This is a genomic window from Allobosea vaviloviae, assembly GCF_001298265.1.
Classification (GTDB): domain Bacteria; phylum Pseudomonadota; class Alphaproteobacteria; order Rhizobiales; family Beijerinckiaceae; genus Allobosea; species Allobosea vaviloviae_B.
On record NZ_LGSZ01000053.1, the window covers coordinates 55,986 to 111,188 of the forward strand.

54 protein-coding genes, 2 tRNA genes and 1 pseudogene (2 of these 57 running past the window's edge) are annotated in these 55,203 nt (G+C 66.4%); 28 read left to right on the plus strand and 29 right to left on the minus strand.

The features are described 5' to 3' along the window. Nucleotides 1–570 carry the 5' portion of an N-formylglutamate amidohydrolase gene (locus AE618_RS20545; protein ID WP_082365430.1) on the minus strand. 351 nt of this gene lie to the left of the window's left edge, so 570 of the gene's 921 nt are visible here — the first part of the coding sequence; the start codon lies at nucleotides 568–570; its stop codon lies off the left edge, out of view. Nucleotides 571–830: 260 nt separating this feature from the next. Between AE618_RS20545 and cpdR the strand changes: the two genes are divergently transcribed. From cpdR to AE618_RS29075, 4 genes are all read left to right on the plus strand, one after another. Beyond that, nucleotides 831–1,190 carry a cell cycle two-component system response regulator CpdR gene (gene cpdR, locus AE618_RS20550; RefSeq protein ID WP_038363805.1) on the plus strand — a complete coding sequence of 120 codons (360 nt, stop codon included), beginning with the start codon at nucleotides 831–833 and terminating at the stop codon, nucleotides 1,188–1,190. A gap of 175 nt (nucleotides 1,191–1,365) precedes the next feature. Further along, nucleotides 1,366–1,440 (plus strand) — tRNA-Val (locus AE618_RS20555). 536 nt (nucleotides 1,441–1,976) lie between these two features. Beyond that, entirely contained in the window at nucleotides 1,977–2,495 is a 519-nt protein-coding gene (msrA, locus tag AE618_RS20560) for a peptide-methionine (S)-S-oxide reductase MsrA (protein ID WP_054210950.1), read from the plus strand. A gap of 400 nt (nucleotides 2,496–2,895) precedes the next feature. Beyond that, nucleotides 2,896–3,552, plus strand: coding sequence for a cold-shock protein (locus AE618_RS29075; RefSeq protein ID WP_054210951.1), 657 nt, complete (start codon nucleotides 2,896–2,898; stop codon nucleotides 3,550–3,552). 70 nt (nucleotides 3,553–3,622) lie between these two features. Here the strand turns inward: AE618_RS29075 and AE618_RS20570 are convergent, their stop codons facing one another. From AE618_RS20570 to AE618_RS20595, 6 genes are all read right to left on the minus strand, one after another. Beyond that, nucleotides 3,623–4,165 (minus strand): MOSC domain-containing protein, encoded by a 543-nt coding sequence (locus tag AE618_RS20570; RefSeq protein ID WP_156330392.1) that lies wholly within the window; start codon nucleotides 4,163–4,165, stop codon nucleotides 3,623–3,625. A 135-nt stretch (nucleotides 4,166–4,300) separates the two neighbouring features. Further along, nucleotides 4,301–4,786 carry a bacterioferritin gene (bfr, locus tag AE618_RS20575; protein WP_054210952.1) on the minus strand — a complete coding sequence of 162 codons (486 nt, stop codon included), beginning with the start codon at nucleotides 4,784–4,786 and terminating at the stop codon, nucleotides 4,301–4,303. A 99-nt stretch (nucleotides 4,787–4,885) separates the two neighbouring features. After that, nucleotides 4,886–5,173 (minus strand): (2Fe-2S)-binding protein, encoded by a 288-nt coding sequence (locus AE618_RS20580; protein ID WP_197280843.1) that lies wholly within the window; start codon nucleotides 5,171–5,173, stop codon nucleotides 4,886–4,888. Nucleotides 5,174–5,196: 23 nt separating this feature from the next. Then, nucleotides 5,197–5,700 carry an iron response transcriptional regulator IrrA gene (irrA, locus tag AE618_RS20585; RefSeq protein WP_197280846.1) on the minus strand — a complete coding sequence of 168 codons (504 nt, stop codon included), beginning with the start codon at nucleotides 5,698–5,700 and terminating at the stop codon, nucleotides 5,197–5,199. Between the two features lie 229 nt (nucleotides 5,701–5,929). After that, on the minus strand, nucleotides 5,930–7,516 hold the full coding sequence (locus AE618_RS20590; RefSeq protein ID WP_054210954.1) for a DHA2 family efflux MFS transporter permease subunit: 1,587 nt from the start codon (nucleotides 7,514–7,516) through the stop codon (nucleotides 5,930–5,932). 158 nt (nucleotides 7,517–7,674) lie between these two features. Continuing rightward, a complete protein-coding gene (locus AE618_RS20595; protein ID WP_082365432.1) occupies nucleotides 7,675–8,862 on the minus strand; it encodes an HlyD family secretion protein in 1,188 nt (395 codons plus the stop codon). 157 nt (nucleotides 8,863–9,019) lie between these two features. Between AE618_RS20595 and AE618_RS20600 the strand changes: the two genes are divergently transcribed. Continuing rightward, complete coding sequence (locus tag AE618_RS20600; RefSeq protein ID WP_082365433.1) at nucleotides 9,020–9,685, plus strand: TetR/AcrR family transcriptional regulator; 666 nt, start codon at nucleotides 9,020–9,022, stop codon at nucleotides 9,683–9,685. Nucleotides 9,686–9,691: 6 nt separating this feature from the next. On the opposite strand, the gene AE618_RS20605 is transcribed toward AE618_RS20600, so the two are convergent. From AE618_RS20605 to AE618_RS20615, 3 genes are all read right to left on the minus strand, one after another. After that, nucleotides 9,692–10,567: an alpha/beta hydrolase gene (locus AE618_RS20605; RefSeq protein WP_054210955.1), complete on the minus strand. Its 876-nt coding sequence runs from the start codon at nucleotides 10,565–10,567 to the stop codon at nucleotides 9,692–9,694. 52 nt (nucleotides 10,568–10,619) lie between these two features. Continuing rightward, nucleotides 10,620–11,525, minus strand: a complete 906-nt coding sequence (locus tag AE618_RS20610; RefSeq protein ID WP_054211025.1) for a DMT family transporter — start codon at nucleotides 11,523–11,525, stop codon at nucleotides 10,620–10,622. Between the two features lie 257 nt (nucleotides 11,526–11,782). Further along, nucleotides 11,783–12,817 (minus strand): aspartate-semialdehyde dehydrogenase, encoded by a 1,035-nt coding sequence (locus tag AE618_RS20615; RefSeq protein WP_054210956.1) that lies wholly within the window; start codon nucleotides 12,815–12,817, stop codon nucleotides 11,783–11,785. 452 nt (nucleotides 12,818–13,269) lie between these two features. On the opposite strand from AE618_RS20615, the gene AE618_RS20620 reads away from it, so the two are divergent. From AE618_RS20620 to AE618_RS20630, 3 genes are all read left to right on the plus strand, one after another. Continuing rightward, the gene (locus AE618_RS20620) at nucleotides 13,270–14,373 is read left to right on the plus strand and encodes a hypothetical protein (RefSeq protein ID WP_054210957.1); all 1,104 of its coding nucleotides are present in this window, start codon (nucleotides 13,270–13,272) and stop codon (nucleotides 14,371–14,373) included. Nucleotides 14,374–14,391: 18 nt separating this feature from the next. Next, the gene (locus AE618_RS20625; RefSeq protein ID WP_054210958.1) at nucleotides 14,392–15,186 is read left to right on the plus strand and encodes a hypothetical protein; all 795 of its coding nucleotides are present in this window, start codon (nucleotides 14,392–14,394) and stop codon (nucleotides 15,184–15,186) included. Nucleotides 15,187–15,287: 101 nt separating this feature from the next. After that, the gene (locus AE618_RS20630) at nucleotides 15,288–15,593 is read left to right on the plus strand and encodes a hypothetical protein (RefSeq protein WP_054210959.1); all 306 of its coding nucleotides are present in this window, start codon (nucleotides 15,288–15,290) and stop codon (nucleotides 15,591–15,593) included. Nucleotides 15,594–15,729: 136 nt separating this feature from the next. Here the strand turns inward: AE618_RS20630 and AE618_RS20635 are convergent, their stop codons facing one another. Continuing rightward, on the minus strand, nucleotides 15,730–18,141 hold the full coding sequence (locus AE618_RS20635; RefSeq protein WP_054210960.1) for a transketolase-like TK C-terminal-containing protein: 2,412 nt from the start codon (nucleotides 18,139–18,141) through the stop codon (nucleotides 15,730–15,732). Nucleotides 18,142–18,438: 297 nt separating this feature from the next. Between AE618_RS20635 and AE618_RS20640 the strand changes: the two genes are divergently transcribed. The 3 genes from AE618_RS20640 (at nucleotide 18,439) to serA (ending at nucleotide 21,267) form a co-directional block, all read left to right on the plus strand. Continuing rightward, a complete protein-coding gene (locus AE618_RS20640) occupies nucleotides 18,439–19,419 on the plus strand; it encodes an SPFH domain-containing protein (protein WP_054210961.1) in 981 nt (326 codons plus the stop codon). A gap of 10 nt (nucleotides 19,420–19,429) precedes the next feature. After that, the gene (locus AE618_RS20645) at nucleotides 19,430–19,873 is read left to right on the plus strand and encodes an NfeD family protein (RefSeq protein WP_054210962.1); all 444 of its coding nucleotides are present in this window, start codon (nucleotides 19,430–19,432) and stop codon (nucleotides 19,871–19,873) included. 137 nt (nucleotides 19,874–20,010) lie between these two features. Continuing rightward, on the plus strand, nucleotides 20,011–21,267 hold the full coding sequence (gene serA, locus AE618_RS20650) for a phosphoglycerate dehydrogenase (protein ID WP_054210963.1): 1,257 nt from the start codon (nucleotides 20,011–20,013) through the stop codon (nucleotides 21,265–21,267). 28 nt (nucleotides 21,268–21,295) lie between these two features. Here the strand turns inward: serA and AE618_RS20655 are convergent, their stop codons facing one another. The 3 genes from AE618_RS20655 to AE618_RS20665 all read right to left on the minus strand — a co-directional run bounded on the left by AE618_RS20655 (nucleotide 21,296) and on the right by AE618_RS20665 (nucleotide 23,708). Next, nucleotides 21,296–21,496 carry a hypothetical protein gene (locus tag AE618_RS20655; RefSeq protein ID WP_156330393.1) on the minus strand — a complete coding sequence of 67 codons (201 nt, stop codon included), beginning with the start codon at nucleotides 21,494–21,496 and terminating at the stop codon, nucleotides 21,296–21,298. A gap of 101 nt (nucleotides 21,497–21,597) precedes the next feature. Continuing rightward, nucleotides 21,598–22,941 (minus strand): sensor histidine kinase, encoded by a 1,344-nt coding sequence (locus AE618_RS20660; protein ID WP_054210965.1) that lies wholly within the window; start codon nucleotides 22,939–22,941, stop codon nucleotides 21,598–21,600. After that, nucleotides 22,938–23,708: a response regulator gene (locus AE618_RS20665; protein ID WP_054210966.1), complete on the minus strand. Its 771-nt coding sequence runs from the start codon at nucleotides 23,706–23,708 to the stop codon at nucleotides 22,938–22,940. The genes AE618_RS20660 and AE618_RS20665 overlap by 4 nt, the downstream gene beginning before the upstream one ends. 437 nt (nucleotides 23,709–24,145) lie before the next feature. Between AE618_RS20665 and AE618_RS20670 the strand changes: the two genes are divergently transcribed. The 3 genes from AE618_RS20670 (at nucleotide 24,146) to AE618_RS20680 (ending at nucleotide 26,919) form a co-directional block, all read left to right on the plus strand. Then, the gene (locus AE618_RS20670) at nucleotides 24,146–24,925 is read left to right on the plus strand and encodes an SGNH/GDSL hydrolase family protein (RefSeq protein ID WP_054210967.1); all 780 of its coding nucleotides are present in this window, start codon (nucleotides 24,146–24,148) and stop codon (nucleotides 24,923–24,925) included. A gap of 96 nt (nucleotides 24,926–25,021) precedes the next feature. Next, nucleotides 25,022–26,026, plus strand: a complete 1,005-nt coding sequence (locus AE618_RS20675; RefSeq protein WP_054210968.1) for an LLM class flavin-dependent oxidoreductase — start codon at nucleotides 25,022–25,024, stop codon at nucleotides 26,024–26,026. A 71-nt stretch (nucleotides 26,027–26,097) separates the two neighbouring features. Then, nucleotides 26,098–26,919, plus strand: a complete 822-nt coding sequence (locus AE618_RS20680) for a transglutaminase-like domain-containing protein (RefSeq protein WP_054210969.1) — start codon at nucleotides 26,098–26,100, stop codon at nucleotides 26,917–26,919. On the opposite strand, the gene AE618_RS20685 is transcribed toward AE618_RS20680, so the two are convergent. The 4 genes from AE618_RS20685 to AE618_RS20700 all read right to left on the minus strand — a co-directional run bounded on the left by AE618_RS20685 (nucleotide 26,920) and on the right by AE618_RS20700 (nucleotide 30,680). After that, nucleotides 26,920–27,762: a metal ABC transporter permease gene (locus AE618_RS20685; protein WP_054210970.1), complete on the minus strand. Its 843-nt coding sequence runs from the start codon at nucleotides 27,760–27,762 to the stop codon at nucleotides 26,920–26,922. Nucleotides 27,763–27,967: 205 nt separating this feature from the next. Beyond that, nucleotides 27,968–28,825, minus strand: a complete 858-nt coding sequence (locus AE618_RS20690) for a metal ABC transporter permease (protein WP_054210971.1) — start codon at nucleotides 28,823–28,825, stop codon at nucleotides 27,968–27,970. After that, a complete protein-coding gene (locus tag AE618_RS20695; RefSeq protein ID WP_082365434.1) occupies nucleotides 28,822–29,772 on the minus strand; it encodes a manganese/iron ABC transporter ATP-binding protein in 951 nt (316 codons plus the stop codon). Before AE618_RS20695 ends, AE618_RS20690 begins: the two co-directional genes overlap by 4 nt. After that, on the minus strand, nucleotides 29,769–30,680 hold the full coding sequence (locus AE618_RS20700) for a metal ABC transporter substrate-binding protein (protein WP_082365435.1): 912 nt from the start codon (nucleotides 30,678–30,680) through the stop codon (nucleotides 29,769–29,771). Before AE618_RS20700 ends, AE618_RS20695 begins: the two co-directional genes overlap by 4 nt. Before the next feature lie 129 nt (nucleotides 30,681–30,809). Here AE618_RS20700 and AE618_RS20705 point away from each other — a divergent pair, with 129 nt between their 5' ends. Then, nucleotides 30,810–31,259 carry a Fur family transcriptional regulator gene (locus AE618_RS20705; protein ID WP_054210973.1) on the plus strand — a complete coding sequence of 150 codons (450 nt, stop codon included), beginning with the start codon at nucleotides 30,810–30,812 and terminating at the stop codon, nucleotides 31,257–31,259. A gap of 106 nt (nucleotides 31,260–31,365) precedes the next feature. Here the strand turns inward: AE618_RS20705 and AE618_RS20710 are convergent. The 5 genes and pseudogenes from AE618_RS20710 to AE618_RS20730 all read right to left on the minus strand — a co-directional run bounded on the left by AE618_RS20710 (nucleotide 31,366) and on the right by AE618_RS20730 (nucleotide 35,034). Then, a pseudogene (locus AE618_RS20710) lies at nucleotides 31,366–32,327 on the minus strand (glutathione S-transferase family protein). Nucleotides 32,328–32,345: 18 nt separating this feature from the next. Next, on the minus strand, nucleotides 32,346–32,621 hold the full coding sequence (locus AE618_RS20715) for a GNAT family N-acetyltransferase (protein ID WP_197280844.1): 276 nt from the start codon (nucleotides 32,619–32,621) through the stop codon (nucleotides 32,346–32,348). A 95-nt stretch (nucleotides 32,622–32,716) separates the two neighbouring features. Next, nucleotides 32,717–34,306: a glucan biosynthesis protein gene (locus AE618_RS20720; protein ID WP_054210975.1), complete on the minus strand. Its 1,590-nt coding sequence runs from the start codon at nucleotides 34,304–34,306 to the stop codon at nucleotides 32,717–32,719. 129 nt (nucleotides 34,307–34,435) lie between these two features. Beyond that, a complete protein-coding gene (vapC, locus tag AE618_RS20725; RefSeq protein ID WP_054210976.1) occupies nucleotides 34,436–34,825 on the minus strand; it encodes a type II toxin-antitoxin system VapC family toxin in 390 nt (129 codons plus the stop codon). Beyond that, on the minus strand, nucleotides 34,822–35,034 hold the full coding sequence (locus AE618_RS20730) for a type II toxin-antitoxin system VapB family antitoxin (RefSeq protein ID WP_054211027.1): 213 nt from the start codon (nucleotides 35,032–35,034) through the stop codon (nucleotides 34,822–34,824). The genes vapC and AE618_RS20730 overlap by 4 nt, the downstream gene beginning before the upstream one ends. Nucleotides 35,035–35,601: 567 nt before the next feature. Between AE618_RS20730 and AE618_RS20735 the strand changes: the two genes are divergently transcribed. The 7 genes from AE618_RS20735 to AE618_RS20765 all read left to right on the plus strand — a co-directional run bounded on the left by AE618_RS20735 (nucleotide 35,602) and on the right by AE618_RS20765 (nucleotide 43,223). After that, nucleotides 35,602–36,747: a type III PLP-dependent enzyme gene (locus AE618_RS20735; RefSeq protein ID WP_054210977.1), complete on the plus strand. Its 1,146-nt coding sequence runs from the start codon at nucleotides 35,602–35,604 to the stop codon at nucleotides 36,745–36,747. A gap of 118 nt (nucleotides 36,748–36,865) precedes the next feature. Next, complete coding sequence (locus AE618_RS20740; protein ID WP_054210978.1) at nucleotides 36,866–37,402, plus strand: GNAT family N-acetyltransferase; 537 nt, start codon at nucleotides 36,866–36,868, stop codon at nucleotides 37,400–37,402. A gap of 110 nt (nucleotides 37,403–37,512) precedes the next feature. Beyond that, complete coding sequence (locus AE618_RS20745; RefSeq protein ID WP_082365436.1) at nucleotides 37,513–38,448, plus strand: carbohydrate ABC transporter permease; 936 nt, start codon at nucleotides 37,513–37,515, stop codon at nucleotides 38,446–38,448. Further along, a complete protein-coding gene (locus AE618_RS20750) occupies nucleotides 38,445–39,308 on the plus strand; it encodes a carbohydrate ABC transporter permease (RefSeq protein WP_054210979.1) in 864 nt (287 codons plus the stop codon). Before AE618_RS20745 ends, AE618_RS20750 begins: the two co-directional genes overlap by 4 nt. 11 nt (nucleotides 39,309–39,319) lie before the next feature. Beyond that, on the plus strand, nucleotides 39,320–40,651 hold the full coding sequence (locus tag AE618_RS20755; RefSeq protein WP_054210980.1) for an ABC transporter substrate-binding protein: 1,332 nt from the start codon (nucleotides 39,320–39,322) through the stop codon (nucleotides 40,649–40,651). A 143-nt stretch (nucleotides 40,652–40,794) separates the two neighbouring features. Further along, nucleotides 40,795–41,652: a phosphodiesterase gene (locus AE618_RS20760; protein WP_349236439.1), complete on the plus strand. Its 858-nt coding sequence runs from the start codon at nucleotides 40,795–40,797 to the stop codon at nucleotides 41,650–41,652. Between the two features lie 134 nt (nucleotides 41,653–41,786). Continuing rightward, nucleotides 41,787–43,223, plus strand: coding sequence for a homospermidine synthase (locus tag AE618_RS20765; RefSeq protein ID WP_054210982.1), 1,437 nt, complete (start codon nucleotides 41,787–41,789; stop codon nucleotides 43,221–43,223). Nucleotides 43,224–43,369: 146 nt separating this feature from the next. Here AE618_RS20765 and AE618_RS20770 read toward each other — a convergent pair whose 3' ends face one another. The 4 genes from AE618_RS20770 to AE618_RS20785 form a co-directional block, all read right to left on the minus strand. Then, complete coding sequence (locus AE618_RS20770; protein ID WP_156330394.1) at nucleotides 43,370–44,767, minus strand: MFS transporter; 1,398 nt, start codon at nucleotides 44,765–44,767, stop codon at nucleotides 43,370–43,372. A gap of 181 nt (nucleotides 44,768–44,948) precedes the next feature. After that, nucleotides 44,949–45,620: an LON peptidase substrate-binding domain-containing protein gene (locus tag AE618_RS20775; RefSeq protein WP_054210984.1), complete on the minus strand. Its 672-nt coding sequence runs from the start codon at nucleotides 45,618–45,620 to the stop codon at nucleotides 44,949–44,951. Between the two features lie 19 nt (nucleotides 45,621–45,639). Further along, nucleotides 45,640–46,539: a thioredoxin gene (gene trxA / locus AE618_RS20780; RefSeq protein WP_054210985.1), complete on the minus strand. Its 900-nt coding sequence runs from the start codon at nucleotides 46,537–46,539 to the stop codon at nucleotides 45,640–45,642. 93 nt (nucleotides 46,540–46,632) lie between these two features. Further along, nucleotides 46,633–47,166: a prolyl-tRNA synthetase associated domain-containing protein gene (locus AE618_RS20785; RefSeq protein WP_054211029.1), complete on the minus strand. Its 534-nt coding sequence runs from the start codon at nucleotides 47,164–47,166 to the stop codon at nucleotides 46,633–46,635. 244 nt (nucleotides 47,167–47,410) lie between these two features. On the opposite strand from AE618_RS20785, the gene AE618_RS20790 reads away from it, so the two are divergent. From AE618_RS20790 to AE618_RS20805, 4 genes are all read left to right on the plus strand, one after another. Beyond that, a tRNA-Gly gene (locus AE618_RS20790) sits at nucleotides 47,411–47,485 on the plus strand. Nucleotides 47,486–47,938: 453 nt separating this feature from the next. After that, nucleotides 47,939–48,889, plus strand: coding sequence for an amidohydrolase family protein (locus tag AE618_RS20795; protein ID WP_054210986.1), 951 nt, complete (start codon nucleotides 47,939–47,941; stop codon nucleotides 48,887–48,889). A gap of 166 nt (nucleotides 48,890–49,055) precedes the next feature. Beyond that, nucleotides 49,056–50,450 (plus strand): NAD(P)H-dependent oxidoreductase, encoded by a 1,395-nt coding sequence (locus AE618_RS20800; RefSeq protein WP_054210987.1) that lies wholly within the window; start codon nucleotides 49,056–49,058, stop codon nucleotides 50,448–50,450. 218 nt (nucleotides 50,451–50,668) lie between these two features. Further along, nucleotides 50,669–51,415, plus strand: coding sequence for a GntR family transcriptional regulator (locus AE618_RS20805; RefSeq protein ID WP_054210988.1), 747 nt, complete (start codon nucleotides 50,669–50,671; stop codon nucleotides 51,413–51,415). Nucleotides 51,416–51,442: 27 nt separating this feature from the next. On the opposite strand, the gene AE618_RS20810 is transcribed toward AE618_RS20805, so the two are convergent. Together AE618_RS20810 and AE618_RS20815 are read right to left on the minus strand one after the other, a co-directional pair. Then, nucleotides 51,443–52,210, minus strand: a complete 768-nt coding sequence (locus AE618_RS20810) for an SDR family oxidoreductase (protein ID WP_054210989.1) — start codon at nucleotides 52,208–52,210, stop codon at nucleotides 51,443–51,445. Nucleotides 52,211–52,398: 188 nt separating this feature from the next. Further along, nucleotides 52,399–53,598: a mandelate racemase/muconate lactonizing enzyme family protein gene (locus AE618_RS20815; protein ID WP_054210990.1), complete on the minus strand. Its 1,200-nt coding sequence runs from the start codon at nucleotides 53,596–53,598 to the stop codon at nucleotides 52,399–52,401. 220 nt (nucleotides 53,599–53,818) lie between these two features. Here AE618_RS20815 and AE618_RS20820 point away from each other — a divergent pair, with 220 nt between their 5' ends. Together AE618_RS20820 and AE618_RS20825 are read left to right on the plus strand one after the other, a co-directional pair. Next, on the plus strand, nucleotides 53,819–54,577 hold the full coding sequence (locus AE618_RS20820; RefSeq protein WP_054210991.1) for a GntR family transcriptional regulator: 759 nt from the start codon (nucleotides 53,819–53,821) through the stop codon (nucleotides 54,575–54,577). A 32-nt stretch (nucleotides 54,578–54,609) separates the two neighbouring features. Further along, nucleotides 54,610–55,203 carry the 5' portion of a 2-hydroxyacid dehydrogenase gene (locus AE618_RS20825; RefSeq protein WP_054210992.1) on the plus strand. Its footprint extends 393 nt past the window's final position, so the window shows 594 of its 987 coding nt (coding positions 1–594); the start codon lies at nucleotides 54,610–54,612; its stop codon lies off the right edge, out of view.

Sequence of the window (55,203 nt, forward strand, 5' to 3'; positions counted from 1 at the left end):
CCCGCTCGATGGCATCGAATGCGCATCGACGACGATGCAGGTGCCGAAAGATCGATGCGTGCGCTGCACCAGATCGCGCAGGCCGGCATGATAGGGCCGGTAGAGACGATCGATCCGGGCCAGCGCCTCCTCCACCGGAATGCGCCCGACATAGATCTCCTGCCCGTCGCCGACGATGCGGGGAATCGTGCCCAGCCCGCCGGCCACCCGCATCGAGCGGGTATTGGCGAAGGCCGGCAGCCGGCCGTCGAACATCCGCGGATCGAGCTCATAGGGCTCGCGATTGACGTCGAGATAGGCGCGCGGAAACTCGGCGACCAGCAGCGGCGCGCCCAGGGTCACGCTGCGCGCGAAAAGCCGGTCGACGAAGGCGTCCTCGGAGCGGCGCAGCGAGCGCAGCGGCAGCCGCGCCCGCTCGACGAAGCCGCGCGGATAGCATCGCCCGGCGTGAGGGACGTCGACCACCACGGGCACGATATGGAGCGCCGGCTGATACAGCGTGAACGGCCGCTCGATCTCGGCGACGACATCCTCTGGGTCGGGCGGGAAAAACGGGGTTGCTGTGCTCATGCCACTGGACACAAGCACACAAAGCGGCGCTGTTGAAGCGCGCCGCAAGCGCAGCCGCCATCGGCAACGGATTCACCCGTTGTTTACCATAGTGATGCCTTATAGAAACGCAGGGTTCCAAGCACGGGGATGGGCCGATAACCCTGCCGGCGCTGGCCCCGGAAACGGCGCGGGCGCCAGACGACGAACGAGGCGGGGCAGCCAGGCCGGCAGTCTCGACCCTTTGAAGACAGGCCTTACGGGACGGACAGATCAGGCCCATGACCAAGATACTTCTCGCCGAAGACGACAACGACATGCGCCGCTTCCTGGTCAAGGCCCTGCAGAATGCGGGCTATGACGTGGCCTCCTTCGACAACGGGCTTTCAGCCTATAACCGCCTGCGCGAAGAGCCCTTCGAGCTTCTGCTGACCGATATCGTCATGCCGGAGATGGATGGCATCGAGCTGGCGCGCCGCGCCACCGAACTCGATCCCGACATCAAGGTGATGTTCATCACCGGCTTCGCCGCAGTCGCGCTCAACCCCGATTCGCAGACGCCCAAGGATGCGAAGGTGCTGTCCAAGCCCTTCCACCTGCGCGAGCTGGTGAACGAGGTCGAAAAGCTGCTCGCGGCCTGAAGCGCGGCGCCGAAAGCTCCTCGCAGACAGCGTGTTTTGTCGTGATGCGGCTTTCTCGCGAAAGCGCCTTGCAAGCCGGGAGACGAGAGGCTATAGCCGCACACCTCGCAACATGGTCAGCCGGCAACGGCAGGGCCTGTTCCGAACGCCGCGACGATATCCCGACGCGGCAGACGGGCGCGTAGCTCAGCGGGAGAGCACTACGTTGACATCGTAGGGGTCACAGGTTCGATCCCTGTCGCGCCCACCATACAAGCCCTTGAAAGACAGGGACGAACGGCCACCCCACCGGGTGGCCGTTTTGCTTTGGGACGAGACTGGGAAAACAACGCATGCCGGGAGCCGGATGCGCGGGGCTTCGAGGCAAGAGTCGATGTCATGCCCGTGTGAAGCCGGCCGACATCTCCGATGGCGCCCTGGACCGGCCCGGCCAGTCTCAGGAGAGCGGAGCGGTCGAGACTGGCCGGAATCGTCGCCGGCCTCGCACCGCCTGCCATCGATGAAGACGATCTGGTCGCCAATGCGATCGAGCACTTTGTGATGGGCTGCCGGAACCGGTCGCCTCGTCTGGCGTCTTGAGATTGCGCCGTTTGATCGGCGCCATGCGGTGTGTGTCGCTTCCCAATGGCCGGGCACTGCCGCATGCCCGATCTCGGCCCGGCCTGCGCGCCTCTGATGACGCAGGCGATGAGGGCATCGCACGATGCTGTGAGGTCCGCCTCCATCGCTGATATCCTGATCCGTAACGACTATATAGGGAGCACGTGACATCAGGAGATCCAGACGATGACATCGGAACGTGCAGTGCTTGCCGGCGGTTGCTTCTGGGGCATGCAGGATTTGATCCGCCGCAGACCCGGCGTGATCTCAACCCGTGTCGGCTATTCCGGCGGCGAAGTGCCCAATGCCACCTATCGCAATCACGGCAACCATGCCGAGGCCATCGAGATCGTGTTTGATCCGGCGCAGACGAGCTACCGCGATCTGCTCGAGTTCTTCTTCCAGATTCATGACCCGACGACGCGCAACCGTCAGGGCAACGATATTGGCGCGAGCTACCGCTCGGCTATCTTCTATGTGAGCGAAGAGCAGAAGCGGGTTGCCGAGGACACCATCGCCGATGTCAACGCATCGGGAATCTGGCCCGGCAAGGTCGTGACCGACGTGACGCCGGTCGGCGATTTCTGGCAGGCCGAACCCGAGCATCAGGATTACCTGCAGCGCTATCCCGCCGGTTACACCTGTCACTTCGCGAGGCCGAACTGGAAGCTGCCGAAGCGCGACGAGATCCGGCGCGCTGGCTGACCCAACCGCGGATCCTTGCAGCACCGCCCCTGCGAGGATCCGCCTGATCGCGAGGCCCTTTGCAACCTGCCGGCATGGCTGTCTTGACGCGACGGAGCGGCGGCGCCTCGGGACGCAGTCCTGGCGCCAACAGAGCTCTTGTCGGGTCGCGAAGTTCGCCGTCGGCACTGAGCTTTGCCGGCAACAAGACTATGCACCCTGTCTCGAATCCTTGGGCGGCACGATGTTTGCGCGGCAGTTCCGGCAGCTTCGGCTAAAGCCAAGGTTACGCGTGCCTGACCGCCCCAACAGGCCAGGCCGGCGCGTCGCCGCTGCCGATAATTTACCACCGCCCCCCGGATGACGGCACGCTTTGCTTGCGCTAGATTGGGTGTTCCCGGTCACTGATCCTTGAAGCTCCATGTACGATCGTCGCACGCCGTCCTCTGCCCAGCCCTTCGTCACCCACGAAAATATCGAAGCCAAAGTCAAATGGTTCGACCCCGAAAAGGGGTTCGGTTTCGCGTCGCCGGCCGATGGTTCGGGCGACGTTTTCCTGCACATCTCGGCAATCGGTCCGCTCGACCAGCAGGACCTGCAGCCGGGCGCCACGATTGTCTGCGATCTCGGCGAAGGCCGCCGTGGCCTCCAGGTCGTCGCCGTCCATGAGATCGATGCCTCGACGGCGACGCAGTCGGCGCCGCGCTCTGCCCCCCGCGCCCCGCGCGACGATTTCGGCGGCGGCGGTTATGGCGGCGGCGGCTATGCTGATCGTGGAGATCGCGGCGGCTATGGCGGCGGCGGTGGCTATGGCGGCGGCGGCTATGCCGATCGCGGCGGCGCCGGCAGCCGCGACAGCGGCCCGATGGAAGGCCCCTATGACGGCGCCGTGAAGTTCTTCAACGCGGAACGCGGCTTCGGCTTCATCGCGCCCGACAAGGGCGGCCCGGACGTGTTCCTGCACGTCTCATCGCTCGGGCGCAGCGGCCTGCAGCCGCCGATGGACGGGCAGCGCGTGCGCTTCTCGATCCGCGCCGGCAAGAAGGGCCCGGAAGCGGCCAACGTCAGCTACATCTGACGCTGAGATGCGTTGAGACATCAGGCCCGCCGGAGAGCCGGCGGGCCTTTTTCGTCACGGTGTGAAAGACCTAGACCCGCTCCAGCGCCCGGTGTGGCAGGGCCGGCAGCGTGACGGCGATGGCATCCCCCGGCGCGACCGCCCCACCCTCCAGCACGATGCCCATGATGCCGGCCTTGCGCACGATTCGCCCGTCCGCTTCGCGTCCAAGCACAGCCTTGAGCAGCCCCGGCCTGAACGCATCGATCTGGGCGCATGGATTGCGCAGGCCGGTGATCTCGACCAGCGCCTCCGCCCCCAGCCGCAGCCGCGCGCCGACCGGCAGGCCCAGCAGATCGAGGCCGCGCGTCAACACGTTCTCGCCCATCTGGCCCGGCGCGACGTCGAAGCCGGCTGCGTTCAGCTCGTCGAGCAGTTCCGCGTGGATGAGATGGACCTGCCGGAGATTGGGCTGCGTCGGATCGACCGCGACGCGCGAGCGGTGCTTCACGCTCTCGCCGCAATGGGCGTCCCCCTCGACGCCGAGGCCAGCCAGCAGCCGGATCGAGTCCTGCAGCGGCTTGCTGAAGCGATGCCCAGGAGCCCCGCTCACCGCGACCACCGTACCCGCCATGCCAGCGTCTCCCCTGCATCGTACCGTGCCAGGCTTCTGGCACGAGCCGGTCGGGCTGGCGAGCCGCCAACGTGAAAAAAACCGGCCCCTGGAACGGAGCCGGCTTTCTGCTGATGCTACCCGATGGGTCCTGGCTCAGTGGCCCTCGTCGAGCGAGCCGACATGCTTCTGGGTGTAGAGTTCGATGCCGATGCGGGCGATCAGCTCGAGCTGCGTCTCGAGGAAGTCGATGTGACCCTCCTCATCCGCCATCAGGTCCTTGAAGAGCTGCTCGGATGGATAGTCGCCAACCTCGCGGGCGTAGCAGGCCGCTTCCTGATAGAGCGCGCGCGCCTCGATCTCCGCCTTCAGGTCGCATTCGATGACCTCCTTGACGTTCTCGCCGATGCGCAGCGCGTCGAGCGTCTGGAGGTTCGGGAAGCCTTCGAGGAAAAGGATCCGATCGACGAAGCGGTCGGCATGGACCATCTCCTCGATCGATTCCTTCTTCCAGGTCTTGGCCATCTCCTTCAGGCCCCAGTTGTCCAGCATGCGGTAGTGCAGCCAGTACTGGTTGATGGCCGTGAGCTCCGAGCGCAGGCCCTTGTTGAGATATTCGATGACCTTCTTGTCACCTTTCATGGCGTCGCTTCCTCGCAGTATATTAGAATAAACCTAGCGTAGGGTAATAGATTTCGGAAGGAAAGCAAAAAGAAACCTTGGCGGAATAACGCAGCCGTATCAGGCGGCGGCGCGATCGTTCTCGACGCCGAGCCCGTCCAGCATATGGCCGACCGAGACGTGGACGGCACACTCGATGTCGCGGCTGGCGCAGGAGCCGCACTGCGTCATGCAGGCGGCGCGAGCCTCGGCCAGGATGGCGCGCACCTCGCGGGCGCAGCGCCCGCAATCGGGGCTGCATCCCAGGCAATCATAGGCTTCCCCGGCCGTTCTCGGCCCGCTGCCGTCAGGGGCGATGGTGCCCTTGATCTGGGAGCAGGACAGGACGTTGCAGGAACAGACGATCACGTGGGAATGACCACTTGCTGGGATCAGGCGTTGTGGGGGCCCAGATGCGCAAGCGGCATCTTGGTTTCGATCTCCTGGCCATCGGCACGGCGCAGGCGCACGATCACCTCGACCGAGGAGATCATCATGCCCTCAGGCGCCTCCGGCAGCCCGGCGACCTGGATCGTCGAGCCCGGGATATCGACGACGGTCTCGTCGTCTTCGTTGTAGAAATGATGATGCTCGGAGACATTGGTATCGAAGAAGGTCTTCGGGCCCGAGACCGAGACCTGCCGCAGCAGCCCGGCTTCCGAGAACTGGCGCAGCGTGTTGTAGACGGTCGCGAGCGAGAGCGGCTCGCGAGCGCGCAGCGCCTCCTCATAGAGCATCTCGGCGCTGACATGCCGGTCGCCCTTGGCGAAGAGCAGCCAGCCGAGCGCCATGCGCTGCCGTGTCGGCCGCAGGCCGGCAGTGCGCAGCCGCGCCTTCACGGCGCTGATCGGGCAGGAGGCAGGGCTTTTCTGGGGCCACGGAATATGGTCCGCCATGACCCGCTGCGGGACCTGATCCTTCACGGATGAAACGCTCATCGACAACGCCTTCCACAAGGCCGGCTGACCGGCTCCGCAGTTTAGAAAACATCTAAACTACTGATATTGTTGTTATATTTGTCGTAAAGTCGGCTCGCTGTCAATCGTGCCGGCTGCGGCATCCCGTCATCGCCCCCATGTTCCGGCTGCACGAGACCGTGTGGAAACGAACCGGCGGGCGGGCCCCTCAGTGCCCCCCGCCGCCGCCCGGCGCGGCGGCCGGGGGCTTGCGCATGAACAGCGCCAGCAGCACGAGGCTGCCGAAGATGAAGGTCAGGCCGAGGAAGACATCGCCGAAGGCCATGATCAGCGCCTGCTTGTGGGCGCGCTGGTTGATCAGGGCCAGTGCCATCTGTTCGGCTGCGTCGCCATAGTCGAGGAAACGCTGCATCGTCTGGGCGATAGCCTCCTCCGCCACCTGCCGGCCGGCCGCGACGCTCTCATGCAGCCGCGTGATGTGTAGGTCGGTGCGGGTGTTGAGCATCGTGTTGATCAGCGCCAGCCCCACCGCACCGCCGAGATTGCGCGTCAGATTATAGAGCCCCGAGGCATTCTTGAGCTGGGCCGGCGGCAGCGTCCCCAGCGCCAGATTGTTGATCGGCACCATGCACAGCATCAGCGAGACGCCGCGCAGGATCTGCGGAACCAGCAGTTCGTGGAAGTCCCAGTCGGCCGTGATGCCGCTGGCGATGTAGGTCCCCAGCGCAAAGCCGGAGAAGCCGATCATCATCTGCACGCGCGGATCGATCTTCTGCGACAGCTTGCCCGCGATCGGGGCCGTCAGAAACATGCACAGGCCGGTGACGAACATGGTCTCGCCGATCTGGAGCGCATCATGACCACGGATCCGTCCGAGATAGACCGGATAGAGATAGGTCAGTCCGTAGAGGCCGATGCCCATGCAGAATGAGAACAGCGAACCGAAGGCGAAGTTGCGGTCCTTGAAGGCATAGAGATCCACCAGCGGGTCGTGGCGCGTCAGCGCACGCCAGAAGAACAGCACGGCGCCCGCCAGCATCACGCCGGTGAAGAACACGATCTCATGGCTCTCGAACCAGTCGAGCCGCGTCCCCTCCTCCAGCACATACTCCAGGCTGCCGAGGAAACCGGCCATGCCGATCAGGCCGAGCCAGTCGAACCGCTTCAGCAGGCCCTTCTGCGGCTGGTCGAAATCGATCAGCATCCAGGCCGCGATGGTGACGCAGATGCCGGGCACGACGTTGACGAGGAAGAGCCAGTGCCAGGAGAAGGCACTGCTGAGATAGCCGCCGACCGTCGGCCCGATCGTTGGCGCGAGCGTCGCGACGAGGCCGATCAGCGGCGAGACGACCGGGCGCTTCGAGGCGGGAAAGATCGTGAAGGCTGCGGCGAAGACCCCGGGGATCATACCGCCGCCGATGAAACCCTGTACGGCGCGCCACAGGATCATCTCGTTGATCGAGGATGACGTCGCGCAGAGCACGCTCGAAATGGTGAACCCGGCGGCGGCGATGGTGAAGAAGACGCGCGTCGACAGCGCCCGGCTGAGATAGCCAGACAGGGGGATCATGATCACTTCCGCGATCAGATAGGCCGTCTGCACCCAGGCGATCTCGTCCGACGACGCCGAAAGCCCGGCCTGGATCTCGGCGAGCGAGGCCGACACGATCTGAATGTCCAGGATCGCCATGAACATGCCGAAGATCATCGCCACGAAAGCGAAGATCCGCCGCGTCGGGATGGCGTCCTCGGCTGGCGGAACGCCGGCGGCGCTGGTCAGGGTCGCGGTGGCCATGGTGGCCGTTCCTTCTCGTGAACCTCCTCGTCATCCCGGACAAGCCGCGTCAGCGGCGCCGATCGGGGATCCATGCCGGAGCGTTTCCGGCGAGGTTCAGGAATGGGTCCCGGGTCACCCTTCGGTCGCCCGGGACGACGTTGCGGTTGAAGTTGAGTTCAGCGCCCGTTCGCAGGCCGCGGATCGATCTTGACCACCACCGACATGCCCGGCCGCAGGAGGTGTCTGGCCGCCGCCTCCGGCGAGAGCGAGATGCGCACCGGCACGCGCTGGACGATCTTGGTGAAGTTGCCAGTCGCGTTGTCGGGCGGCAGCAGCGTGAAGACCGAGCCCGTTCCACCCGCGATGCCGCTGACCTTGCCCTCGAAGACCTGGTCCGGCAGCGCATCGACGGTGATCGTCGCGCGATCGCCGATCTTCAGCGGACCCAGCTGCGTCTCCTTGAAGTTGGCATCGACATAAACCTGGTCGAGCGGAACGATCGACATCAGCCGCTTGCCGGCGCTGACGAGATCGCCGAGCTGGACATTCGTGTTGGCGACGAGCCCGTCGATCGGCGAAGCGACCTTGGTGAAGGTCAGGTCGCGCTCGGCCTTCTGCTCCGCGACCTTGAGCTCGTCGCCCTGCCGGGCCGCCTCGACGCGCTGCGCCTTCAGAACCTCGATATTGGCCTTCGCCGCCGAAACGCCGGCTTCGGCACTGCCCAGTGCCGCCTTGGCTTGATCGCGGGCCGCTGTCGCTGCATCGAGCGTCGCCTGCGAGCCATAGGACTTCGCGGCGAGGCTGTTGGCCCGCTCGAAATCGGCGAGCGTTCGGGTGACGCCGGCCTGGGCCGAGACCTGCTGCGCCTGTGCCTGCTCCAGGCTGGCACCCCCGGCCTCGATCTGGCTGTCGATGCGCGAGAGCGTCGCGGCAGCCGTCGCGCTCTTGGCGCGTGCGCTCTCCAGCGCGATCCGCCAGTCGCCATCGTCGAGCGCGACCAGTGGCTGGCCGGCCTTGACCTGCTGGTTCTGGACCACGGCGACGGAGGCGATGTTGGCGGAGAGCTTGGCCGAGATCGTCGCCATCTCGGCGCCGACATAGGCATCGTCCGTCGAGACGATGAAACGCCCGTTGAACCACCAGTCGGAGCCGAACCAGAGACCGGCCCCGATCGCGGCGGTACCCAGCAGCATCAGCCCGGCGCGGCGGAGCCCCTTTCTCTTGGGCTCCGCGGCAGCAGGAGCGCCGGCAGCCTCAGCCGGCATCGACTCCGTGCGCCGCGCTTGCGCAGGCACCTTGTCCAACGCGGGATCGACAAGCTGCAGCCGATCGTGGCGCGGGCGTGGAATGGTCTCGACAGCCATGGCTTCGTCCTGAGAAAGGCTGGCCTTGCCGAAACAATTCGAACCAGCCAGTTCGATTTAACTTGAAATAACGCGTGTCCTCGCGCATATCAAGTCACATCGAACCGTTTGGTTCGATTCTTTTTTGAAGCGGGCTGACGGACCACTGGGCGCGACGATGACACAGACGAGCCAGCCAATCGTTAAGCCAGCCGCGCGCAATCGCCGCGTCGCCGGCATGGACCCCGACAAGCGCCGCCAGATCCTTGACGGCGCGCATGCGGTGTTCACAGCCCAAGGCTTCGACGCGGCCAGCATGAGCGAGATCGCGGCAGCCGCCAGCGTCTCCAAAGGCACGCTCTATGTCTATTTCGAGGATAAGGAGCATCTTTTCGTCGCCCTGATCGAGCGCGAGCGCGAGGTCCAGAAGCAGGGCGTCTACGCCGCGTTGACGGACGGCCCCGATCTCCGCGATGCCCTCGCCCGCTTTGGCGAAGGGCTCGTGCGTCTCCTCTGCGGCGGCTTCGCGGTCAGCGCGCACCGCATTGTGATCGGGGTCGCCGAGCGGATGCCCGATCTCGGGCGCGAGTTTTACGAGCGCGGCCCCAAGCAGGGCGCCTATCGCCTGTCGCAGTTTCTGGCCGACAAGGTCGGGCAGGGCCTGCTCGATATCGACGACACCTATCTCGCCGCCGTGCAGTTCCTGGATCTCTGCCAGTCGACGATCCTGCGGCCGCGCCTGTTCAACGCCTTGCGCGAACCGCCAGCGGAGGCGGAAATCCGCCGGGTCGTCGATTCCGCTGTCGACATGTTCCTGGCGCGCTATGGCTGCCGCAAGACGTGATCGCCACTAGCCGAGGGCGAAGCGGACAATGTCGTCGAGAACCGGCGCATTGCCCCGGAAGCTGCGCCCGAGAGCCAGCACGATGCCCGGATGGCCGACGCCCGGATAGACCTTGACCGAGACGGTGGCGCCCACCGTGCGCAGCTTGCGGGCAAGCGCTTCGGTATTGCGCGGATAGACCGTCGTGTCGGCATCGCCGGTGGCGAGCAGGATGCGCGGCGCAGTCCGCCGCGCGAAGGTCACCGGCTGCGTCTCGGCAGGCCGGGGATAGCTTTCGAAGGCCGCTCGCGTGCGCCGGTCATCGAACGGCAGGAAGTCATAGGGCCCGGCGAGGCCCGCCACGCTGCGTAGCGAGCCGGCCCGCACGCCGGCACGGCGCAGGAAGCGGCCGTCGAGCCCGAGCATCATGACGTTATAGGCCCCGGCCGAGTGCCCGCTAAGATGCAGGCGGCGCGGATCGCCACCCAGGCTTCCAGCATGGTCCTGGGCCCATCGCAGGGCCTGCGCGCAATCATCGACGAAATCCGGAAAGCGCACCTGCGGCACGAGCCGATAGTCCGGGACCACCGTCACGAAGCCGCGTGACGCCAGGGCCAGTCCGGCGAAAGCGTAATCGGCCTTGCTGCCGTTGTCCCAGCCGCCGCCATACACAAACATCATCACCGGCGCGTTGCCTGCCCCACTCTCGGGCACATAGACATCGAGCCGCTGACGAGGATCGTCGCCATAGGCGACATCACGGGCAGCAAGCCGGGAGCCCGCATCCGCAGGCATGAGTGTGTTCAAGGCGGTCAGCGGCGAACAGGCAGACAGTGTCAGCACCGCGCCCGAGCCGAGCAGAGCGCGACGGCTCGGCTGCGTTGGAGCCTTCGAAAATTCCATGGGATTCAACCGTTTTTAGCAGCGTCGCCCGCTCTAGATAGGAAGGCGCTCGTCATCCGCCAACGATGCGTTTCCCGCGAATCCGCTCGCGATGCGCGGTATAGAGGCCGGATGCCGCGATGATGACGGCACCGACGAGCGTCCAGATGTCCGGCAGCACGGTGAACAGCAGGTAGCCGAACGCCGAGGCCCAGAGCAGCTGCAGATAGGAGAACGGCGCCAGCAGCGAGGCGTCGGCGTACCGGAACGCCGTCACCAGGAGCCAGTGCCCGACCGTCGAGGACACGCCGATGAACAGCCCCATCAGCAGGAACTCGGAGGTCAGCGGCCGCCAGACGAAGGGCACGGCCAGGCTGACCAGCGCAAAGCCGATCATGGCGGAATAGGTCAACGTGGTCAGCGGGGTCTCGGTCCGGCTCATCGACCGGGTGATGATCATCGCGAAGGCCCAGGACAGCGCCGACGCCACCGGCAGGAGCGAGGCGAGCTGGAAGCCGCTGCCGCCGGGCCGCACCACGATCAGGACACCGACGAGGCCGATCAGGGTCGCGGTCCAGCGCCGCCAGCCGATGGTCTCGCCCAGCATCGGGATCGACAGGGCGGTCACGAAGAGCGGTGCCACGAAGCTCGATGCCGCTGCATCCGCGATCGCCAGGTATTGCAGCCCGCCGACGAACAGGATCGACGAGACGGTCACGCCCAGTCCGCGCAGGAATTGCAGGGCGGGCCGCTTCGTCCGCAAACGACTGCGCCCGCCGGAGCGCCAGACCAGCGCCAGCATGATCAGCGTGAAGGTGCCGTAGCGCAGCCAGATCACCTGCAGCGTCGACATCTCCGCCGCCAGCAGCTTGGAGACGGCGTCCGCCGAGGTAAAGAACACGCCCGTCACCAGCACCAGGCCGATACCGCGCAGCGGCGCGTCCCGACGCAGCGGCAGCGCGTCGGCCGCCTTCGGCATGGGCGTCGGTTCGGGATGCGGCACGTTTGGCAAGGAGGCGGCGTTTCCGGAAGGCGTGCGCGTCGAGTCTTTGAGCATCGACTTGAGCCGCCACACTAATCAGTTTCACTGGCTTTCGTCGCGCAAAGAACGAACGCCCTTCATGCACGCGCGCCCCGGAACCTTTGCGCGGAAACCACCGGACAAGAGCCCTCCCCGCAAACGAAAAAGGCGGGCCGCAAGGCCCGCCTCGTTCACATCACTCTGCGGCAGGCTCTTCAGGCCGCCTTCTGCCGCGGCTGGATCAGCTTGCGGTTGATCAACACCTCGGCGATCTGCACCGCGTTCAGCGCCGCGCCCTTGCGCAGATTGTCGGAGACGCACCAGAAGGCCAGCCCGTTCTCGACGGTGGCATCCTCGCGGATACGGGAGATATAGGTCGCGTCCTCGCCGGCCGCCTCGTGGGGGGTGGCGTAGCCGCCGGGCTCGTGCTTGTCGATGACGAGGATGCCGGGCGCCGCGCGCAGAACCTCGCGCGCCTCGTCGGCGGTGACGGGCTTCTCGCACTCGATGTTGACGCTCTCGGAATGGCCGATGAAGACCGGCACGCGCACGCAGGTCGCGGTCAGCTTGATCTTCGGATCGAGGATCTTCTTGGTCTCCGCCATCATCTTCCACTCTTCCTTGGTGAAGCCGTCCTCCATGAAGACGTCGATCTGCGGGATGAGGTTGAAGGAGATGCGGGCGGGGAACTTCTTGGTCACGACCTCGCCGGCCGAGAACACGGCGCGCGTCTGGTTGAAGAGCTCGTCCATGCCCTCCTTGCCGGCGCCGGAGACCGACTGATAGGTCGATACGACGACGCGCTTGACGACGTACTTGTCATGCAGCGGCTTCAGCGCGACGACGAGCTGCGCGGTCGAGCAGTTCGGGTTGGCGATGATGTTCATCTTGCTGAAGCCGGCGACGGCCGCCGCGTTCACCTCCGGCACGACCAGCGGAACGTCCGGGTGCATGCGCCAGGCCGAGGAGTTGTCGATCACGACGCAGCCCTGCTGGCCGATCTTGGGCGACCATGCCTTCGAGATCTCGCCGCCGGCCGACATCAGGCAGATGTCGGTATCCGAGAAATCGTAATGCTCGAGCGACTTGCACTTCAGCGTCTTGTCGCCGAACGAGACCTCGGTCCCGATCGAGCGCGAGGAGGCCAGCGCCACGACCTCGCTGACCGGGAAGGCCCGCTCGGCCAGGATGTCCAGCATCTCGCGGCCCACATTGCCAGTGGCGCCGACGATCGCGACCTTGAAGCTCATGATGATGTTCCTTTTGGTGAAACCGGTTTTGGTCTCCCCCTGGGCGCCGTCCGTCCCTCTCGTCGAGGCGGGTTCGGCGTAATGCCCCCGCCGGGGGGGAGGGGCCCGGAACCGAGGCGAATTTCAGCGCGGCGTGCCGGTGGTCCCGGTCGCCGGTTTGGTCGTGCGTTTCGTCGTGAGACGGACAGTCACAGGGCCAATCCCGAAAAGGCTGAAGCTTCGCGGCGCCACCCGAGGCGCTAAGGCCTTGAATGACACCTCGCTGTGAGAACACCGTGGACGGCGAAAAGTCAATCGCCTCGCACATTAACCCTGCTTCTTGACCGCCCGTTCACGCTGCGCCGCGATTCCCCCGCCCCGGTAACCCGCCGCTGACTCAAGCCCCCTCACCCTGCACGCGGGTGAGGACGAACGCGCCGCAGGATGCAGCGCGGCAACACGGGTTCGGGGTCGTGTCAGGTCATATCGCGTCGCTTCTGCTTGACCGGATCAGGCTGTCCTGGCCTGCTCTGCAGCATGTCCGGCCAGGGCTGAGCCAGGCATGGGCGCGGCAGACATGGGCGCGGCAGGCATGGGCGCGGCTCGCCAGGGTCGATCTCGCCGCCGCCCTGATCCGCTTCGCCGACGCCATCGAGACCGGCTTCCGCTATCTCTGGCGCGCACTTTCCGGCCCGCGCCGCCTGCCCGTTCTGCTGCGGTTGCCCGGTTTGCGCCTGACCGGCGGTCTGGTCTGGCGCAGCGTCGCGGCAGCGAGCGGCATCGGCCTGACGACGGCGCTCGTCACCGCCCTGTCGCCCGGCAGCGAGGTGACGCTCGCAAGCCTGACCGTGCAGGAGGCGCAGCCCGTTCGAGACGTCCGCCATGAGCCGCGCGCCAGTCAGCGCAGCCGCGAAAACTGGATTCCCATCATCAGGCCAATCCCGATGTTCGGGCTGGAATCGCCTGAACTCGACCGCGCCTCCGCGTCCCTCGAGGCACGCCGCAGCCCGGACGGCTCCCAGCGCGAGGACGTGCTGGCCTTCTCGGCCTTCGCCGAGCAGAAACCGCATCTGCTGCTCCGCTTCAGCGTCGAGCATGGTCGATCCGACCTGTCGCAGCCCTTCATCATCGCTTTGGTGCGCGAGGCCGCGTCGCGGGCGATGTCGGTCCAGCGCAGCGGCACGCCGACCGCGATGCAGACACGTTTCGGCCCGGTCGAGACCGCCGATGCGACGCTCAGCGACGGCGAGGTCAGCCGCGCCTGCATCGCCTTCCGCATGGATGCAGGCGCCCTGCCGCTGTCGATGAGCGGCTGGTGGTGCGGCGCCGGCAAGCCCGCGGACCGGCAGCAACTCGTCTGCCTGATCGACCGGATCGACCTGCTCAATGCGGGCGACGACCGCGCCCTGCGCGCCGCCTTCGCCCGCACGGAACTGAACCGGCAGCCGGCCTGCGCTCCGCCGCGGCTGTCGGCCTCCGGCCGAAAGCTGTCCTGGCTCGACGCCGACGCGGCGACGCCCGCCTTGCGCACCAAGAGCATCGCTGCCGAACACGGCAAGCCGAAACCCAGGCGCTGACGGCAGGCAGGGCTTGTGATGTCCGACTCACGCACCCAGACGATCACCGCATTGGGCGCCACCGGCCGCGTCGCGATGGGAACCGCGCGCTTCCTCTTCCTGGCGCTGGGCGCAGGCGTGTTCCTCGCCATCCTGCTTGTCGGCTGGTGGCTTTCGGGCTTCGTTCCGACGATCAGCCATGGCACGCCCGCCTTCACCTGGGCGCCCGAGCAGCTCGCCATGACCAGGTCGACATCGGTCACCGCGACGAGTCCTTTCCGGGGGCGCGAGCAGGGCCTGCAATTTGGCGGCCCCGGCACGGAGGGGCCCTTCGCGGCGATGATCCTGGCCGAGCGCAGCGACAGCGCCGTGCCCTTCACCCTGACCACGCCGGTGTTCTGGCAGTTCGCGCCGCTGCGCGTGCTCGCCCCCCGCGTCGGCGGCCCGCACTACACCATGACCACGCGCTTCGGGCGCTTCACCGGCCGCGACGTCTACTATCGCGAGAGCGACGGTCGGACGCGCACCTGCATCATCTTCCGCAATGGCTTCGAGACCTCCGAATTCGCGCTGGGCGGCTACTATTGCGCAGCGGGCGTGCAGAGCGCCGATGCCGCCCCCCTGGCCTGCATGATCGACAAGTTGCAGATCGTGCCCGGCAAGAACCCCTCGCCTGCGGTCGCCTATCTCGCGGAACGCGCCGGCAACGCGCCGCAATGCGCCAATACGACCTTCTACCAACCGGGCACACGACAGGTCGTCCGCGACCGCAATGGCGGCGTGGTGCGCATGAGAGGCGACACCAATGATGCCTTTCCGCTCTGGGCCCGCTGACACGACACTGATAAGTTCGTTAACTACGCTGGGCTATCTTCCCGTCGGACCGTTTCAGCCCCACATTCATGATCAGACCATCATCGTCCCCGGAGCCCATCATGTCCCCGTTCAAGCGTCTTGCAGCCGTTCTCGCCCTGTCGGTCGCTGCGTCGACCGTGATGGTCGCGATGGCGGAGGCGCAGAGCCGCCGTGGCCCGCTGCGCGTCACCGTCCAGAAGCGCAGCTATTTCGACCTCGGCAATGTCGTGCCGGTCGGCTCGCTGAACCGCTATGCCAGCCAGCATTTCGCCGCGGCCCCCGCCTATGCCAGCTTCGGCGGCTTCTATGGCGAGGACACCCTGCCCAGCCGCATCGGTTCCGGCGCGAACCCTTTCGCCAACACCTTCGAGACGCCGCGCTTCTGAGGCTGTCATTCCGGGGCGGCGCGTAGCGCCGAACCCGGAACCCATGACCGGGTGAGACTGCCATAGAAGCCCGGTCGACTGGGCTCACCCAGTCGTGGGTTCCGGGTTCAGGCCTTCGGCCTGCCCCGGAATGACATCAAGGCAAAGCCTTCAGATAGCGCACCGGCCGCCCGGGCGCCGCCGCCTGCGCGGCATGGACGATCGCGTTCGCGTCGATGCCGAAATGGCGGTAGAGGTCGGCGACCGTGCCAGTCTGGCCGAAATGCTCGACGCCCAGCGCCTTCTGCCTGTGGCCATGCACGCTGCCGAGCCAGGCCAGCGTCGCCGGATGCCCGTCCAGCACCGAGACGATGCCGCAATCGCGCGAGAGATCGCCGAGCAGCCGCTCGACATGGCTGGTTGCGCGGTGGTTGCCGCGCTGGCGCGCCCGCTCGGCGGCCTGCCAGCCGGCGTTCAGCCGGTCGGCCGAGGTGATGGCGAGCAGGCCGACATCTCGCCTGTCCTCGCCGAGCAGGCCGACGGCCTCGATCGCTTCGGCCGCCACCGCGCCGGTATAGGCGATCACCACCGAGGCGTTCGGGCCCGGCTTCCTAAGCCAATAGGCGCCGTCGATGATCTCGCTTTCGAGTTCGGGCGTCATCACCCGCTGCGGCTGTTCGAGTTGCAGCGTCGAGAGGCGCAGATAGACCGAACCGCCGGTCTCGTCGCGCAGCCATGTCCGCTCGTCGGGATCGCCCTCCCCGTCCTTCTGAAGGTATTCGAAGGACCAGCGCATCATCACCGCGAGTTCGTCGACGAAAGCCGGCTCGAAGGCGCATAAGCCGTCCTGGCTCATGCCGATCAGCGGCGTCGCTATCGACTGATGCGCCCCGCCCTCCGGCGCCAGCGTCACGCCCGAAGGCGTCGCCACCACCATGAAGCGGGCATCCTGGTAGCAGGCATAGTTCAGCGCATCGAGACCGCGCGAGATGAAGGGGTCGTAGAGCGTGCCGATCGGGATCAGCCGCTCGCCGAAGATCGAATGGGACAGGCCCAGCGCCGCGAGGTTGATGAACAGGTTCATCTCCGCGATGCCGAGCTCGACATGCTGGCCCTTGGGCGAGAACTCCCATTTCTGCATCGAGGGAATGCGCTCGTCCTTGAAGGTGTCGGCCATCGACGCCTTGGCGAAGAGCCCGCGCCGGTTCACCCACGGCCCGAGATTGGTTGAGACGGTGACGTCGGGCGCCGTCGTGACGATGCGGTCGGCCAGCGGCCCGCCGAGCTTCGCCAGTTCGTCGAGAACCTTGCCGAAGCCCATCTGCGTCGACATCACCGGCTGGATGCCGGCTTCGAGTTTGGCCGGCACAGGCAGCACCGGCGCGCTCAGCCGCCGGCGCCCCTGCGCGAAGAACGGGACGGTGTCGAGGAAGGCACGGACCTCACTTTCGGGCAGCGACAGCCCCTCGAACAGATCCCATTCATGGCCGGGGCGGACACCGTTGGCGCTCTGGAAGCCCGCCATCTGCTCCTTGGTCATCAGCCCGGCATGGTTGTCCTTGTGCCCGGCCAGCGGCAGGCCGAAGCCCTTGACGGTATAGGCCAGGAAGCAGACCGGCCGGTCATGGTCGATGGCCTCGAAAGCCTCGAGGATCGAGGGCAGGTCGTGCCCGCCGAGATTGCACATCAGCTTCGAGAGCTCCGCGTCGCTGCGGCTCTCGATCAGCTTCGTCACCGGCCCCTGGTCGCCGAGATCGTCCATCAGCCGCTTGCGCCAGGCAGCCCCACCCTGGAAGGTCAGCGCCGAATAGAGCTGGTTGGGGCAGGAATCGATCCAGGCCTTCAGCCGCTCGCCGCCCTTCTCCTTGAAGGCCGCCTGCTGCAACGAGCCGTATTTCAGCGTGACGACGGCCCAGCCGAAATTGCGGAACATCGTCTCGAAGCGGTCGTAGAGCCCCTCGCGGATAACGGCGTCGAGCGACTGGCGGTTGTAGTCGATCACCCACCAGGTGTTGCGCAGGCCGTGCTTCCAGCCCTCCATCAGGGCCTCGAAGATGTTGCCTTCATCGAGTTCGGCATCGCCGATCAGCGAGACCATGCGGCCCTCCGGCCGATCCGTGCCCCAGCCATGGCCGCGCAGATAATCCTGGGTCAGCGACGAAAACAGGGTCTGCGCGACGCCCAAGCCCACCGAGCCGGTCGAGAAATCGACGTCGTCGATGTCCTTGGTGCGCGAGGGATAGCTCTGCGCGCCCTTGTAGCCGCGGAAATTCTCGAGCTTCTCCTTTGTCTGGAGGCCCATCAGGTAGTTGATCGCATGGAAGATCGGCGAGGCGTGTGGCTTGACCGCGACGCGATCCTGCGGCCGGAGCGCCGCCATGTAGAGCGCCGTCATGATCGTGCAGAGCGAGGCCGAGGATGCCTGGTGCCCGCCGACCTTCATGCCGTCCGTGCTCTCGCGCAGGTGATTGGCGTTGTGGATCGTCCAGGAGGCGAGCCAGAGGATCTTCTTTTCGAGCTCAGCCAGAATCGGCAGGCGCGGATCGATCGGCAGGCGCGGATCGGACATCGGTAACACTCCCTGGGCAGGCGCCGGGGTTGCGCTCCCCGGTAGCGCAGCGATCATGCACGAAACGCGCGAGCCATGTGAACCGCAATCGCGCGGGAAACGACAGATGCAATGGCCGTTTCTGCTAAGGACGTCCCCGTCCTGGCGGAAACTGCTAGATTACGCGGCGATGCCATCTCGTCGGCTCCGGCCGATCCTGCGCCGATCGCGTGACCTTGCATTGGCCTGTCGCAATCGTCAGGTTGCATCGGCTTCGCGGCCTGCTGCGCCGGTCGGACGAAAAGGGAAAAGCAACGCATGAACACGCTGTCGGGCTTCAGCATCTTCGTCATCGTGCTCGTCGTGCTCGTCGTGATGACCATCGCCTTCCTGGTGAAGACGGTGCCGCAGGGCTACAACTACACGGTCGAGCGCTTCGGCCGCTATTCGCGCACGCTCAGCGCCGGCCTCAACCTGATCGTGCCTTATGTCGACCGTATCGGGCACAAGGTGAATGTCATGGAGCAGGTGCTCGACATTCCCTCGCAGGAGGCGATCACCAAGGACAATGCCGGCGTCCGCATCGATGCCGCCGCCTTCTACCAGATCCTCGATGCCGCCAAGGCGCGCTACGAGGTCTCGGCGCTCGACGAGGCGCTGATGACGCTGACCATGACCAATATCCGCACCGTCGTCGGCTCGATGGACCTCGACCAGTTGCTCTCGCATCGCGACGAGATCAACGAGCGGCTGCTGCGCGTGATGGACGCCGCCGCCTCGCCCTGGGGCGTCAAGGTCACCCGCATCGAGATCAGGGACATTCTGCCCCCCGCCGACATCGTCGGCGCGATGAACCGCCAGATGAAGGCCGAGCGCGAGAAGCGCGCCGCCGTGCTGGAGGCTGACGGCATGCGCCAGGCCGAAATCCTCAAGGCCGAGGGCATGAAGCAGTCGCAGATTCTCGCCGCCGAGGGCCGCAAGGAAGCTGCCTTCCGCGATGCCGAGGCGCGCGAGCGCTCCGCCCAGGCAGAAGCCTCGGCGACCGCGATGGTCTCCGAGGCGATCAGCAAGGGCGACATCCAGGCCGCGAACTTCCTGCTCGCCGAGCGCTATACCGACGCGCTCAAGGCGCTCGCCAGCGCGCCCAACAGCAAGCTGGTGATCGTGCCGATCGAGGCCGCGGCGCTCGCCGGCACCGTCGGCGGCATCGCGCAGCTTACCCGCGCCGTCTTCGGCGACGAGGCGGTCGAGGCCAGGCGGACGGGCTCCGTACCCTCGGCCGGCCGCAGCGGCGCTTGAGGGTCGAACGATGCCGTTCCTCGACACGCTGGGCGCCTGGAGCTGGGTCATCCTCGGCCTGATCCTGATCGGCGGCGAGCTGCTGGCGCCAGGCGTCTTCCTGATCTGGCTGGGGCTCGCCGCACTCCTGACCGGCGCGGTCGTCGGGCTTTCCGATATCGGCTGGCAGACGGCGGCGCTTGTCTTCGCGGGCTTCAGCCTGGTCTGCGTCCTGCTCGGACACCTGCTGACCCGCCGCAAAGGCGAGCAACCGGATGTCACCACGGGCCTCAACGACCGTGGCCGGCAGTTGATCGGCAAGGTCTACAAGCTCGACGCGACCATGACCGGCGGCGAGGGCCGCATCCGCGTCGGCGATTCCTCATGGCGCATCACGGGGCCGGAGCTACTGGCCGGCAGCGAGGTCCGCGTCGTGCGTGTCGATGGCGCGACGCTGATCGTCGAGAAAGTCTGAGACCGCGCCGCCTGCGCGCGGCGCCCGATTTTATCTCGCGCCCATCGGCGAAGAATCGGTTTATCCGGCGCGGCCCGAGGTCTATAGCGGGCGCTCCTCGCCCCAAGACCGTCCCTCGCCAAAGCCCGATCGTCATCATGACACTGCCCAGCGAACGCCTGTCCCTGTCGAAGGACCGCATCAAGGTCCTGCTGCTGGAGGGCATCAACGATTCCGCCGCCGACCTGCTCCTGAACGCCGGCTACACCAACATGACGCGCCTGCCCAAGGCACTCGACCGCGACGCGCTGCTGAAGGCCGTCGAGGGCGTGCATGTGCTCGGCATCCGCTCGCGCACGCAGCTCACCAACGAGGTCTTCGCCCGGGCCGACCGCCTCTTCGCGGTCGGCTGCTTCTCGGTCGGCACCAACCAGGTCGATCTGCAGGCGGCGCGCAGCCGCGGCGTGCCGGTCTTCAACGCGCCCTTCTCGAACACCCGCAGCGTCGCCGAGCTGACGATCGGCGAGATCGTGATGCTGCTGCGCAAGATCACCGACCGCTCGGTCTCCGCCCATGGCGGCGGCTGGGACAAATCGGCCGAGGGCTCCTTCGAGGTTCGCGGCAAGGTGCTGGGCATCGTCGGCTACGGCAACATCGGCAGCCAGCTCTCGACGCTGGCCGAGGCGATGGGCATGCGGGTGATCTATTACGATCAGACCGACCGCCTGCGTCACGGCAACACCGAGCCGGTCGACAGCCTGAACGAGCTCTTGGGCTCCGCCGACATCGTCTCCCTGCATGTGCCGGAGACGCCGCAGACGCATGGCATGATCGGTGCCGAGCAGATCGCCGCGATGAACCCCGGCAGCTACCTGATCAACAATTCGCGCGGCACGGTGGTCGATCTCGATGCGCTGGCCTCGGCCCTGAAGAGCGGCCATCTCGCGGGCGCTGCGGTCGACGTCTTCCCGGTCGAGCCGGCGTCGAACAACGACCGCTTCGTTTCGCCGCTTCAGGGGTTGTCGAACGTGATCCTGACGCCGCATGTCGGCGGCTCCACGGAAGAGGCGCAGGAGCGCATCGGCGCCGAGGTCGCGCGCAAGCTGATCGACTATTCCGATGTCGGGTCGACCGTGGGCGCCGTCAACTTCCCACAGGTCCAGCTCACGCCACGCCCAAGCGGCACGCGCTTCATCCACGTCCAGCGCAACGTGCCGGGCATGCTCAGGCGCCTCAACGACGTGTTCGCCAGCCGCAACGTCAACATCGCCGCGCAAAACTACCAGACCGATGGCGAAGTCGGCTACGTCGTCATGGAAGCCGACAGCATCGGCGCCGATGCCCGCGACATCCTGCGTGAAATCCGCGCTCTGGACGGGACGATCAGGGCGCGGCTGCTCTATCAGCGCGCCTGACGCGGGCCGAGCGCCTGATAAGCGGCGCTCAATGGCTCTGTTTGGTGGCTCCCGGCTTGGTCGGCGCCTGCGCTGCGACCGGATCGCTGGCTGGAAAGGTGTCTTCGAGCGCCTTGGTGAGTTCGGCGTCCGCGCCGTGCTCTTCGACGGCCTTGCGCTGCTCGTGCTGTTCCTTGCGAAGGCTTTCCTTGGCAGGGTTGGTGCTCGTCGGATTCGCGTGCGTCGTCATGGAAGCCCCTTTGTCGCCGGCGCCCGCATCCCTGCAGGCCTGCATCAGGGGCAACGTGCCAGGCTGCGCCGCGTTCCATTGCTCTCCGAGAGGCCGCTCCCCTACCAGCGCCGTGGCCACGTCACCGTCGCGCACAGCCCACCCCCCGGACGCTCAGCCAGGGTGAGTTCGCCGCGATGCGCCTCGGCGATGGCGCGCACGATCGAAAGACCGAGCCCGAAGCCGCTGCCCTGCTTCAGGGTCCGCGCCAGATCGCTGCGATAGAACGGCTCGAACACCTTCGCGCGTTCGTCAGGAGCGATGCCTGGCCCGTCATCCTCGACATGAACGGCGATGAGCGCGGGATCGGCATCGTCGAGCCTGACCACGACCTTGCCGCCGAACTTGATGGCGTTGTCGACGAGATTGGTGACCGCGCGCGTCATCTGGTCGGAATCGCATAGCGCCGAAGCCCGCATCGGCCCCTCGAAGACGACGATATGGCCGAGATCGGCGAAATTGTCGCAGATCGTCTGGAGCAGCGCCGGCATATCCGTCGCCGCCATGCTGCCCGAGGCACGCCCGTCGCGCAGATAGGACAGGGCTCCGCCGACCATCCGCTCCATCAGCGCGAGATCGGCCAGGATGGCCTGGCGCTGCGTGCCGTCGCCGATCTCCTCTGCCCTCAAACGCAACCGCGTGATCGGCGTGCGCAGGTCATGGCTGACGGCCGCCAGCATCCGGGTGCGGTCTTCGACGAGCCGCCGGATCCGTGCCGCCATGCCGCCGAAGGCCACGGCCAGCCGCTTGACCTCGATCGGCCCCTGTTCTGGCGCCCCGATATCGTCGCGATCGGGGTCGAAGCGGTCGACGGCCTCGGCGAGGCGCGAGAGCGGCGAGGCCACGGCGCGCGCCGCCCAGAGCGAGAGCAGCCCGACCAGCGTCGCCAACGAGGCCAGCATCACGATCAGATAGACGATGAAGGCCGTGCCGCGCGGCGGCGGCGTCATCGGCGCCGGCGCCATCGCGAGGCCGGAGCCATCGGCGAAGCGCAAGGCCACCGGCGGCGGCCCGCGCTGCCCCTCCCGTGCGTCAAGCACGAGCGCCTCCGCGATCCCCGCGAACTCGAGCTTCAGGTCGTCCAGCATCTGCTGGTCCGGCCGGGGCAGGCTGCGGTCCGTCGATCGGGCGTCCTGCGGCAGGCGCGACAGGCGTGGATTGGCGGCGATCGCGGTCTCGATGATGATCTGCCTCGCCTCGGGCGTCGGCGCCGCCTGGGCCTGCCGCGCCAGCGCGACCAGCTCCGTCACATAGGGCAGGTTTGGCAGGCGTTTGAGCTCGGGCGGAAGCAGCACGATCAGCGCCATGACCGTGACCAGATTCGCCAGAACCAGAGAGCCGATCACGATGACGGTGATCTGCGCCGCGGCCCGGGCCGGCAGAAGGCGCAGCAGCAGCCGTTTCATTCGCGCGCGCTTTCCGGTCGGGACTTGCTGTCCGGCAGAGTCTCGCCTTCCGGCGATGACTGGATTTCGGGCGAGAACATGTAGCCACCCGAGCGAATGGTCTGGATCAGCTCGGGCTCGCGCGGATTGGCTTCCATCTTCTGGCGCAGGCGGCTGACCAGCACATCGATCGAGCGCTCGAACGGCGCCGCCGCGCGCCCTTGCGTCAAATCGAGAAGCTGGTCGCGCGAGAGCACCCTGCGCGGCCGCTCGCAGAAGGCGAGCAGCAGGTCGAGTTCCGCCCCGGTCAGCATGACGCGCTCGCCCTGCGGGTTGAACAGTCGGCGCACCGCCTTGTCGAGCCGCCAGCCGGAAAAGGCGAGGACGGTGCTCTCGCCGGCCTCGGGTTCCGGTGCGCTGCCGGCTCGACGCAGCACGGCGCGGATCCGGGCGAGCAGCTCGCGCGGATTGAACGGCTTCACCAGATAATCGTCGGCGCCCATTTCGAGGCCGAGGATGCGGTCGATCTCCTCCCCCTTGGCGGTGAGCATGATGATCGGCATCGCGCCGTCATTGCGCAGTCGGCGGCACAGGCTCAACCCATCCTCGCCCGGCAGCATCAGGTCGAGCACGATCAGGTCGAAGCGGCCGTCGCGAAGCGCGACGTCCATCTCGCGTCCGTTCGGGACGGCCCTGACGCGGAAATCATTGTTGCGCAGGAAGCGCGACACCAAGGTCGCGATCTCGCGGTCGTCCTCGACGATGAGGATATGGGGGGTTCGTGTCATCGGCCGGCTCTAGCCGCGGCTCGCGGCAAGGTCGTGGCCGGATTTGTTTCCGATCATGTCTGCCTCCGGAGCTGGAAAAACAACGATACCAGAAGCCTGCCGCCAGACGTCATCGAGAAAACTTACCGCCACAGAACCGGGCCGGCCGCGGCGCTCCATGCCGTCATGTTCGCACCAAGCTCCACTGCCTTCCACACCATCCCGGCGCGTCGTCTGGCGCTCAGGCGTGCCGTCGCTGGCATCGCCCTCCTCGGAGCCGCCGCACTGTGGCTCTGGGCCCTGCCCGCTTTGGTGACGCGCGATGGCTTCCTCCTCCGCAGCGCCGCTTGCGCGCAGGCCAGCTATCGCGATCCGGTCACGGGACGTCACCAGCCCGCAGCGCCGGCCCGAATGGCTTTGCAGGAGCCGTGCCGGCCGGTCGTTTCGGGAGCACGGCCATGACCGTCCTGCCGCTCGGCCGCCTCCCCCGGCCTCCAGCCCCGAGAGCAGCTTCGCATCGCCTCATCATTGCGATCGTCCTGATCCTGCCCCTCGCCCTGATCTTCGGTTCGCTGGCAGGCTTCGCGATCGGCCGCATCGCCGCGCCGCCCACCTCCTACCGCGACCAGCGGCTCGCCGAGATCACGGCCGAGCTCGGCCGCATCGACGGAGACTATTTGCTCGCCTCGGGCGATTCCCATGTCGCTCGCTGGCACGCCCGCGAGTTCTGCGGCCTGCCGGTGGTCAATGCCGGCGTGGACGGAGCAACCGCTGGCGATACCGACGCCCTGCTCGCGCAGATCGCGCTGCCGCGCCCGCCCCGCGCGATCATCCTGGCCGGCGGCACCAACGCCGCCATCCGCAGGCGCTGCCGCGGCCCGCCGCAGGCCGTGATCCGATTTGGCGAGGCCTTCCGGCCGCTGCTCAGGCGGCTGTCCCATACGGCCGATCTTGTCGTGGTCACCGGCGTGCCTGCCATCGACGTCAGCCAGGTCGACGGGTTTTCGGCGGAGGCAGCGACCGCGATTGGCGCATCGGCCGAGACCACCTGCCGCGCGAGCACCTCCTGCCGTGTCGCCAAGAGCTTCGATGCCGACGATCCGCTGACGGACGGGCTGCATCTCGCCGATTACGGGCATGCCTATGAGCGTATCGCGCCAGCGCTCTGCCCAGCGCTCGCCAACAGGAGACCGCCCTCACCGGCGGCAAGCCAGAACGCCGACGCAAGGAGGCCATGACGGATCGGCGCTGCCTCTGGATCGGCAGCGCCCGGCTCCCCATCTGAGAGCCGACGCCGCCGCTCCCCGGTGCGCAAGCATCAGCAGAGGCCTCCCATGGTCGCCATTTCCGTCCTCGACCTCGTTCCCGTCCGCGAAGGCCAGGAGGCGGGCGACGCGCTCCGGGCCTCGATGGATCTCGCCCGCCATGCCGAGGCGCTCGGTTACACCCGCTATTGGGTGGCCGAACACCACAACATGACCGGCATCGCCAGCGCCGCCACCGCCGTCGTGATCGGCCAGCTCGCCGCCGCGACCAAGACGATCCGCGTCGGTGCCGGCGGCATCATGCTGCCCAACCACGCGCCGCTGATCATCGCCGAGCAGTTCGGCACGCTGGAGGCGCTGTTTCCAGGCCGCATCGACCTCGGCCTCGGCCGCGCGCCGGGCACCGACCAGATGACCATGCGGGCGATGCGGCGCAGCCCGATGGCCTCCGACCAGTTTCCGCAGGACGTTCTGGAGGTGCAGGCCTTCTTTGCGCCCGCCGGCCCCAACCAGGCGATCCAGGCCGTGCCGGGCGCAGGGCTGAACGTGCCGCTCTGGATTCTCGGCTCCAGCCTGTTCGGCGCGCAGCTCGCGGCCGAACTCGGCCTGCCCTATGCCTTCGCCTCGCATTTCGCGCCCGATGCTCTGATGCAGGCCCTTGCCGTCTATCGCGAGCGCTTCAAGCCCTCAGAGCAGCTCCAGACCTCCTATGCCATGCCCGGCATCAACGTCATCGCCGCCGAGACCGATGCCGAGGCGCGCTATCTCGCTACCTCGCTGCAGCAGCGCTTCGTCGGCATGGTCCGCGGCGTGCGCGGCAAGCTGCAACCGCCGATCGACGACATCGAGACCTATTGGTCGCCGGCCGAAAAGGCCCATGTTTCCGGAATGCTGCGCTACGCCTTCATCGGCTCGCCCGAGACGCTGAAGCGCAGCCTCGGCGCCTTCATCGCAGCGACACAGGCCGATGAGATCATGGCGACAGCGCCGATCTTCGACCATGCGGCGCGAAAACGATCCTTTGAAATCCTCGCCAGCATCGCGCCGGAGATCGGGGTGGCGAAAGCCGCCTGAGACCGGCGGAACTTCCGCCCTCTCGTGGCGTTGGCCGGGTTTCCATTGTTGCAATGCACCCGGGGACGACCATGAAACTCAACGTGTCGGCGACGCTGACCTATGGCTTCGACAGCGACACGCAGGTGATCGCGGCGATCGAGGCTGCGCGTTCGCCCGATCAGACGATCATCTCCGAGAGCTTGGTGATCTCGCCCGACGCGGTCCTGGTCCGCGATCAAGATCCGATGACGGGCGAGCGCCGCTTTCGCACTGCCCTCTCCGGCCAGGTCCAGATCAGCTACCAGGCGCTGGTCGACAATGGCAAGCGCATCCCCCTCGTGCCCTATGCTCGCCAGCACGACTGGTCGGAGCTGCCGCAGGACGTGCTGCCCTATCTGCTGCCGAGCCGGTTTTCGCCCTCCGACGAGTTCATGCGCTTCGCCCAGCGTGAGTTCTGCGCGATCGAGGCCGGCGGCGCCCGCATCCTCGCCGTGCTCGACTGGCTGCACGAGCATCTCGACTATGTCCACGGCGTCAGCCACGCCCAGACCACCGCCGAGCAGACCTTCATCGACCGCGCCGGCGTCTGCCGCGACTTCAGCCATCTCGGCATCGCGCTGACCCGCGCCTTGAACATCCCCGCACGCGCCGTGAGCGCCTATGCGCTCGACCTCGACCCGCCGGATTTCCATGCGATCTTCGAGGTCTATCTCAACGGTGGCTGGTGGCTCGTCGATCCGACGCAGCTCGCGCCGGTCGAGGGCATCGTCCGCATCGCCAGCGGCCGCGACGCCGCCGACATCGCCTTCCTGACCAGCCAGTTCAACTGCCAGTGCCTGAACCAGTCGATTACCGTCTCTCGGGCCCAGGATGACGTCGGCAGCGATGATGCCGGGCAGCAGGCCGCCTGATCAGGCGAGCGCTGCGCGCCTGGCCTGGCGGCGCAGGTTGAGTCCGAGCGCGATCAGGAAGAACACCGCCTGAACCACGACGATGCAGGGGCCGGTCGCCCCGTCCAGGTGAAAGCTCAGGATCGTTCCGATCACGCTCGACACGGTCGCTGCCGTGATGGCGACCGCAAGCATGGCATCGAAGCGACGCGTGGTCAGGAAGCCGATGGCGCCGGGTGCGATCAGCATGGCGACGACGAGGATAATGCCGACGGCCTTCAACGCCGCGACGATGGTCAAGGCCAACAGCATCAGCAGACCAAAGTTCAGCAAACGAACCGGAAGGCCGATCGCCCGGGCGTGAGCCGGATCGAAGGCGAGCAGCAGGAAGTCGCGGCGCTTGGCCAGCATCACCGCGATCGTCGGCACGGCGATCGCCGCCGTCTCGGCGATGTCGGCCCATCGCACGCCGAGCATGTTGCCGAACAGGACGTGCAGCAGGTGCTGGTCGCTGTCGACCTTGACGAACATCACGAGGCCGAGCGCGAACATGCCGGAGAAGACGATGCCCATCACGGTGTCCTCCTTCACCCGGCTGTTCTCCTTGAGATAGCCGATGGACACAGCGCATCCGAGGCCGGCGACGAACGCGCCCGCCGCCAGCGGCAGGCCGGCGACCTGCGCCAGCACGATTCCCGGCAGCACAGCATGCGAGACCGCATCGCCCATCAGCGACCAGCCCTTGAGAATGAGGAAGCAGGACAGGACGGCGCAGACGACGCCGACCAGCACCGCGACGACAAGGCCGCGCTGCATGAATTCATGTGAAAGCGGCGCGATCAGCCAGGCTTCGATCAGGCTCATGGCGTAAGCCCTCTCCGAACGGGGCGAAGGCGGCGCGAACATGCCCCCTCCCCCCGCTTGCGGTGGGGAGGGTTGGGGTGGGGGGCAGTGCCGCTCGGCGAAACGGCAAAGGGTGGCTCTCCGGCTTTGCGGCCCCCCATCCCTAACCCTTCCCCACCGCAAGCGGGGGGAAGGGGATTGGGCCGAGGCTCATTCGCGCACCTCATCACGGCATCTCCGACACGGCTCTGGCCGCCCGTGCGGCCGCCAGCCGGCCATGCTTGGGCGCGAAGACGAAGGCGAGCAGAAACAGGATGGTCTGGAACACCACGATCAGCCCGCCGGTCGAACCATCGAGGAAATAGCTCGCATAGGCGCCGGCTGCGCTGGTGACGACGCCGAGTGTGATCGCGATGCAGATCAGCCGGCCGAAACGGTCGCTGAGCAGATAGGCCGTCGCCCCGGGCGTGATCACCATCGCGATCACCAGCACGGCCCCGACCGTCTGCAGCGCCGCGACGGTGCAGGCGCTGAGCAGCACGAAGAACAGGATCTTCAGCCGCATCGGCGACAGCCCCACCGCGCGCGCCTGATTCTCGTCGAAGAAGACCAGCATCAGGTCGCGCCAGCGCGCCAGCAGCACCACGAGCGACACCGCCGCGATGATCGCGACCTGGACGACATCCTCGTCGGAAATGCCGAGAATGTTGCCGAGCACGATCGACTGCACGTTGACCGAGGTCGGATTGATCGAGACGATCAAAAGCCCCGCCGCAAAGAAGGTGGTGAAGACGATGCCGATGACGGCATCCTCGCGCAGTTGGGTGCGCACCCGGACCAGCGCCATCGCCAGCGCCGCCAGCAACCCCGAGAAGAAGGCACCGGCCGCATAGGGCACCTTCAACAGATAGGCGAGCGCAACGCCGGGCACGATCGCATGGGCCAGCGCGTCGCCCATCAGCGACCAGCCCTTCAGCATCAGGAAGCAGGACAGGAAGGCGCAGACCCCGCCGACCAGGGCAGAGACCCAGATCGCCTTGACCATGTATTGATAGCCGAAGGGCTCGAGCAGCAGGTCGATCATGGCGCCGCATCCTTGACGGGTTCCGCCTTGCCGGCATCCGCCGTCTCGCCATTCGTCGTGCCGGGAGCCTGCGTCTCACTGTCCTGCCTGCCGTAAAGCACGAGCGGGCGTTCATCGTCGGTGATGACGGTGACGTGGCGTTCGTCGGCATCTTCATGCAGATCGGCGCCGCCGAGCCGGAAATGCCGGAGCGCGCCCCCAAAAGCGCGCTGGAGGTTGTCATGGATGAAGGTGGTCTGCGTCGGCCCCGCCGCCAGCACGGTCTTGTTGATGATCACGACCTGGTCGCAGAAGTCCGGAATCGAGCCCAGATTATGCGTCGAGACCAGCATCAGCCGGCCCTCCGCCCGCAATTCCCGCATCAGCGCGACGATGGCGTCCTCGGTCTTGACGTCGACGCCCGTGAAGGGCTCGTCGAGCAGGATGACCTGCCCGCCCTGCGCCAGGGCGCGGGCCAGGAAGACGCGCTTGCGCTGCCCGCCCGACAATTCGCCGATCTGGCGCTCGCGGAATTCGAGCATGTTGACGCGGGCCAGCGCCTGCTCGACCGCCTCGCGATCGGCGCGGCCTGCGATGCGCAGAAAGCCCATATGCCCGTAGCGGCCCATCATCACCACGTCCTCGACCAGGACGGGAAAGCTCCAGTCGACCTCCTCGGCCTGCGGCACATAGGCGACGAGGCCGCGCTTCAGCGCCTGGCGCACCGGCAGCCCGGCGATCGAGACCGAGCCGCGCGCCGGCTTGAGGAAGCCCATCAGCGTCTTGAACAGCGTCGATTTGCCGGACCCGTTGATGCCGACGAGCGCGCAGATCGTCCCGGCGCCAAGCGAGAAGGAGGCATCGTTCACCGCCGTGACGCCATTGCCGTAACGGACCGTGACCCGCTCGACGACAATAGAAGGCTTCACATCGTCAGAGCCGGACAGGCCGGTCGCGGAAACGCTCACTGGCCGAAACCCCTGGCGATCGTATCGACCGTGACCTCGAGCAGCTTGAGATAGGTCGGCACCGGCCCGTCCGCGCCCGAGAGCGAATCGACATAGAGCACGCCGCCATAGGTCGCGCCGGTCTCCTTGGCGACCTGCCTGGCCGCCTTGTCGGAGATCGTGCTTTCGCTGAACAGGGCCGGGATCTTGTTCTTGCGCACGAGATCGATCAGCCGGCGCACCTGCTGCGGCGTGCCCTGCTGGTCAGCATTGATCGGCCAGAGATAGGCTTCGCGCCAGCCATAGTCGCGGGTCAGATAGCTGAAGGCGCCTTCGCTGGAGACGAGCCAGCGCTTGTCGGCCGGCACTTTGTCCAGTCGCGCGCGCAGCGGCGCATCGACGGCCTTGATCCTGTCGGAATAGGCCTTGGCATTGGCGGCATAGATCGCGGCCTGTGCGGGATCGGCGTCGGACATCGCCTTGCGGATGTTCTCGACATAGATCAGCGCGCTCTGCGTCGACATCCAGGCATGCGGGTTCGGCTTGCCCTCATAGGGCCCCTCCTTGATGCCCATCGGGACGATGCCCTCGGTCACCACCGCGCTCTTCACGTTCTTGACGTTCTCGAAGAAGCGCTCGAACCAGCGTTCCAGGTTCATCCCGTTCCAGAGCACGAGATCGGCCGACTGCGCCTTCACCACGTCCAGCGGCGTCGGCTGGTAGTCATGGATCTCGGCGCCGGGCTTGGTGATCGATTCGACGATCGCGGCATCGCCGGCGACGTTCTGGGCGATGTCCTGGATCACCGTGAAGGTGGTGACGACGCGCAGCTTCTTCGCCTGCGCCAGCGCAACGTCGGGCGCCATCGCCGATGCGCCGGCCAACAGCGCGGCGGCACTCAAGCCCATGAAAGATCGACGCGAACGCATGCGGTCTCCTGTCGGATGTGCATTCATACCTCACGCTATTGCAACGCACTTGCATCTGTCAATGCAGTTGCGAGTTATTTGCAATAAGGAGTTTTTGCAAATGCGTCGCAGAATTGCTATGCCGGCGACATGACGGAAATTGCGCAGCGCGTGGCCGGCTTCGAGGGCCAGCTCAGGGATGCCGGGCTGCGGATGACGCAGCAGCGCCGGCTGATCCTGCGCGTGCTGGCAGAGGCCGACGACCATCCCGACGCCAAGGGCATCTTCACACGCGCCTTCGCGCATGATCCGACGCTCTCGCTCTCAACGGTCTATCGCACCATGAAGCTCCTGGAGACGCAGGGCGCGATCGAGCGTCACGCCTTCGAGGACGGGGTCTCTCGCTACGAGCACGCCGACCAGGAACATCACGACCACCTGATCGACATCGACAGCGGCGAGGTGATCGAGTTCTCCTCGGACGCAATCGAGGAACTGCAGCGCCGCATCGCCGCCGAACTCGGCTACGAACTCGTCCGCCACCGGCTGGAGCTCTACGGCCGTAAGAAGCGCCCGGGCGTTCGGGGCAAGAAGAGTTAGAACGCGTCATGGTCGGGCTTGACCCGACCATCTCGGAAACCAGCGCCTTCTGGTCCGGAGATTCTCGGGTCTGCGCTGCGCTCCGCCCGAGAATGACGCGCTGGCCTCAGCCGCCGAGCAGTTTGGACAGATCAGGCCCCACCGGCACGATACCCGTGGGATTGATGGTCCGGTGGCTCTCGTAATAGTGCCGCTTGATGTGGCCGAGATCGACGGTGCCGGAGACGCCATCGACCTGGAACAGCGCCCGCAAATAGGCGCTCAGCCGCGGATAGTCGGCGATCCGCCGAATGTTGCACTTGAAATGGCCGACATAGACGGCGTCGAAGCGGATCAGCGTCGTGAACAGCCGCCAGTCCGCCTCGGTGATGTCGTCGCCGGTGAGGAAGCGCCGCGCAGCCAGCCGCTCCTCCAGCCAATCCAGCGTGTCGAACAGAGGCGCCACGGCCTCCTCATAGGCAGCTTGCGTCGTCGCGAAGCCGGCCTTGTAGACGCCGTTGTTGACGGTGGCGTAGATGCGCTCGTTCAGCGCGTCGATCTCCGTCCGCAGCGCCGGCGGATAAAAGTCGCCCGGCTTCGCGCCGATGCCATCAAAAGCCGAATTGAACATCCGGATGATCTCGGACGACTCGTTGTTGACGATCGTCGCGGTCGCCTTGTCCCATAGGACCGGGACGGTGACGCGGCCGGTATAATGCGGATCGGCCCGCGTATAGACCTCGTGCAAATACTGCGCGCCCCCGATCGGATCGGGCACGACGCCCTCGCCTTGCGCGAAGGTCCAGCCCTTGTCGAGCATCAGCCAATTCACGACGGAGACGTCGATCATCGCCTCCAGCCCCTTCAGCGCCCGGAAGATCAGGGCGCGATGGGCCCAGGGGCAGGCCAGCGAGACGTAGAGATGATAGCGCCCGGCCTCGGCCTTGAAGCCACCCTCGCCCTCGGCCCGGGCGCGCCGTCGGCGGTCACCCAGTTGCGGAAGGCGCTGTCCTGACGCTGGAACCGCCCGCCGCTCTTGGCGGTGTCGTACCACTGATCCTGCCAGCGCCCGTCGACCAGAAGGCCCATGATGCGTCCTTTCCGGCCTCAGCCGTCGATGATGTCGTCGTAATCCGGATGCTTGACGATCCAGCCGCGCAGGAACTCGCAGCGTAGGATCGCTTTACGCCCGCTCGTCCGGATCAGCTCGAAGGCGCCCTTGGCGAGCCGCGATCCGACGCCCTGCCCCGATAGAGCCTGGGGCACCTCGGTATGGATCAGGACGATCCGTTCGCCCTCGATCCGATAGGCGATGAGCGCCGTGCCGCCTTCCAGCGCGAGCTCGAAACGGCTCTCCGCCGCATTGTCGATGACCTGATCCATCCAATTCCCCGCTGGCATGGGAGTAGAACAATGCGGCCGCTGCATCGGTTCCGGAGCCTTGGCAGGGGGCACGCGCCGGCCTTACGACGCGACGCTCAGATTTCGGCGCGCCACGGATAGCTCCAGGTCTCGGTCAACGTCTTGTCGCCGCTCTTGAGGAAAGCGCGGATCTCGGCAAGCTGCCCGGGCTCGACGACGATGTCGATGAAGGCGCGGAACCCTTGCGTCTTCGGATTGGGCACGATGAAGGCGCGGTCGATCCGGCCATAAGCGATCGAAGGCACGATCTCGACCTTCTCGGGCTGGCGCAGGTGATAGTCGAGATCGCCGCCGGCGAAATCGACGATGAAGCGTCGGGCCCCGGCATTGACCGGCTCGCCCGAGCCCAGCGCCTTCGGCTTGGCCTGATAGGTGTTGATGATGCGCCCGCCGGGATGCAGGTCGCTCGAATCCATCATCGCCGTCAGCTTGTAGCCGAAGGAGAATTCCCGGCCGGGCTCCAGCGGCGTCTTCGGCGCCCAGAGCGCGACGATGTTGTCGTTGGTCTCGTCGGTCGTGGGAATCTCGATCAGTTCGACGGCGCCCTCGCCCCAGTCGCCCTGCGGCTCGATCCAGTAGGATGGCCGCAGCTCATAAGTCAGGTCGAGATCCTGATAGTGCTCGAAGACGCGGTCGCGCTGCATCAGCCCGAAGCCGCGGACATTGCGCTCGACGAAGGAGGACACCGCCTGCTGCCTGGGGTTGCGCAGCGGCCGCCAGATCCACTCGCCGGTCCCGGAATGGATCATCAGCCCATCGGAATCATGCAACTCGGTGCGGAAATCGTCATGGAAGCGGCGGTCGTTCTCGCCGGTGAAGAACATCGAGGTCAGCGGCGCGAGGCCTAGCTTCTCGATCGGCTTGCGCGGAAACAGGGTCGCCCCGACATCGACCACGGACTCGACGTCCGGATAGATATGGAAGCGGTAGGCTCCCGTCACCGAGGCCGAGTCGAGCAGGGCATAGACCGTGATGCGTTCGGCGCTTTGTGCCGGAGCCTCGACCCAGAACTCCCGGAACATCGGAAATTCCTCGCCGCCCGGCACGCCAGCTCCGATCGCGAGGCCCCGCGCCGACAGGCCGTAGCGCTGCTCGCGGCCGAGCACCCGGAAATAGCTCGCTCCGATGAAGGAGATCAGCTCGTCATAGATGCGCGGATCGTTGAGCGGATAATGCAGCCGGAAGCCCGCGAAGCCGAGATTGACCGGCAGCGGCTTGTCAAACTTGACGCGGCCCTGGTCGAACAGCGCCGCGGAATACGGCACCGGCGTCGGCACGCCGTCCCGCACGACATTGACGACGACGGGGCGCGTGAACAGGAAGCCTGGATGGAACATCTGCATCCGGAACGGCGAGCCGTTCTGGGAAAGCAGCGCCCGCTCCGGCCGGAAGCGGATGTCGCGCCAGGAATCGAAATCGAGCCGCGACAAAGGCTCGGGCAAGCTCGGGCCGGCCTCATAGGGAACCGCCGCGATCTCGCGGGCGCGCCTCACCACCTCCTCGAAGCCGAAGCGCGGCTGCGGCGGCTCGGCGGAGGGCTCGGCCGGCGGCGTAGGCTGCTGCGCCAGCAGGACGGACGGAGCCGTCGAGAGCATCAGCGCGGCTGAAAGCCCCGCCAGGACACGGCGGCGGTCTGTGAAGATCATGGTGGGTCCGTCGTCTCGTCGCAACCGTCTTCGAGGGCGGTCGTCAAAGGCCTGCTTCCAGTGACTTAGGCGAGGAATTGGGGCCGGTCTAGGGCGGCAACGCGCGAGCGGCAGGGCGTTGGACGACGTTCACGCCATCAGCAGGCCAAGATGCTCGGCGAACGCGCTGAAATCCCGATCGGCGTGCAACAGTGCGTGACCGTGCTCGATGCAGAACGTCGCGATGATCAGATCCGTCGTTTTGCGCACGGTCACGCCCTGGCCTCTCAGCCTGCGGCAGTTTCGGGCCCCGGCGCGAGCGATCGCCGGATTGAGCATGCTAGCAAGCGAAAAATGGCGCAGCCTCGTCTCTATGGCGAAGGCATGCCGCTCATCCCGCGCTCCCTGCAGCAGTTCGAGAAGAATGAGATCACCGAGCAGCAGATCAGGCGTTTCGATCAGCGCATCGAGCTTGGCGACAGACAAGGTCGCTTCGCCCCTGAAATGGGAGATCCAGACCGAACTGTCCGCAACGATCACGGCAGAGGCTCGACATCGCGGCCCATGCGCATTGCGTCGAGATCCCCCTCCCAGCCGATGCCCTTCAATTCGTCGAAAGCCTTCCGGCGACGATGATTATCGACGAGCCGGCGCAAGGCCTCCTCGACGACGGCCTTTTTGGTGGGAAGTTCCGTCGCTTCCATCGCATCCTTGAGGAGCACGTCGTCGATGTCGATATTGGTGCGCATCTCCGCCTCCAATGTGTATGAATAGATCAGATTATACACATAACCGGTCCCGATCGCATTTCGACCTGTGATCCAAAAAACACTTGTATCCCCGGACCACCATCCGTATATGCCGCTTACCCAATTCGCACGTGCCTGTGGCCGCGTGTCAGTCGGTGGGCATCCGGACAAGAGGCCGGACAGCCGCCAGGAGTTGGAGGACGGATGGAGGGGGATGGATATCCCCTCAAATCACGCCTCCCGGTTCCTCCCAAGGGAACTGTTCTCCGAACAGCGACTGGCAGCCGGAGGCGAAACCGGCGAACCCCGAATCTCCACGGGGGACGCAGCTTAAAGCAACGACGGAACGGGCTTTTTTTGGTCTCGCTGGTCCTCCAAAGACCAGCACCGAAGAGGCTTGTCCTTCATTGCCGGGCGTGCGGGGTTTTCCCCAAGCGACGGTTATCAGAGTCCGGACTTATTCGTTCGGTGACTCGCGGCGTTTCCAACGCGCCGTGAATCGCTCGATCGACTCAAGCCGGCTTCATGTCGCATCGGCGCCGCCAGCGCCGGAGGGAGACGCGTCTCATGACCGAGCGCATCCGTGAGTTCCTTCGTACCCGTCGCGATGACGGTCCCTGCGTCGTCATCGATCTCGATGTCGTCGGCGAGAACTACCATGCCTTCTCGCGGGCTCTTCCCGACACGCGCGTCTTCTACGCCGTGAAGGCCAATCCTGCGCCGGAAGTGCTGGGCCTGCTCGCCAAGCTTGGTTCCTGCTTCGATTGCGCCTCGGTCGTCGAGATCGAGCTCGCCCTCGCGGCCGGCGCCACGGCTGATCGCATCTCCTTCGGCAACACCATCAAGAAGGAGCGCGACGTCGTCCGCGCCCTCGAGCTTGGCGTGCGCCTCTTCGCCGTCGATTGCACGGCGGAAGTCGAGAAGGTCGCCCGTTCGGCCGACGCCACCGGCGCGAAGGAAGTACGGATCTTCTGCCGCATCCTCTGCGACGGCGCCGGCGCCGACTGGCCGCTCTCGCGCAAGTTCGGCTGCGAGCCCGATATGGCCGCCGACGTGCTCGAGCACGGCCATCGCCTTGGCCTCTCGGCCCATGGCATCTCGTTCCATGTCGGCTCGCAGCAGGCGAATGTGAACGCCTGGGATTCCGCTTTGGCCTCGGCCTCGGCGGTGTTCAAGGAATGCGCCACCCGTGGGCTCTCGCTGTCGATGGTCAACCTCGGCGGCGGCTTCCCGGCGCGCTACCTGAAGCCGATCCCGGGCGTGCCGTCCTATGGCGATGCGATCTTCCAGGCGCTGTCGAAGCATTTCGGCAACCGCCTGCCGGAGACCATCATCGAGCCGGGTCGCGGCATGGTCGGCAATGCCGGCCTGATCGAGACCGAGGTCGTGCTGATCTCGAAGAAGGCCAAGGACGATCAGGTCGCCTGGGTCTATCTCGACATCGGCAAGTTCAACGGTCTCGCCGAGACCATGGACGAGGCGATCCGCTACCCGATCCGCAGCGCCCGCGACGGCGATGCGACGGTGCCCTGCATCCTGGCCGGCCCGACCTGCGATTCGGTCGACGTCATGTACGAGAAGACCCCGTACATGCTGCCGTTCAGCCTCGAGATCGGCGACAAGCTGCTGATCGAGGGCACGGGCGCCTATACGACGACCTATTCGGCCGTCGCCTTCAACGGCTTCCCGCCGCTGAAGCAGTACGTCATCTGACGTTTCGGGCGCGGCCTACGCCGCGCCCATCCACCCACATCCCTGTTGCTTGTGGCCGCGCTTGCGCGCGGCGCCGGGAAGGTCTGCGGCTCGCAGGCGCTCCGGCCGGAGGTGCGTCATGATCACGATTCGCGACGAAATCGCTGCCGATGTCCCAGCCCGCGAGGCGCTTCTCGACCGTTGCCTGGGCGAGCGCCGCACCGCCAAGTCGAGCGAGCGGCTCCGCGAAGGTCGTTTGCCGGCTGAGGGCCTGGCTTTGACGGCTGAGCGTGACGGCGTCGTCGTGGCGACGGTTCGGCTCTGGCACGTCGATGCCGGTGGCCGTTCCGCACTGCTGCTCGGCCCGCTCGCCGTCTCGCCCGACCTCCAGGGCGAGGGCATCGGCCGCGCGATGATGCGCGAGGCGATCTGGCGTGCCGCCTGCCGCGGTCATGGCGCGGTGCTGCTCGTCGGCGACGCCGCCTATTACGAGCGCTTCGGCTTCTCGGGTGATCTGACCCGCGATCTCGCCATGCCCGGCCCGGTCGAGCGCGAACGCTTCCTCGGCCTCGAACTGCGCGATGGCGCGCTCTCAGGGGTGGCTGGCGTGCTCGTCGCGACGGGCCGTCCCGACCACGCCGCCCCCCTGGCGGAACCGGCGCGCCGCGCCGCCTGAGGATAACCGTGACGGTCTCGGCGTTTCGCCGGGACCGTCACGCATCCGTCATCGATCCGTAACCGCTCCGTCGTCCCGCCCCGCCATGACCCCCGCCAAGGATGGGGTGAATGGCACAAGCGGTTTTGACGGTGGGCAAGGCGAAGACATGGAGCGTGCCGGACTGGCGCCCGCGCCGGACCACCGTGCTGGCCTTCGCCCTGCTCGCACCCTCGCTGCTGTTCCTGGCCCTATTCACCTATTGGCCGGTCGTCCAGGTTCTCTGGCAGTCGCTGCACGGGCAGGTCCGCGTCGGTGGCCCGCAGGCCTATGTCGGCGCGCAGAACTTCCTCAAGCTCTTCGCCGATCCCGCCTTCCGCAAGGCGCTGGCGAACAACCTCGTCTACGCACTCGGCACGGTGATCCCGAGCCTCGTGCTGGCGCTGGGCTTCGCCATGGCGCTGGCGAGGTCGAGCCGGGTCAATGCGCTGTTCCGGGCGCTGTTCTTCTTGCCGGTGCTGATCCCGCTGGTCGCGGCCGCCTCGATCTTCCTGTTCCTGTTCCTGCCCAATATCGGGCTGATCGACTACCACCTCGCCAAGCTCGCCATCTCCGGCCCGAACTGGCTCGGCGACCCCGATGTCGCGCTCTGGTCGATCATGGCGCTGACGGTCTGGAAGAACGCCGGCTACTACATGCTGTTCTTCCTCGCCGGCCTGCAGGCCGTGCCGGCCGACGCCTATGAGGCGGCGATCCTCGATGGTGCAGGCCCCTGGCAGCGCCTGCGCTATGTGACCCTGCCCTATCTCAAGCCGACCATCGGCTTCGTGCTGGTCATCGGCCTGCTCAACGTCGTCACCCAGGTCGACCATGTCTTCGTGCTGACCAAGGGCGGCCCGTCGGATTCGACCAACCTGCTGCTGTTTTATGTCTACCAGCAGGCGGTCGAGAATTACGACGCCGGCCGCGCGGCCGCCGGCACGCTGGTGATGCTGGCCCTGCTGCTGGTCGTCACCGCCTCATCGCTGCGCACGCTCGAACGCTCCTTCGGGGAGAAGGACGCATGAGCGCCGCCAGCATAAGCCAGGCCAGCACCGGCGTCTCGACCGGAGAGATTTCGCCGAAGCTCGGCTATGCCGCGACGCTGCTCGTCGCCGCACTCTGGATGGTGCCCTTCCTGTGGATGCTGGTCGCCGCCTTCAATCCCGAGAACACCGGCGCCGGCATGGCCTCGCTGGTGCCCTCCTACATCCCGACGCTGGCCAACTTCCGCGAGGCCTGGGCGTCGGCCGATTTCCCGCGCTACGGCCTGAACACGACGATCATCAGCCTCGGCATCCTCGCCGTGCAGATCGTCACCATCACGCTCGCCGGCTACGCCTTCGCCCGGCTAGAGTTCCCCGGCCGGACGCTGTGCTTCTACCTCTTCCTGCTCCAGCTCATGCTGGCGCCGGTCGTGCTGATCGTCCCCAATCTGACGACGATCGCCAAGCTCGGCCTCTATGACAGCCTGCTCGGCGTCATGGCGCCCTATTTCGCCTCCGCCTTCGGCACCTTCCTGATGCGCCAGGCCTTCATGGCGATCCCGCGCGAACTGGAAGACGCCGCCCTCATCGACGGCGCCAGCGTCTTCCAGCGTATCGGCTTCATCTATCTGCCGCTGGCCAAACCCTCGCTCGTCGCCTTCTCGATCGTCTCCGTCACCGCTCATTGGAACGAGTTCCTCTGGCCGCTGATGGTGATCAACTCGCCCGATCTGCGCCCACTCACCGTCGGCCTCGCCTCGTTCACGCGTGGCGCCGAGGGCGCGCAGGCCTGGGGCGTCATCGCGGCGGGCACGCTTCTCGTCAGTGCTCCGCTCTTGATCGCGTTCGCGCTGTTCCAGCGCGCCTTCGTCAACTCCTTCGTCTCCTCCGGCATCAAGTAAGGGAAACCATCATGACGACCACCCGCCGCTCCGTGCTCGCTGGCGCCGCGCTCGCCGCCAGCTTCGCGCTCCAGCCCGCCTTCGCGCAGGCTCCAACCGAGATCGAGCTGTTCTTCCCGGTCCCCGTCGACGGCCAGCTTGCCCGCGACATGGCCACCCTGATCAAGGAGTTCAACGAGAAGAATCCGACGATCAAGGCGACGCCGGTCTATACCGGCTCCTATGACGAGACGCTGATCAAGACCCGCGCCGCGATGAAGGCCGGCAAGCCCCCGGCCGCCGTCATCATGTCCGCCAACTTCCTGCTCGACCTCAAGATCGAGGGCGAGATCCAGTCGATGGACGCCCTGATCAAGGCCGACGGCAAGACCAACGACCAGTTCATGGGCCAGTTCTTCGACGCGCTGCACGGCAATGCCGTGCTCGACCGTCAGGTCTATGGCGTGCCCTTCCACAATTCGACGCCGCTGCTTTACGTCAACACCGACCATCTCAAGGAAGCCGGCCTCGACCCCGACAAGCTGCCCGCCAACTGGGAAGAGCTGGTCACCACCGCCAAGAAGCTGACCAAGCGCGATGGCGACCGCGTCACCCGCTGGGGCATGATGATGCCGTCCAACTATGACTACGGCGGCTGGATCCTGCAGGCGCTGACCCAGTCGAACGGCGGCGAGTGGTTCAATGTCAATTACGGCGGCGAGGTCTATTACGACACGCCGTCCATGCTGGGCGCACTGACCTTCTGGTCGGACCTCGTCACCAAGCACAAGGTCCACCCGGCCGGCGTGCAGGCCGGCGGCGCGGTGTCGGGCGCCTTCCTCGCGGGCCAGACCTCGATGATGCTGCTCTCGACGGGCTCGCTCACCCATATCCGCAACAATGCCAAGTTCCCCTACAAGGTCGCTTTTGTGCCGAAGAACGTCCGCAACGCGGTTCCGATCGGTGGCGCCTCGCTGGTCATTCCGACCGGCGTCGAGGGCGAGCGCCGCAAGGCCGCCTGGACGCTGATCAACTGGATGACGGCACCGGAGAAATCCGCCTGGTGGAGCCGCGCGACCGGCTATTTCGCGCCCAACAAGGCCGCCTACGACACACCCGAGATGAAGGAGTTCATCGCAAAGAACCCCGACGCCGGTATCGCGGTCAAGCAGCTGGACGTCGCCAAGCCCTGGTTCGCGACCTACAAGACGGTGCCCGTCCGCAAGGCAATCGAGGACGAGCTCGCCGCCGTGCTCTCGGCCAAGAAGACCCCGAAGGAGGCCCTCGTCGCCGCCCAGAAGCAGGCCGACGAGATCATGCGTCCCTTCGTCGAGCAGACTGCGCTGAAGCTGCCGACGAACTGACGATTGCGATCGACGTCATGCCCGGCCTCGCGCCGGGCATTTCTTCATCACCGCCTTCTCCCGTCATGGTCGGGCGTATCCCGACCATCGACCTCTTTCCTCCTCGACGTCGCAAGACGTGGATGCTCGCCACGAGGGCGAGCATGACGGGGAGATCGCATTCGGACACCACCATGCTCATCGCCCAGATCACCGACCTGCACATCCGCCCGCGCGGCAAGCCCGCCTATCGCGTTTCCGAGACCAATGCGCTGACCGAGCGCGCGCTCGATGTCGTCGCCCGGCTCCAGCCCCGCCCCGACCTGCTCGTCATCACGGGCGATCTCACTGATTGCGGACTCGCCGAGGAATACGCCCTGCTGAAAGGCATGCTGAGCCGGCTCGGCATGCCGGTTCTGGTGGTCCCCGGCAATCACGACCGCCGAGAGACCCTGACTGCCGGCCTGGCTTTCGACCCGCGCCAGGTTCTCGATGGCGGTTTCGTCCAGTTCGTCGCCGATCTTCCGGCCATGCGGCTGATCGGCCTCGACACCCTGCTGCCGGGCAAGAGTGCCGGTGCGCTCTGCGCGACGCGGCTTTCCTTCCTCGACAAGGCCCTTACGGAAGCGGACGGCAAGCCCGTCGCGATCTTCATGCACCACCCGCCCTTCGATTGCGGCATCGCCCATATGGATGCGATCCGCCTGCTCGACGGCGCGCAGGAGTTCGCGGCGATCGTCGCACGCCATCCCAATATCGAGCGCATCCTCTGCGGCCATCATCACCGTCCGATCGTGACGCGTTTCGCCGGCACCATCGCGCAGATCGCGCCGAGCGTGACGCATCAGGTCACGCTCGACCTGTCGGAAACCAGCGACTCGACCTTCCACCTGGAACCGCCGGCCTATCTGCTCCATTCCTTCCGCGAAGGAGCCGGGTTCGTCACCCATACCGCCTATGTCGAGCGCTTTCCGGGGCCTTATCCCTTCGTGCTCGACGCCGACTATCCCGGCAGCCATTAGATCTTCGCGCGGGTGCGCGGCGACCGCCTGTGCGGTTGATGTTTGACTTGAGGGACGGTTCCCCCCTAGGAGCCGGGGTGGCTCCGCGCGGCCACCCTTGAAACAGCGCTTATCCCAAAGGAGACAACCCGAGAATGAGCACCTGGCCCGTCTATGGAGAGATCACCGGCCCGATCGTGATGATCGGCTTCGGTTCGATCGGCCGCGGGACGCTGCCGCTGATCGAACGCCACCTGAAGTTCGACAAGAGCCGCTTCGTCGTCATCGCTCCCGATGACCAGAACCGCCATCTCCTCGACGAACGCGGCATCAGGTTCATCCAGGAAGCCGTGACGCTCGAAAATTACAAGGCGATGCTCGAGCCGTTGCTGACCGCCGGCGGCGGGCAGGGCTTCTGCGTGAACCTCTCCTGCGACACCGGCTCACGCGACATCATGGAGCTCTGCTCCAGCCTCGGCGCGCTCTATATCGACACAGTCAACGAGCCGTGGCTCGGCTTCTATTTCGACGAGACCAAGGGCCCGGGCGAGCGCTCGAACTACGCGCTGCGCGAGATGACGCTCGCCGCCAAGCGCGCCCGCCAGCCCGGCTCGACCACGGCCGTCTCCTGCTGCGGCGCCAATCCCGGCATGGCCTCCTGGCTGGCCAAGAAGGCTTTGCTGAACGTCGCCGCCGATATGCGCCTCAACGTGCCGCAGCCGACCACCCGCGAGGAATGGGCCGGGCTGATGAAGCAGGTCGGCGTCAAGGGAATCCACATCGCCGAGCGCGACACACAGCGCTCGAAGAACCCCAAGCCGCCGGGCGTCTTCGTCAACACCTGGTCGGTCGAGGGCTTCATCTCCGAGGGCGTCCAGCCCGCCGAACTCGGCTGGGGCACCCACGAGAAATGGATGCCGGAGAACGCCCGCACCCACGAGACAGGCTCGCAGGCCGCGATCTACCTGATGCAGCCCGGCGCCGCGACCAAGGTGCGCAGCTGGTGCCCGACGCCGGGTCCCCAGCACGGCTTCCTGGTGACGCATAACGAGTCGATCTCGATCGCCGACTATTTCACGGTCCGCGACGACAGCGGCAAGGCGATCTACCGCCCGACCTGCCACTACGCCTATCACCCCGCCAACGACGCGGTGCTCTCGCTGCATGAGATGTTCGGCAATGCCGGCCGCCCGCAGGAGGAGCATCACATCCTCGACGAGGGAGAGGTCATCGACGGCATCGACGAGCTCGGCGTGCTGCTCTACGGCCACGAGAAGGGCGCCTACTGGTTCGGCTCGCAGCTCTCCACCGAGGAGACTCGCAAGCTCGCCCCCTACCAGACAGCGACCGGCCTGCAGGTCACCTCGGCCATCCTCGCCGGCATGGTCTGGGCGCTGGAGAACCCGAAGGCCGGCATCGTCGAGGTCGAGGAGATGGATCTCGACCGCTGCCTGGAAATCCAGATGCCCTATCTCGGGCCGGTGAAGGGCTACTACACCGACTGGACCCCGCTCGACGGTCGCCCCGGCCTCTTCCCCGAGGACATCGACGAGAGCGATCCCTGGCAGTTCCGGAATATCCTGGTTCGGTGAGACCTGTCATTCCGGGGGCAGGCGCACAGCGCCTGAACCCGGAACCCACGACCGGGCACCCGGGTGTGGCTCCGCTCCGGCTGGCGTTGCACCCCGTCATGGGTTCCGGGTTCGGCCCTTCGGGCCGAACCCGGAATGACAACGGTTTACGGCGCCCGTTTGACCTTCACCCCCGCCAGCAGCGCCCCACCGGTGAGGAAAAACAGGATCAGCACCGCCAGCCCCGCCCGCTGGCTGGCGAACACCGTCGTCGCCAGCGCCACCAGCGTCGGCCCGAGAAACGACGTGACCTTCCCCGACAGCGCAAACAGCCCGAAGAACTCGCCCACGCGCTCCGGCGGCGCCAGCCGCGCCATCAGGCTGCGCGAGGACGCCTGTAGCGGTCCCGCCACCAACCCGATCAGCAGCCCCAGGCCGAGATAGACCTTCTCGGGCAGCGAGCCGAACAAGCCGTCGCCGGGCGTCGCAGGCGCCGCCTCGACCACGAACAGGATGCGGTCTGGCGCCAGCGAGAGGATGCCGAGACAGGCGACCAGCAGGCAGGCGATCGCTCCCAGCACCACCGCCTTGCCCCCGATCGCGTCATCGACCCGCCCGCCGAGCCAGGCGCCGAGCGTGCCGGTGATCGTCAGCATGATGCCGAAGATGCCGATCTCGATCGTCTGCCAGCCGAAGACGCCAGCGGCATAAATGCCCCCGAAGGCGAACAGCGCCACCAGCGCGTCCTGGTAGATCATGTTGGCGAGCAGGAAGCGTCCGAGCGACGGCAGCCGCGGCAGTTCCCGCAGCGTGTCCATGAGGCGGCCGACGCCGCCTTTCGCGGCCTCGGTCAGGCCCATGCCGGTCCGAGCGGAATCCGGCGTGAACAGAAACATCGGCGCGACGAAGACCACGAACCACAACGCCGTCAGCGGCCCGGAGAAGCGGTCACCCTCGCGCGCGGCGGCGTCGAGCCCCAGCATCGGCGTCAGACCGACCAGCGTCCTGCCCGTCAGCGGATCGGCCGCCAGCAGCGCCAGCACGATCGCAAGCGAGATCAGCCCGCCGAGATAGCCGATGGCCCAGCCCGTCCCCGAGAGCCAGCCGAGCCGCTCGGGCGGCACCAGCCGCGTCATCATCGCATTGTTGAAGGTGGTCGCGAATTCCGCGCCGATCGTCGCGACGACGAATCCGCAAAGCGCGATCGGCACCGCGAGGGCTGAGCCCGGCACGGCGAACCAGAGCGCGCCCGAGCCCAGAACCAGCATTGCCCCAAACACCGCGATCCAGGGCTTGCGCGGCCCGGTGCGGTCGGCGATGCCGCCCAGAAGCGGCGAGAGCAGCGCGATGCACAGTCCAGCAAAGCCGGTCGCATAACCCCACAGCGCCTGGCCCTCCGCCGGATCGGAGGCGAGCGCTGCGGCGAAGAACGGCGCGAAGACGAAGGTCGTGATCAGCGTGAAGAAGGGCTGTGCCGCCCAGTCGAAGAACAACCAGGCTGTGACGGCGCGCCTCGGGGGGTAGTGGACAGGCGCAATGGCAGCCGGCTCCATGACGGCGTTCATCGGTACCACCAGCCGTTGGACGTTTCAGCACCTGAACCCAAACGCGCCGTCATCCCGGACGCAGCGCAGCGGAGATCCGGGATCCATTCCGGAACGCTGGTCCTGAAAGGTTCGGGAATGGATCCCGGGTCTCCCTTCGGTCGCCCGGGATGACGGCGCGGAGAGGGGAATCGGAAGAGGTTCACTGCAGCGTCGTCTCGGGATCGCCGCCATTGCGTGCGAGCTCGATCTCGGTGATCGCAACCAGCACCTCGGCCCGCTCCTTGAGGCTAGCCGCCTCGAGCAGCGCCTGCTTTTCGCGCGGTCCGAACGGACACATCATCGACAGCGCATTGACCAGCGCCTCGTTGGGCGCTTCGTTGACGCCCTTCCAGTCGATCTTGAGGTCGCTCGCCTTGGCGAAGGCCCGCAAGGCCTTCAACAGCGCCGCGCGATCGACCTCGTCCTCGCCAGCGCGGGCGGTGAAGTCGAGGAGGAACTCGTCATAGGCGATGCGGCACTGGCGATAGGGCGTCGTGACCGGCAGTTCCTCGGCGACGCGGAAGCGGCTGATCCCCGTCAGGGTCACGATGTAGCGGTCGTCCCCGGTCTCGGCGAATTGCGTGATCCGGCCGAGGCAGCCGACCTGCAGCAGAGGCGGCGTCGCCGACTGGCGCCCGCTCTCGGGTTCGGGCTGGATCACCCCGACGACGCGGTGGGTCCTGATCGCGTCGTCGATCATCGCGATATAGCGCGGCTCGAAGATGTTGAGTGGCATCTGCCCGCGCGGCAGCAACAGGGCACCGCCCAGCGGGAAGATCGGGACCACCAACGGGCAATCCTCGGGTCCCTTGTAGACGGCGTTCATACCCATCTGCGGCAGTTCCTCGGGGTCAGGAGAACAACAGGGTGGACAGCTTGCGGCGACCGGCCATGCTGTGCTCGTCCATGGGGCCCCAGGCCTCGAAGAATTGCAGCAGCTGCTTGCGGGCGCCGTCGTCGTTCCATGTTCGATCGGCCTTGATGATGGCGATCAGATGATCGACCGCCTCCTCGCGCCTCTCGCGGGCGTTCAGCGCCAAGGCGAGGTCGAAGCGGGCCTGATGGTCTTTCGGGTCGGCCGCGACCTTCGCCTCGAGCTCGCCGGTGTCGCCGAGCGCGGCCGCCTGTTCGGCGAGTTCGAGCGCGGCGCGCACGGCCGCGACCGTCGGGTCCGCCGCCTTCGCCTCGGGGACCATGGCGAGAATGCCGGTGGCACCTTCGAGGTCGCCCATGTCGAGATGCAGCCGCGCCAGGCCGGCGATGGCCGCGACATTCTCGGGCTCGAGTTCGAGCACGCCCGCATAGAGTTCGCTGGCACCGGCAGCGTCGCCAGCCTCAGTGGCTGCCTTCGCCGCAGCAATCAGCTCTTCCGTCGCGCCCGGCCCCAGCTTGCCGACCAGCTTCTCGATGAAGGCCTTGATCTGGCTTTCGGGCTGCGCGCCCATGAAGCCGTCGATCGGCTGGCCCTGCTTGAAGGCGATCACGGCGGGAATCGACTGGATGCCGAGCTGGCCCGGAATCTCCGGGAAGTCGTCGATGTTCATCTTGACGAGCCGGACCTTGCCGCGCGCCTCCTTGACCACCTTCTCGATGACCGGGGTCAGCTGCTTGCAGGGCCCGCACCAGGGCGCCCAGAAATCCACCAGCACAGGCTGGTTCATCGACTCGGCGATGACATCCTGCCGAAACCCTTGGGTCGTCGTGTCCTTGATCAGGCCGGGCTTTTCGGCCGCTTCGGTATTGACCAGCATCGGTCGTCCTTCGTCGCGCTTGAATCAGACAAGAATTGGATCAGACAAGAGGTCGGTTGGCCGCCGTTGCGACCGAACCATAGATGGGGAGGATCAGCCGTTCTGTCCATCATCGGGAACCGGCAAATCGACGATCAGAGGCTCATGGCCGGTCCCGCGCAGGAAGGCGAGCATGTCGTCGCGGCCGATCCGCAGCGTCGCCGTATTGATCAGCGGATGGAAGTTCATATCCTCGCCGCCGGTGAGGTTGCGGTCCAGCACCATCGTCACCGCCCCCGCCCGGTCGTTGATCACCGCGAAGGCCGTGACCGAGCCGGGCGTGACGCCGAGCTTGTCCATCAACGCCTCGGCCGAGCAGAAGGACAGCCGCCCGCTGGCGCCCAGCGTCTCATGCAGCCGTTTCAGGTCGATACGGGCGTTCTCGCGCGCCGAGACCAGGAAGAGCCGGCCCTTCTTGTCCTTCACGAACAGGTTCTTCGAATGCAGCCCCGGCAGCGTGCCGCGCAGGCTCTGCGATTCGGCCACGGTGAAGACCGCCTCGTGATCGATGCGCTCGAAGGCGATTCCCTGCTGCGAGAGGTAGGCACACAGTTCGTCGGGGGTCAGCGGAGTTGCGGTCGCGAGCATCTGGGACATCGGGTTTGTGTGGGTTCGGCGGTGGCGGATCGGTTCCCGCCGGCGCGCTGCGATGCGTACCGCTCCGGAAGCGCCGCCACAAGCGCGGTTTTCCGCACGATCGGGCCTCAAAAAGCGGGGCCTGGAACGGCATTCAGCAAAAGATGCAAGATGCGCAACAAGGCGCTTGCGCTGCGCGCCGCTTTGGGGCAATAAGCCGGCCTCCGCAGCGGAAACGCCGCGAACATGTCCTGATGCGGGAGTAGCTCAGGGGTAGAGCACAACCTTGCCAAGGTTGGGGTCGAGGGTTCGAATCCCTTCTCCCGCTCCAGGACATACAGCCTTCGAGATTGTCGCAAGCGTCGGGTCTCCCGGCGCTTTTTGCGTTTGGCGACCGATCGCGGGCCGCCTTCGCCTGGCCGCCGCGCTCCTTGCGATCCTGACGGCGCGGTCTGGCCACCCACGGCTTGAGTGGCACGCCCGAACGATAAGCGTCACGAGCCGCTATCGGCCGCATCCGCGACGACGCAGAGCCCTGTCCGAGCCAGCCAGGAATTGCTGGCGCGGCCTTTACGCGACAGAAATTCTCTTGCATGCAAGAAATGGATGATGCACCCCTCGGCAGATGAGAGGATGGCCGTGGGCGTCGGGAGAGTGATGAGACGGCCCTCCGGCTCGCGGATGAACGGCACGGGTCGGATCGATCAAGTGCGGCGCCGCCTTGGGCACAGCCATCGCTGGGCTTCCACAGGCTGCAGCGCTTCCATGCGGAGTTGTTGTTGAAATGAAGACCATCCACGGCAAATGGAACGCCGATGAAAGCGCGATCACGCTGATCGACGCGCATCACCACCTGTGGGATCTGAAAAACAACTATTATCCCTGGCTGTCCGACACACCAGAAGACCGGTTCTTCCTCGGGAACTACGATCTCATCAAGCGCGACTATATGCCTGACGACTATCGCCGCGACACGTCCCGACACAACGTCTTGATGACCGTCCATTGCGAGGCCGAATGGGATCGCACCGACCAGGTCGGCGAAACCCGCTGGCTCAGCGCCATCAGCGAGCGCTTCGGCTTTCCCAATGCCATCGTCGCTCACGCCTGGTTTCATACGCCCGACGCGGCTGAGGTCCTGGCGCGGCAGGCGGCGTTCCCGATAGTGCGCGGCATTCGCTCCAAGCCGGTGACCTCGCATTCGCCCGACACGATGACGCCGGGCGCTCCCGGCACGATGCAGGATGAGGCCTGGCTACGGGGCTTCGCGCGATTGCAGGATTACGGCCTGAGCTGGGATTTGCGCGTTCCCGCCTGGCATCTGGCGGAAGCCGCCGAGGTTGCGCGCCTGTTTCCGGACATCAGGATCATCCTGAACCACACCGGCTTTCCGTGGGACCGCTCGGAGGAAGGCCTCGCAGCCTGGCGCTCGCAGATGCAGACGATCGCGAGACAGCCCAACGTCCACCTGAAGGTCTCGGAGTTCGGCCTCAAGGACCAGCCCTGGGATTTCGACTCCAACAAGCGGATCGTCCGGGACGCGGTGTCGATCTTCGGCATCGAGCGGTGCGTCTTCGCGAGCAATTTCCCCGTCGCGGGTCTGCGGGTCGATTTCGACACGCTGGTCAGCTCCGTTTCGCGCATGCTGGAGGATTACTCGCCCGGTGACCGGGAGAGGTTCTTCTGGCGGAATGCTGTTGCGTTTTATCGCCTGCCCGAACCGGAAGCGGCCTGACATCCCTGACCGCGAGGTCCGGCGCAGGCTCCGGCCGGCAGGCGGGCGATAAAATTCTTGCATGCAACATTGGGCTGTGCCTTCTTTCGATCGCGCCGGGGAACCCGGCCCCCGGGCGGCGACGATCGCCCGGCCACAGTGACTGGCGGAAACGCGCGCGGGTGAAATGAACTATCATCGCTATTTCGGTTCCGCGGCCAGGCCGGTCGAGACCTGTATCGTGGGCACCGGCGATTTCGGCCGCAGCTTCCTTGGGCAGGCGCGTCGTGTCCCGCTGATCTCGGCCCGCATCGCCGTCGACATCACGCCGGAACGTGCGGGCGAGGCCTGGCGCGCGGCGGGGGCCGATCCCCGCGAGATCGCGCTGTGCAGCACAGCGGCCGACGCCAGAGCGGCCTGGGCGAACGGAAAGACGATCGCGGCGGGCGATCTCGCCTGCGTCGTCGATCTGCCGATCGACGTGGTGATCGAGGCCACCGGCCATCCCGAGGCCGGAGCGCGGCATTCGGCGATCGCGGTCGAAGCCGGACGTCACCTCGCGCTCGTCTCCAAGGAGGTTGACATCGTCGTTGGCGCCGGCCTTTCGGAGATGGCGCGCGCTCAGGGGCGTGTGGTGACGCCGATCGACGGCGACCAGCCGAGCCTGCTGATGGGACAGGTCACCTGGGCCGAGACGCTCGGCTTCACCGTCGTCGCCGCCGGAAAATCGAGCGAATACGACTTCGTTTTCGATGAATTAGCCGGGACATTGCTGAGCAATGGTCGCGTCGCGCCGGTGACCGGGCTTTCGGAGTGCTGGTCGCTCGACGCGCGGCCCGTGGACGAGGTCATCGCGCAACGGTCGCGGATGGCCGCGATGCTGCCGCAGCGGACGGTGCCCGACCTCTGCGAATTGCTGATCGCCGCCAATGCGCTGGATCTGCAGCCTGATCGTCCCGATCTTCATGCGCCGATCCTGCGGATCAGCGAGGTTCCCGACGCCTTCGCGACCCTCGCGGATGGCGGCGTGCTGGCGGGCGAGCGGCGCATCGACGTGTTCAACTGCCTGAGGCGCCCCGACGAGATCAGCTTTGCCGGCGGCGTCTTCGTCGTCGTGCGCTGCGAGGATGCCGCCTCCTGGGCGATCTTGCGCGAGAAGGGCCACGTCCTCTCCCGCAGCGGCGCCACCGCCATGCTGTATCTGCCGCGTCATGTGCTGGGGCTGGAGGCTGCGACCAGCGTTCTGGAAGCCGGCATCCTCGGCGTGTCCAGCGGCGCCGAGAGGCCCAAGCCCCGCTTCGATCTGGCGGCAAAGGCCGACGCCGATCTGCCCGCCGGCACGATCCTGACCGCGAGCGGCCATCATCACAGCATCGCCGATGTCTCGGGCTATGCCGTGCCCGGCGCCGCGCTGGGCCGCGGGGTGCCGGCGCCCTATTATCTCGCGGCCAACAGGCGCCTGGTCAGGCCGGTTGCGAAAGGCGCCCTCATCGCCTGCGACGACGTCGAGATCGCCGAGGATTCGATGCTGGCGACGCTGCGGCGGCGTCAGGACCAGATGTTCTTCGGCGCGGGCGCATAGCCATGGCCCAGGCGCCGTCATCCCGCGAAAAACGTCATCTGTGGAGAAAATGGCATTGGAGATTTGCCGTCTCGCGCAGCGAATGGCGTGCGGCGGAATGCGGATTGGCCTAGACTGGGATCCTCCCGGGTGGGCTAGAAGCCTTTCTGTCTTGAGCCGGAGTCTTGCGTCCAAGACTTGAACGCCTCGGATGGGTACGAAAGGCGGCGTGACCGTTCATGACAGACCTCCAGGATCGAACGCCCCTGCAAGCCCTGCTGGCCAAGACGCCGCTGTCCGACGATGCCCGTCGCAAGGGTCAGCTCCACGGCAACACCGTCAAGCATCTGCGCAACCTGATCGTCACCGGCGTGCTGGCGCCCGGCGCCCGCCTGAATGAGAGAGAGTTGTGCGAGGAGATCGGCGTGTCGCGCACACCGATCCGCGAGGCGATCAAGACGCTCGTCCAGGAAGGCCTCCTGCGCGCGCTGCCCAACCAGTCTCCCGTCGTATCCGATCTCGATATCGAGGAAATCCAGGCGCTGATCGACGTCGTCAGCACCATCGAGGGCCTGGCCGGCGAACTCGCTGCAGCCCAGGTCGGCGAAGAGGCCATCGCCGAGGTCGGGCTGCTGCATTACCAGATGATGCTGCACCACACGCGCGACGAGCTTCCCGCCTATTTCGAAGCCAACAAGGCCTTCCATCGGCGCATCATCGAGCTCTCGCGCAATTCCGTTCTGATCTGGGTCTGGGAGCTGCTGGCGCTACGCGTCGACCGGGCGCGCTACACATCCAATCTCTGGCCGGCCCGCTGGGAGAAGGCGATCGAGGAACACCAGTTGATCCTCGATGCGCTCACCGCCCGCGACCCCGCGCGGACCGGGCAGGCGCTGCGCGCGCATGTGCGCAACGGTCTCTCCACGCTGGTCGCCGCGCTGCAGGCGAAACAGGGTGGGCCGCGATCCCCAGCGGATACCCCCTGATTCCGATCCGGGATCGGCTAGCGTCCGTCAGAGCACCGACGACATCCCGCCGTCGACATAGATGATCTGGCCGTTGACGTAATCGGATGCAGCCGAGGCCAGGAACACCGCCGCGCCGACGAGTTCTCCTGGCTTGCCCCAGCGCCGCGCCGGCGTGCGGCCCTTCACCCAGGCGTCGAAGGTTGGGTTGTCGATCAGCGCCTGGTTCATGTCGGTGATCATGTAGCCCGGCCCGATCGCATTGGCCTGGATGCCGGCCTCGGCCCATTCGGCAGCCATCGCCCGCGTCAGCATCTTGATGCCGCCCTTGGCGACCGTGTAGGGCGCCACCGTCGCGCGCGCGAGTTCGCTGGTCAGCGAGCCGATATTGATGACCTTGCCAGCTCCACGCGCGATCATCCGCTTGGCCGCCTCGCGCCCGATCATGAAGGCCGAGGTCAGATTGGTGTCGATCACGCGCTGCCAGTCGGCCGTGGCGAGCTCGACCATCGGCTTGCGGAACTGGATGCCGGCATTGTTGACGAGAATGTCGACCGCGATGCCAGACGCGTCGAAACCCTCGAAAGCGCGGATGATCGCGGCCTCGTCGGTGACGTTGAACGCTGCCGGTTCGGCCTGGTGACCGGCCGCCCTGAATTCGGAGACGGCCTCGTCCACCCGCGCGGGATCGGTGCCGTTCACGAGGATGCGGGCACCCGCGACGGCGAGCCCTTCAGCCATGGCACGGCCGAGGCCACGGGACGAGCCTGTGACGAGCGCGGTCTTGCCCGAGAGATCGAAGAGGGGATTGGTCATGGACGCCGTTCTCCAGCAATGATTGTGATGCGAAGCAACCTCGCCGTCATCCCGGACAAGCCGCGTCAGCGGCACCGATCCGGGATCCATGCCGGAGCGTTCCCGGCAAGGTTCAGGCATGGATCCCGGGTCTGCGCTTCGCTTCGCCCGGGATGACGGCGCGAATCTGAACAGGCCGAGAGCAGAGACTACAGGCTGGAGCGGCGGACGGTGAGGTCGGACCGTTCGAACACGGCCGGCAACAGCTCGACGCCGAGGCCGGGGCCTTCCATTGGCAGGACATGGCCGTCCTTGATCGTCGGCATCGTCGTGACCAGCTCGTTGTACCAGCCGGTGTAGAAGGCGCGCACGGATTCCTGGATCAGCGTGTTGGGCTGGCTGAAGGAGGCGTGGATCGCCGCGATGAAGCCGACCGGGCCGATGCAGTCATGCGGCGCGAAGGGGCGGTGATAGGTCTCCGCCATCGCCGCGATCTTGCGCCCCTCGGTCAGGCCGCCGGTCCAGCAGAGATCCGCCATGACGATGTGCATCGCGTCGCGGTCGAGCATCTCCTTGTAGGGGAAGCGAGAACCCAGCGTCTCGCTGGCGCAGACCGACACGGTGGTCGAGCGGGCGAATTCCGCCAGCGCCTGCGGCGAGTTCATCCGGATCGGGTCCTCGTACCAGCTCGGCTCGTACTGCTCGAGCACGCGGGCGATCTTGATCGCGGTCGGCAGGTTCCAGAGCGAATGCAGCTCGACCATGATCTCGATCTTGTCGCCCACCGCCTTGCGGATCTTCTCGAAGGGCTCGCACGCCTTGCGCATCTGCTCGGGCGTGATGAACAGGCCTTGGTTCTCGATGGCGGCAGGATCGAACGGCCAGATCTTCATCGCCGTGATGCCGCTCTCCAGCAGGCTCTCGGCGACCGCATCGGCCCGGTTCATGAAGCCGCCGAGATCCTCATAGGGGCCTTCGGTCGCGCCGAGGTTCCAGGTCGAGACCGGCTTGATGTTCTGCGAGCGGACATAATTATAGCCGGCACAGGTGTTGTAGATCCGCTGCTTGTCGCGGCACAGGCCGCCGAGCATCTGGTGTACCGGCTGGCCGCAGACCTTGCCGAACACGTCCCACAGCGCGATGTCGACCGCCGAGGTCGCCCGCGACTCGACGCCGGTCGAGGCCTGCGCCATCGGCAGGTTGGTCATCTCCTTGTGCAGCGCCTCGATATGCAGCGGGTTCTTGCCGAGCAGCCGCATCGCCAGCGTGTCGTGCAGATGGGCCTCGACCGCGCCTGCGCCATAGAAGGTCTCGCCCAGCCCGATGATGCCCGCGTCGGTGTGGACGCGCACCCACAGCACATTGGCGAACTCATCCGTCCGCAGCGTCTCGATGGCGGTGATCTTCATGCCTGCCTCCCTGGCGGCGCGCTCTTCGACGGCCGTCGAGGGCCATGGAACGCTGTGATTGACGCCCGATCGTGGCAGGGCCTTTCGGCGCCGACGGACCGAGCGGAGGCAAGCATAACGACGCTTGTAAAATATCACAATATGTTTAGTCTCGATCGCGGATGGCGCCGCTCAACGAGCTCCACCGTGGAGAAAACGACATGGCAGGGCTGCAAACCACATGGCCAAGCGCGTGAACCGGCCGAAACTGGTCGAGGCGGATGAAGGCGCGACGCCGCGCCGCAACCGCGTCAACCTGTTCGAACTGGCCTATGAGCGCATCGAGGAACTGCTCATCCGCGGCGAACTCGCGCCCGGCCGCTTCCTCGCCATGCAGGATCTTCAGGACATCACCGGCTTCGGCCGCACCCCGGTCCACCACGCCGTCAACCGCCTCGCAGCCGACACGCTGATCGTCATCCGCCCGCGCCACGGCCTGCAGATCGCGCCGATCGATCTCGCCCGCGAGCGCGTGCTCCTGCATCTGCGCCGCGATATCGAGCGCTTCGTCATCAGGCTCGCAGCCGAGCGCGCCGGCCCCTCGCATCGCAACCAGATGCTGCATATGGAGCGCTTGCTGCGCGAGAAGCGCGACGGGCTGACGCTCGCGGAATTCAACGGACTCGACCGCCGGATCGACAAGATGGTGCTGGCCGCGGCTGGAGAGCCCTTCCTCGAACATACGCTGCGGCCGCTGCACACGATCTTCCGGCGCATCGGCTTCATCTATCACGCCCATATGACGGACAGGCCCAGCCTCGAAGGCACGATCGACCACCATATCGCCGTGTTGAACGCGATCGCGACGCGCAATGTCGAACGCGCGGTCTCGGCCTCCGACGCGCTGATCGCCTTCGTCGACGGCATGTTCGACGAGATGGAGACCCGCATCGACCCCTCCCTGCTCGACTGCAGCGTCGAGCCGCTGCTGAACACCTGACCGACCCGTCCAGAGACACGAGACACCGCCCCATGCGCATCATCTTTCACGGCGACAACGCCGCCTCCTTCAGCAAGGGCTTCGCCGAGCTCGTCGGCAGCGAGGCACAGGTCCGGATCCTGCCCGATGTACTCGCGACGCCCGCAGATCAGGAGGCCTATGCGCAGGCCGATGCCATCATCGGCGTGAAGTTCGATGCCGGCCTGCCCAAGCCGGCTGGCCTCAAGCTCTTCCATGTGCCGGGCGCCGGTTACGACGCCGTCGATCTCGCGCGGCTGCCGGCTCAGACGAGCGTCTGCAACTGCTTCGGCCACGAGCAGGCCATCGCCGAATACGTCATGAGCGCGCTGCTTGCGCGCGCCATCCCACTGAGCGATGCCGACCAGAAGCTGCGCCGCGGCGACTGGGCCTATTGGGCCGGCTCGCCCGACCGCGTCCATGGCGAGATCGCCGGCCAAACCATCGGCCTGCTCGGCTTCGGCCATATCGGCAAGGCGATCGCGCGCCGCGCCAAGGCCTTCGAGATGCAGGTCCATGTCGCCAACCGCAGCCCGGTCGCGGTCTCCGACCTCGTCGACCGCGCCTTCACGCTCGACCAACTCGCCGAATTCTGCGGCTCGGTCGAC

Bases quoted from the DNA above. Each gene is read 5' to 3' on its own strand.
- AE618_RS20670 (WP_054210967.1), top strand. From the start codon at position 24,146: ATGACCGTCCTGCCGCTCGGCCGCCTCCCCCGGCCTCCAGCCCCGAGA.
- AE618_RS20785 (WP_054211029.1), bottom strand. From the start codon at position 47,166: ATGCTCGCGACCGCAACTCCGCTGACCCCCGACGAACTGTGTGCCTAC.
- AE618_RS20765 (WP_054210982.1), top strand. From the start codon at position 41,787: ATGAGCACCTGGCCCGTCTATGGAGAGATCACCGGCCCGATCGTGATG.
- AE618_RS20735 (WP_054210977.1), top strand. From the start codon at position 35,602: ATGACCGAGCGCATCCGTGAGTTCCTTCGTACCCGTCGCGATGACGGT.
- AE618_RS20675 (WP_054210968.1), top strand. From the start codon at position 25,022: ATGGTCGCCATTTCCGTCCTCGACCTCGTTCCCGTCCGCGAAGGCCAG.
- serA (WP_054210963.1), top strand. From the start codon at position 20,011: ATGACACTGCCCAGCGAACGCCTGTCCCTGTCGAAGGACCGCATCAAG.
- AE618_RS20600 (WP_082365433.1), top strand. From the start codon at position 9,020: ATGACACAGACGAGCCAGCCAATCGTTAAGCCAGCCGCGCGCAATCGC.
- AE618_RS20815 (WP_054210990.1), bottom strand. From the start codon at position 53,598: ATGAAGATCACCGCCATCGAGACGCTGCGGACGGATGAGTTCGCCAAT.
- msrA (WP_054210950.1), top strand. From the start codon at position 1,977: ATGACATCGGAACGTGCAGTGCTTGCCGGCGGTTGCTTCTGGGGCATG.
- AE618_RS20605 (WP_054210955.1), bottom strand. From the start codon at position 10,567: ATGGAATTTTCGAAGGCTCCAACGCAGCCGAGCCGTCGCGCTCTGCTC.
- irrA (WP_197280846.1), bottom strand. From the start codon at position 5,700: ATGGCGGACCATATTCCGTGGCCCCAGAAAAGCCCTGCCTCCTGCCCG.
- AE618_RS29075 (WP_054210951.1), top strand. From the start codon at position 2,896: ATGTACGATCGTCGCACGCCGTCCTCTGCCCAGCCCTTCGTCACCCAC.
- AE618_RS20800 (WP_054210987.1), top strand. From the start codon at position 49,056: ATGAACTATCATCGCTATTTCGGTTCCGCGGCCAGGCCGGTCGAGACC.
- AE618_RS20665 (WP_054210966.1), bottom strand. From the start codon at position 23,708: ATGACACGAACCCCCCATATCCTCATCGTCGAGGACGACCGCGAGATC.
- AE618_RS20720 (WP_054210975.1), bottom strand. From the start codon at position 34,306: ATGATCTTCACAGACCGCCGCCGTGTCCTGGCGGGGCTTTCAGCCGCG.
- AE618_RS20810 (WP_054210989.1), bottom strand. From the start codon at position 52,210: ATGACCAATCCCCTCTTCGATCTCTCGGGCAAGACCGCGCTCGTCACA.
- bfr (WP_054210952.1), bottom strand. From the start codon at position 4,786: ATGAAAGGTGACAAGAAGGTCATCGAATATCTCAACAAGGGCCTGCGC.
- AE618_RS20610 (WP_054211025.1), bottom strand. From the start codon at position 11,525: ATGCCGAAGGCGGCCGACGCGCTGCCGCTGCGTCGGGACGCGCCGCTG.
- AE618_RS20740 (WP_054210978.1), top strand. From the start codon at position 36,866: ATGATCACGATTCGCGACGAAATCGCTGCCGATGTCCCAGCCCGCGAG.
- AE618_RS20685 (WP_054210970.1), bottom strand. From the start codon at position 27,762: ATGAGCCTGATCGAAGCCTGGCTGATCGCGCCGCTTTCACATGAATTC.
- AE618_RS20615 (WP_054210956.1), bottom strand. From the start codon at position 12,817: ATGAGCTTCAAGGTCGCGATCGTCGGCGCCACTGGCAATGTGGGCCGC.
- AE618_RS20595 (WP_082365432.1), bottom strand. From the start codon at position 8,862: ATGGCTGTCGAGACCATTCCACGCCCGCGCCACGATCGGCTGCAGCTT.
- AE618_RS20625 (WP_054210958.1), top strand. From the start codon at position 14,392: ATGTCCGACTCACGCACCCAGACGATCACCGCATTGGGCGCCACCGGC.
- AE618_RS20760 (WP_349236439.1), top strand. From the start codon at position 40,795: ATGACGGGGAGATCGCATTCGGACACCACCATGCTCATCGCCCAGATC.
- AE618_RS20640 (WP_054210961.1), top strand. From the start codon at position 18,439: ATGAACACGCTGTCGGGCTTCAGCATCTTCGTCATCGTGCTCGTCGTG.
- AE618_RS20770 (WP_156330394.1), bottom strand. From the start codon at position 44,767: ATGAACGCCGTCATGGAGCCGGCTGCCATTGCGCCTGTCCACTACCCC.
- AE618_RS20635 (WP_054210960.1), bottom strand. From the start codon at position 18,141: ATGTCCGATCCGCGCCTGCCGATCGATCCGCGCCTGCCGATTCTGGCT.
- AE618_RS20795 (WP_054210986.1), top strand. From the start codon at position 47,939: ATGAAGACCATCCACGGCAAATGGAACGCCGATGAAAGCGCGATCACG.
- AE618_RS20745 (WP_082365436.1), top strand. From the start codon at position 37,513: ATGGCACAAGCGGTTTTGACGGTGGGCAAGGCGAAGACATGGAGCGTG.
- AE618_RS20690 (WP_054210971.1), bottom strand. From the start codon at position 28,825: ATGATCGACCTGCTGCTCGAGCCCTTCGGCTATCAATACATGGTCAAG.
- AE618_RS20680 (WP_054210969.1), top strand. From the start codon at position 26,098: ATGAAACTCAACGTGTCGGCGACGCTGACCTATGGCTTCGACAGCGAC.
- AE618_RS20775 (WP_054210984.1), bottom strand. From the start codon at position 45,620: ATGGGTATGAACGCCGTCTACAAGGGACCCGAGGATTGCCCGTTGGTG.
- AE618_RS20820 (WP_054210991.1), top strand. From the start codon at position 53,819: ATGGCCAAGCGCGTGAACCGGCCGAAACTGGTCGAGGCGGATGAAGGC.
- cpdR (WP_038363805.1), top strand. From the start codon at position 831: ATGACCAAGATACTTCTCGCCGAAGACGACAACGACATGCGCCGCTTC.
- AE618_RS20630 (WP_054210959.1), top strand. From the start codon at position 15,288: ATGTCCCCGTTCAAGCGTCTTGCAGCCGTTCTCGCCCTGTCGGTCGCT.
- AE618_RS20645 (WP_054210962.1), top strand. From the start codon at position 19,430: ATGCCGTTCCTCGACACGCTGGGCGCCTGGAGCTGGGTCATCCTCGGC.
- AE618_RS20655 (WP_156330393.1), bottom strand. From the start codon at position 21,496: ATGACGACGCACGCGAATCCGACGAGCACCAACCCTGCCAAGGAAAGC.
- AE618_RS20750 (WP_054210979.1), top strand. From the start codon at position 38,445: ATGAGCGCCGCCAGCATAAGCCAGGCCAGCACCGGCGTCTCGACCGGA.
- AE618_RS20705 (WP_054210973.1), top strand. From the start codon at position 30,810: ATGACGGAAATTGCGCAGCGCGTGGCCGGCTTCGAGGGCCAGCTCAGG.
- AE618_RS20805 (WP_054210988.1), top strand. From the start codon at position 50,669: ATGACAGACCTCCAGGATCGAACGCCCCTGCAAGCCCTGCTGGCCAAG.
- AE618_RS20755 (WP_054210980.1), top strand. From the start codon at position 39,320: ATGACGACCACCCGCCGCTCCGTGCTCGCTGGCGCCGCGCTCGCCGCC.
- AE618_RS20660 (WP_054210965.1), bottom strand. From the start codon at position 22,941: ATGAAACGGCTGCTGCTGCGCCTTCTGCCGGCCCGGGCCGCGGCGCAG.
- trxA (WP_054210985.1), bottom strand. From the start codon at position 46,539: ATGCTGGTCAATACCGAAGCGGCCGAAAAGCCCGGCCTGATCAAGGAC.
- AE618_RS20700 (WP_082365435.1), bottom strand. From the start codon at position 30,680: ATGCGTTCGCGTCGATCTTTCATGGGCTTGAGTGCCGCCGCGCTGTTG.
- AE618_RS20570 (WP_156330392.1), bottom strand. From the start codon at position 4,165: ATGGCGGGTACGGTGGTCGCGGTGAGCGGGGCTCCTGGGCATCGCTTC.
- AE618_RS20590 (WP_054210954.1), bottom strand. From the start codon at position 7,516: ATGGCCACCGCGACCCTGACCAGCGCCGCCGGCGTTCCGCCAGCCGAG.
- AE618_RS20730 (WP_054211027.1), bottom strand. From the start codon at position 35,034: ATGCGCACCAATATCGACATCGACGACGTGCTCCTCAAGGATGCGATG.
- AE618_RS20715 (WP_197280844.1), bottom strand. From the start codon at position 32,621: ATGGATCAGGTCATCGACAATGCGGCGGAGAGCCGTTTCGAGCTCGCG.